We start from the raw sequence: 57,412 nt of genomic DNA, 5'->3' as shown, positions 1-57,412 counted from the left end.
GGCCGTCGGCCGCTTCACTGCGCGGGCGGCACCGCGTAGCCCATGTCCCAGGCGTGCACGGCGATGCCGACCCGGTTCTGCACCCCGAGCTTGCGCTGGATGCTGGCCACATGCGTCTTCACCGTCCCCGGGGAGATGAACAGCTCGGCGGCGATGTCCGCGTTGGTCCGCCCGGCCGCGACCTGGCCGGCGATCTCCACCTCGCGTTCGGTCAGCGGCGCCGCCGGGGCGGATCGCCGGTCCACCCGCCGGGGCGCGGACATGTGCCGCAGCAGCCGCACCGTGACCGACGGGCTGATCAGGCTCTCGCCGCCCGCCGCCGCGCGGACCGCCTCGGCCAGCAGCGCCGGACCGGAGCGCTTCAGCAGGAACCCGGAGGCCCCGTGCCGCAGCGCCGGGTAGACGTACTCGTCGAGGTCGAAGGTGGTCAGCACCACCACCCGCACCGGTGTTGCCGCCCCCGGAGCGGCCAGCCGCCTGGTCAGCTCCAGCCCGTCCATCCGGGGCATCCGGATGTCCACCAGCGCGACGTCCGGGCGCAGTTCCGCCGCGAGTTCGAGCGCGGCGACCCCGTCGGCCGCCTCGCCGACCACCGTGATGTCGGGCTGGGCGTCCAGGATCCGCCGTACGCTCCGGCGCACGGCCTCCTGGTCGTCGGCGATCAGCGTGCGGATGGGTTCCGGGTTCGGACTCGTCACGCACGGCAGTCTCGCACGGCGGTGACACACGGCGGTGACGCGTACCACCCCGGGAGGCCGGGACTCAGGCGGACCCGGCCCCCTTGAGGTCGGTCTTCCTGCCGTCGCGCAGCACGGCCGTGTTCAACGGCACCTCGACGCGGAACCTTGCGTCGCAGTTGGCGAAACCCGAACAACTCGCCTCCAGGGTCAGCGTGTTCTCCTCCAGCGTCCAGCTGGTCCGCTCCTTGCCGATCCCGTCCGCCTTGAACCAGCGGGTCACCTTGACGCCCTGACGGTCCGCCGCCACCAGGTCGGTCGGGACGTGGTGCAGCGAGACGACGTTCAGGGTGCTGCCGCTGAACGTGAAGACCGTCGACTCGGGATCGGCGTCCCCCGCCTTGGCGCAGCCGGCGACGGCGGTCAGCAGGACGGTCACCGCCAAGGCCGCACCGGCGGCGGGTATCCGGCCCGCACCCGGCCCCGGCCGCCGACCGGGCCCGAGGCGCCGACGACGGCCCGGGACGGAAGGCTGCGCGGCGACGGGCACGCCGAGCCGGTTCGGATCGGCGGGCACAACAGGTACTGCGGGTACTGCGGGTACTGCGCGAACGGCGGGCACAACAGACACCGCGGGCAGCACGACGGTCATGGCGGCTTCTCCTTCGACGGGCGCGTCGGTCACGGCTACGAGCATCCCCTCCCGCCGCGCCGCCGCCATCTGCCGATCGGCAGATCTTCGGCCGCCGACTTGCCCCGCCACCCCTGCCGATCGGCCTACCTGACGGGCAGTTCGCAGCCGGTCCGCCACCCCGCCGGCCGCAGCGGCCCCGCCTCCAGCGTGCCGCCGTGCGCGGCGAGCCGTTCGGCGAGCCCCACCAGCCCGGTACCGCCGCTGCCCGGACGCCGCCGGAGCAGGCCCCTGATCCCGGAGCCGCCCCCGCCGTCGTCGCTCACCGACACCACGACCGCGGCCGCCGCGCCCCCTCCGGCCCCCGGATTCCCGCCGCCCGGCCGCACCTCCACCCGCACCACCGCCTCCCCGGCCCCGGGTGCGTGCCGCCGCACATTGGTCAGCGCCTCCAGCACCGCCGCGTACGCGGTGGCCTCGGCCTCTCCGGCGAGCAGGCCCACGGCCTCCGGCGCCGCCTCCAGCCGGGCCCGGGTCGGCCCGGTCGTGCCGAAACGTTCCACCAGCTCCGGCAGGTCCGCCAGCCCGTACACCCGGGTCGCCCCCGCCCCACCCGCCGCGGCGTGTACGCCGCCCCCGTCCTCGCGCGGCTCCCGCAGCGCGCCCACCATCGCGTCCATCGAGTCCAGTGCCCGCAGCCCGGCCTCCTCCAGGCGGCGCAGCAGGGCGGCCGTCTCCTCCGGTTCCTGGCCCGGCAGTTGCCCGGCCTGCGCCTCCAGCACGATGCCGGTGATCTCGTGCGCCACGAAGTCGTGCAGTCCGCGCGCCACCTCCAGCCGCTGCTCGCGCCGGGCCCGGGAGACCGCCCGCTCACGCCGCGCGTCCAGCACCCGCAGGTAGAGGCAGACCCCGACCACCACGGTCAGCGGAAGCAGCGAGAGCAGCGCGGCAGCCAGCGAACCGGACCAGGCCGCGCCCGGCGTCCGCAGGGTCCAGCGCAGCGGAACGGCCACCGCCGCCACGACCGTCAGCGTGCCGACCGCACCCGCCCACCGGCCGCGGGATCGCCGGGCCACCCGCCCGGCCAGCACCACCAGCGCCGTCCACTCGAACGGCAGCCAGAACGCGGACAGCCGGTACGGGCCCGAGTAGGCGAGGTCGAGCAGCAGCGAGAGTGCCGCCACACCGCCCGCCGCCCCCGCGAGCGTCACCCGCCGCCACGGCCAGGGCAGCACGGCCGTCAGAACCACCAGGGCGGCCAGGGATGCCAGGAGCAGCGCGGCCGCGCGCTGCCCCGGGTGCGCCAGGACGACGGGCAGCAGGACGGCGCACGCCGCCACCACCCCCACCGGCCTGCGTGACCGCGCACCGACAGCGGACGACGCACCGGGTGTGGACGGCACCGGGCCGGAATCGACAGGCATGGCCCCGAGCCTACGGTCCGGCCGGCCACCGCCCTCCGGGCCCGGCCCGTATCCTCCGGAGCCATGACGAAGGTGTACGTGCTGGACGGCACGCGGATCGGTACGACGGACGACTTCTGGCGCGTGATCGGCGAGGCCGTCAACGGTCCCGGAGGCTACTTCGGCCGGAACCTCGACGCCCTCGCCGACTGCCTCGGCGGCGGGTTCGGCACGCCGGACGACGACGACTTCGCGGTGGAGTGGCGCGACCACCGGGCCTCTCGCGAGCACCTCGACCACGCCGAGACGGCCCGTCAGCTGGAGCTCCGGCTGACGCGCTGCCACCCCACCAACCGCCCGGCCGTCGCCGCCGAGCTCGCCGAGGCGCGGGCGGGACGCGGGCCGACGGTGTTCGACCGGCTGGTCACGGTCTTCGAGGAGCGTGCCCCGGGCGTCCTGCGGCTCCTGTGACGCCCCCGAAGCCACCCGCGCGGTACCGTTCGTCCGGACGGGCACCAGCGCCCGCAACCCGGCCGAGAGCACGGAACACCGAGCACGGAGACCGAACCGGAGGACCACCCCGATGAGCGAAGTGCCGCCCGACTACGGCCGGCTCGCCGCCGTCGGCCCGTACTTCGCCCTGGACGCCGCCACCGGCCCCGCCCAGGCCCCGCCACCGGGCTTCCGGCCGCTGCGGGAGTTCTACGCCCCGGGCCCGGACGGGCCGTTGGCGCGGCGGGTCCGGGAGGTGGCCCGGCGGCTGGGCACCGCCGAGCCACGGGTCGCGGCCTCCGTCCTGCACCTCGGCCTGGCCGCCCGGTTCTGCTCGGTGGGCCTCGGCGCGGCCGTCCTGCTCGGCGAGGTACCCGACCTGGGACCGGAGCGGGCATGGGTCCGGGTCCCCGAGCAGGGGCCGATCGACCTGTGGCTGCCGTACCGGCCCACGGCGGAACCGACCGCCCCGGCCGACCGGGCCCCGCTCGCCGACCGCTTCCGGCGGACCGTCGTCGAGGGGCAGTTGGCGGACCTGGCGGCGGCCGTCCGGTCGGTGGTCCCGCTCTCCGAGGGGCTGCTGCGCGGCAACGCGGCCTCCGCCCTGGCCGGCGCGCTGCGCGTGCTGGACGCCCAGGCCCCGCACGTCCCCCCGGCCCGCGTGCTCGTCGCCGAGCTGCTGGCCCGTCCGCCGCTGGCCGGAACCGGCACGTTCACCGGGACGCCCGCCGGCGCCGCGTTCCGGCGCACCAGCTGCTGCCTTTACTACCGGGTCGGCCCGCGGGCGGGCGTCTGCGGCGACTGCTGCTTCACCCGTCCCCCGGGCCCCCGCCGCACCGGGCCCGCCGGTCTGTCCTGACCGGGCCCGCCCGGGTCAGCGCTCCAGCGTCGCCGCCAGCAGGTTCGGGTCGGCCATCGTGAAGTAGGCGGCGCTCGGCACGTACACCGTGTCCCCGCCGATGCCGACCGCGGTGGGGTTGGAGAGGCCGTCCGCCGCGTCGAGGACGGTGTGCCGGGAGCCGTCCGGGCCGAGGCGCACGACCTCACTGGCGGGGTTGAGCGCCGCGAGCAGGTCGTCACCGGGGCCGACGAAGGCGAAGTCGTCGAGCCCGGCGAGGCCGTCGGCGCGGACCTCCGCCGGACCGGCCGTGCCGTCCGGGCGGACCGGGATGCGCAGCAGGGAGCCGGTGTCGGTGTTGCCGACCCACACGGCGCCGCGGTGCACCTTGAGGCCGTTGGCGCCGAAGGCGCTGACCGGCTTGAGAAGGGCGTCGTCCGACCAGACCGCCGGGGCGCCGCCGTCCAGCGGGACGGTCCAGACCAGGCCGAGCGCCGAGTCGGAGGAGTACAGCACGCCCGCGGGCGCGTCCAGGGCGAGGCCGTTGGGCAGGCTGTTCGCGGGGAGTGCGGCGATCCGCTCGGGCGCGCCGCCGGGGCAGAGCCGCCAGATGCCGGTGAGGTCCGCGGTGCCGGTGGCGTAGCCGAAGTACAGCGTGCCGTCGTGGGCGCGGACCAGTCCGGAGACGGCGGCGTGGCCGAGCACGGGGGTCGCCGGGTGCGCGGGCTCGGGCAGGGTGGCCAGGACGGTGAGGCGGCCGTCCGGGTCGACGCGGCCGACCTGGCGGGCGAAGGAGAAGGTGAGGTCCACCGAGCCGTCGGGTTCCACCGCGATGTTCTCGGGCTGGAGGTGTTCGGAGATGTCGAAGTGGGCGACGATCCGGGGGTCGGAGAGTGGCGGCGCCACGGCCACGGCCGGTGTGGCGGCGAGCAGCGCCAGCGCCAGGACGGCGGCCGGGGCACCGGACAGCGGGGCGGCCGGGGCCGGGCCGGCAAAGCGGCGGAACGGTCGGGGCACGGCGGGACTCCTCAGCGGGACGGCGGACGGCGGCCCTCGTCAGCACAGCACGGACGCCCGGTGGCCCCGACGCCGCCGGGCTGTGCCGTCGCGAGGATCGCCCGGTCGGCCGCGCCTCGACGCCCGGTGCCCTGACGGGCGGCGACGGCGGGGCCCGCGACCGGCTTGTCCAGAGCCGGTCGCGGGCCCCTGATCCCCACCGGGCGCCGATGCCCTTGGCCCCCGGTGAAGCCGTGCCGCGTCCCACGCTCCCACGGTCCCACGACCGCGGGTGCGCCCGAACGGTCAGACCGCGACCGCCGACTCCTCCATCTCGTCCTCGGCCGCGGCGGCCTCGGCCTCGGCCTCGGCTCCGGCTCCGGCACCGGCACCGGCACCGGCACCGAGGACGCCGGAGCCCCCCGGCTCGCCCGCCGCCCGGCCGCGCTTCTCGTACAGCGCCGCACCGGTCACCAGCACACCCGCCGCCACCAGCCAGAGCACCAGCACCAGCACGTTCCCGCCGAACCCGGCGCCGCCGTCGAAGTACAGCAGGCTGCGCACGCCCTCCAGGAAGCCGGCGCCCGTCCAGAAGGAGTGCAGCCCGCCGAAGAACCCGTTCTGCAGGTCCGGCCGGTAGACACCGCCCGAGCTGGTGAAGTTCAGCATCACGAACAGCACCATCATGGCCAGCGTGGTCCACCGCTTGAGGAAGCCGTGCAGCCCGATGCCGATGCCGATCACGCCGGCCGAGTACAACCAGCTGAGCGCCCAGACCCCGGCCAGGTCGTGGTCCACGACGTGGAAGACCGGCCCGGCGGTGACGATCCCGACGAGGCTCACCGCGAGCGAGACGCCGAGGCCGACCAGGACCCGGATCCGCATGCTCAGCGCCGCGCCGGCCGCGCCGATCACGGCGACGCTGCCGTAGGAGCCGATGCTCAGCGCGACCAGCAGGAAGAAGAGGCCCTGGCCGGTCGGGTCGCCCTGGCTCGGGGTGGTGAGGTCGGTGACGGTGAGCGGCGTGCCCTGCTCCCCGGCGACGCGCTGGAACACCTTCTCGGCCGCCATCGCCGAGGTGTCCGAGTTGGCCTTGGCGACCAGCAGCTCGGGGTGGCCTGCGTCCGGCACGAACGCGCCGACCAGGTCGCGGCCGAGCAGCCGCTGCTCGGCGGTCGCGCGGTCCGGGAGCGTGGAGACGTCCAGCGCGTCGCCCGCCGCCGCCTGCACGGCTCCGGCCAGCTCGCGGGCCTGCGGCGCGGTGCCGACGACGGCGACCTTCAGGTGGTGCGGCTCCGGCTGGTGGAAGGCGCTCTGATAGGCGAGCGCCATCCCGAGACACATCAGCAGCGGGGTGAGCAGGTGGAGTGCCAGGTGCTTGAGCGAGTGCCCCAGAGCGGGCGCTGCGGCGGTGGTCCGGGGTGTGCTCATGGGGCTTCGGTCCATCCTCCGACGATCCGGCAACGGCAATGATGAGTGGTAAATGCAACTATCTGGATGCAGTCTACAACCACCACGGGGGCGGACCGAAGTCCGCCCCCGGTGATCGAGGCCTCACCCCCGCCGAGCGCCCCCTACGGCGCCACCCCGTTCCCCACGGCGCTACCCCAGCTCGAACACGCCGTACGAGAATCCGTCCGCCTGCAACTCGCCCCCCGCGCCGACGCGCACGCCCTGGACGTCCAGCGGCCGAGCCCGGCCGTGCCCGCCGAACGCCACGTCCGCCGGCACCACCGCCGGCTCCCGGCGCGGGTTGACCGCCACCAGGTACCGCCCGGCGCGGGTGTAGACCAGCGGGTACCCGGCGTGCCGCACCTCCACCGCGCCCCTCGTGCCCAGCCCCGGGTGCGCCCGGCGCAGCGCGATCAGCCGCCGCACGGTGTGCAGCAGCGAGGTCGGATCGGCCCGCTGGGTGGCGACGTCCGGCCGGTGCGGGTCCGGGTCGACCGGCAGGTAGAGCCGCTCGACGGGCGCGCTGGAGAAGCCCGCGTTCGGGCCGGGCGCCCATTGCATGGGGGTGCGCGAGCCGGCCCGGTTGTACGTCGGAGTGAGCTCGCTGCCCTCGGTGTCCGGCAGGTCCGGCACGAACCGCATGCCGATCTCGTCTCCGTAGTAGACCGCCGGCAGGGTCGGCCAGGTGAGCAGCAGGGCGAAGGCCGGGGCCAGTTGGTCGGCAGAACGCGGACCGGTCGCCAGCCGGGAGAAGTCGTGGTTGGCGGTGGGGAGGGCGATGTGCCCGGTGCCCTCGGTGAGTTCGGCCGCCGCGCGCCAGGCGTCGAGGAAGACCTGCGGCGTGCCGCGCCCCTCGGCCTCGAAGTAGCACGGGCCCTGCTTCCAGTACTCCTTCACCGTCCCCGCGTTGTTGTTCCACAGCGAGCGCAGCGGCAGGCCGTCGTCGGTGCCGCCGAACTGGAGCAGGAAGTCGGCGTGGAAGCCGGCGGTGACGGCGGCGGCCGGGTCGCCCCACTCGGCGAACAGGGCGGCCTGCGGGTGGTCGCGGTCGAGCCAGTCGCGCAGTTCGGTCCAGAGCTTGCCGGTCTCGACGAAGCCGGGGTCGTCCTTGACCAGCGAGGACGCCATGTCGACCCGGAAGCCCGACACCCCGAGGCCGAGCCAGTGGGCCATGATCGCGCGCAGCGCGGCGCGGTTGGCGCGCGGGCCCTCGGCGTCCACCGACTGGCGCCAGGGCTCGTCCGGATTGCCGCGCGCGTAACCGAAGTTGAGCGCCGGCTGGCAGTCGAAGAAGTTCGGCCGGTACCAGCCGGTCCGCTCACCCGGGGAGGCGACGAAGCCGTCCACCGGCCGCTCCGACCAGATGTAGCGGTGGTCGGACGGGTCCTGCGCCGACGCGCGGAACCAGGGGTGCTGATCGGAGGTGTGGCCGGCGACGAGGTCCAGCAGCACCCGGATGCCCCTGCGGCGCGCCGCCTCGACGAGGGTGGCGAGGTCCTCGGTGGTGCCGTAGCGCGGGGCGGGGGTGAGGTAGTCGGCGACGTCGTACCCCGCGTCGCGGAACGGCGAGGCGAAGCACGGGTTCAGCCAGACCGTGTCCACGCCCAGCCAGGCGAGGTGGTCGAGGTGTTCGGTGATGCCCGCGAAGTCGCCGGTGCCGTCGCCGTCGGAGTCGGCGAAGGTCTGGGGGTATATCTGGTAGAGCACGGCGTCGGTCAGCCAGTCGGGGCCGGGGCGGGTCGAGGTCATGGGTGGATCCTCCTGCCGGGTGCCGGGGGGCTACCGATTCTCGTCGAATCCCGGCCGCCCCAACAGTCCGGCCCGGCCACTCCTGGACCGTCGCACGGTTCCCGGAAGCAGCGCCCGGCCCGACCGTGCGCCCTCCCGAGCCCCTTCCACTCCCCCGCGCCCCCGCCGCCCCCGTTCCCGCCCGGTGGCCCGGCCCGCCACAAACCGGGTCCGACCACCGGGTGGGTCCGTCATCGGGACGCGCAGGCCTGCGTGAACGCCCGCGCCCGCCGGGTGATCTCGGCCCAGTCCCCGGCCGCGACCACCTCCGGCGCCACCACGTCCGTCCCGGCGCAGACCGCCAGCGCGCCGTGCGCCAGGAACTCCGCCGCGTTGCCCGTGTTGACGCCGCCGGAGGCGACCAGCGGGACGTCCGGGTACGGCCCGCGCAGGTCCTTGAAGTAGCCGGGGCCGAAGGCCCGGGCCGGGAAGATCTTCACGGCGGCGGCGCCGAGGTCGACCGCCTGGGCCACCTCGGTCGCGGTGAGCGCGCCGAGCACCACGGGGACCCCGGCCGCGTGCGCGGCGTGCGCCACGTCGGCGCGCAGACCGGGGGTGACCAGGAACGTCGCGCCGGCGGCGAGGCCGCTCCTGGCCTGCTCGGCGGTGAGCACCGTGCCGACGCCGACCCGGTGACCGGCCTGCGCCGCCTTCTCCAGATGGATCGTCACATCCGGTGTGGTGAAGGTGAATTCGGTCCAGGTGATGCCGCCCTCCGCCAGTGCGGCGCAGAGCGCGGCGGCGTCCGGTATCCGGGGAGCACGGACGACCGCGATCACCGGTTCGGCGGCGAGCGCGGTCCGCGTCCGCGCCACGACGGCCGCGTCGGGAGCCGTCCGGTGGCCCGGCCCCGGGCCGGCGGGGCTCGGGCTCACCGGACTCGCAGGGCTGACAGGGCTGACAGGGCTGACAGAGCTGGCAGGGCTGGCAGGGCTGGCAGGGCTGGCAGGGCTCGGGTTCGCGGGATTCACAGGGCTTCCATCCATTCACTCGGATTCACGGACCACTCGACGTCATGACGGCCGGGCCTCATACGGCCTCCGCCCCCCGACCGGTCCGGCGCAGCGCCCGGCCGGGGCGCGCACCGGTGGTGCGGCCCTGCTCCACGACGGCGGTGCCGTTGACGTAGACGTGCTCGATGCCGACGGCGGGCCGCCGGGGCTGCTCGAAGGTGGCGGCGTCCTGGACCCGGTCGGGATCGAACAGGACCAGGTCGGCGTGGTACCCGGCGGCGATCCGCCCGCGCCGGTGCAGGCGCAGCCGGGCGGCCGGGCGGCCGGTCATCCGGGCGACCGCCTCCTCCAGCGTCAGGACGCCCAACTCCCGGACGTAGCGGGACAGGTAGCGCGGGAAGGTGCCCCAGGCGCGCGGGTGCGGCCGGGCGCCGACGAGCAGCCCGTCGCTGCCGACGGTGTGCGCGCGGTGGCGCATGATCGCCCGGACGTTCTCCTCGTGGCCGACGTGCTGGAGGATGGTGGTGGCCAACCGGTCGCGGAGCAGCAGGTCGAGGAAGACCTCGGTGCCGCTGCGTCCCTGCTCGTCGGCGAGTTGGGCGACGGTCCGGCCGACGGCGTCGGCGAGTTCGGGGGTGCCGACGCCGGAGAGCTGGATGGTGGCCCAGTCGGTGACCACGCCGTGGCAACCGTCGCTGCCCTTCTCCTCCACCTCGTACCGGATCCGCTCGCGCGCGGCCGGGTCGACGAGCCGGGCCAGGGTGGCCTGCGGGCCGCCCTCGGTGGCCCAACCGGGCAGCAGGGCCGCCAGGGTGGTGGAACCGGGCAGGTAGGGGTAGCTGTCCAGGGTGAGGTCCACGCCGTCGCCGAGCGCGCGGTCGACCAGGTCCAGCAGTTCCCCGGCCCGGCCCTCGTTGACGCCGAAGTTCATCGTGGCGTGGGTGAGGTGCAGCGGGCAGCCGGACCGTCGGGCGATCTCGACCATCTCCGCGTACCCCTCCAACGCACCCGCGCCGTAAGAGCGTTGGTGCGGGGCGTGGAAACCGTCGTAGCCGGCGACGACCCGGCAGAGCTCGACCAGTTCCTCGGTCCCGGCGTACATGCCGGGCGTGTAGGTCAGGCCGCTGGACATGCCGACCGCGCCCTCGGCGAGGCCCTGCGCCAACAGCTCGCGCATCCGGTCGAGTTCGGCCTCGCTCGGGGCGCGGTTCTCCCAGCCCATGGCGAGCATCCGCAGCGAGCCGTGCGGCACCAGGTAGCAGGCGTTGACGGCGGGGCCGGTCCGGTCCAGCCGGTCCAGGTAGCCGCCGACGGTCCGCCAGTCCCAGTCGAAGCCGTCCGGGTCGCCGTTCCAGCCGGCGATCTGGCGGCGCAGCGCGGGCAGCGTGCGGTCGTCGACCGGTGCGTAGGACAGGCCGTCCTGGCCGAGGACCTCGCAGGTCACGCCCTGGGTGACCTTGGCCGGGTGCTCGGGTTCGCGCAGCAGGGCGAGGTCGGAGTGGGCGTGCATGTCGATGAAACCGGGGGCCAGTACCAGCCCGTCCGCGTCGACCACCCGGACCGCGCCGCCCGCCGCTGTTCCGGCGCCGGCGCCGGCGCCTGCCTCGGTGACCTCGACGATCGTCCCGTCGGCGATCCGCACGTCCGCCCGGTACCGCCCGGCGCCCGTGCCGTCGACGACCGTGGCACCCCGGAAGACCGTCGCGCCGGGAGCCCCCGCCCCGAGAACCGTCACCCGGGCGTCAGCCGGTTCGCCGCTCATCAGAAGAACGTCCTGACCAGGCCGGTGACCTTCGGCTCGGCCGCGGAGGCGTCGTCCAGCAGCGGAATCAGCGCCCACTTGTCGAAGGCGGTGCACGGGTGCGAGATCCCCAGCCGCAGCACGGCGCCGACCGGGGCGAGGTCGCCCGCGTCGCGCAGGAAGGCGTGCTGGTCGTTGAGCGCGGTGATCCGCGCCACCGTGCCGGTCAGCTCGGCGCCGCCGCGCACCCGCTGCGGCTCCGGCAGGCCCTCGTCGAACGGCAGGTCGCGCTTGCCCGCGTCCAGCAGCGCCAGCTGCGGCTCCGGCCTGGACACCACCCGGGCCCAGCCGTGCAGGGCCGAGCGCAGCGCCCCGCCGTCGCGGCCGGCGCCGCGGGCGAGCGGCGAGATGCCCCGGTAGAAGCCGTCGTCGTGGGCCACGTACGCGCCCGAGCGCAGCACCACGAAGGCCTCCGGCAGCGCACCCAGCTCCTCGGCCACCAGGTCGAAGTAGGCGCTGCCGCCGGCCGTCACGATCGGCGCGGCGCCGTCCGCGTACCGGCCGGCGAGCCGCCCGTGCAGTTCGGCCAGCGACCGCAGGTAGCCGCGGACGGCGGCGAGGCCGCCCTCGCTCGCGTCGTGCGCCAGCGCGCCCTCGTAGCCGCCGATGCCGGCCAGCCGCAGGGTCGGCGCGTTGCGGACGGCCTCGGCGATCTCCACCGCCGCGTCGACGGTGCGCGCGCCGGTGCGCCCGCCCGGGCCGCCGAGTTCGACCAGCACCTCGACGGGGCGCCCGGTGTCGGCCGCGCGCAGCGCCCCGTCCATCAGCCGGACGCTGTCGACCGAGTCCACCCAGGAGGCGAAGGCGAAGCCCGGGTCGGCGGCCAGCTCACCGGCCAGCCAGCGCAGGCCCGCCGGGTCGAGCAGCGAGTTGGCGAGCAGCACCCGCCGCACACCGAAGGCGCGGGCGACCCGAAGCTGCGGCAGGTTGGCGAGGGTGATGCCGTGGCTGCCGGCGGCCAGCTGGTCCTGCCAGAGCGCGGGCGCCATGGTGGTCTTGCCGTGCGGGGCGAGTGCCACACCGGCGTCGGCGCACCAGCGGGCCATGGTGCGCAGATTGTGGTCGAGCGCGCCCGCGTCGAGGGTGAGCAGCGGGGTACCGAGGTCGGCGAGGGTGGGGCCGGTGGCCAGGTACTGGCGGACGGTCAGGCCCGCGGCGGCCGGTGGCAGCGCTTTGAACCGCCAGTCGAGCACTTCCTCGGCCAGCGCCGCCACCGCTCGGGTGTCGAGGCCGGGGCCGGTACCGCTGCTTGCGAAGGTCTGGTCCACCGTCTTCCTCCATCTGCCATGTTGCAACATGCGCAATGAGGGTTGCACATGCTGGCAGCACGGTTCTAGCATCGGCGCCGGACGAAGGTCAACGACAGCCGCCCGCCACCGGCGGGTCAGGCAGGCTCGCCACAGCACCCCCCACCCGGCCGGGCCGCAGCACTCCGAGGAGCCCAGCAGATGCCACGCCAGGACGCCGCCGTGAGCCCGGGCACCCCACAGCCCGACCGTCCGACGGTCGCCCAGTCCACCCCGTCCGCCCCCGGCTCCGCCGCGCCCACCCCGCCGGCCGTCTGCGTGGGCGAGTCGATGGCCGTCCTCCTCCCGGACCGGCCCGGCCCCCTGGAGTCGGTGGAGACCTTCAGCCTCTCGGTCGGCGGCGCCGAGTCCAACGTGGCCGGCGCCCTGACCGCCCTGGGGGTGCCGAGCGCCTGGATCAGCCGGGTCGGCGACGACGGTTTCGGCCGCCGTCTGCTCGGCGAGCTGACCGCCCGCGGCGTGGACGTCTCCGCGGTCGCCGTCGACCCGCACCGCCCGACCGGCCTGTACCTCAAGGAGGTCGGCGGCAGCACCGGCCAGCGCCACGATCTCGGTCCTGGCCGCAGCCGGCTGCACTACCACCGGCGCGGCTCGGCCGCCGCCGCCCTCTCCCCCGCTCTGCTGGCCGACCCGGCCGCCACCCGGCTGCTGGACGGCGCCCGGCTGCTGCACCTGTCCGGCATCACCGCCGCCCTCTCCGACGACTGCCTCGCCCTGATCCGCGCCCTGCTCGCCGACCGCCGCCCCGGCCGGCTGGTCAGCTTCGACCTCAACTGGCGCCCCGCGCTCTGGCGCGAGCGCGACCCCTCGGTGCTGCCGCCGCTGCTGGACGCCGCCGACCTGCTGCTGCTGGGCGCCGACGAGGCCGAGACCGCCTTCGGCACCGGCGACCCGCAGGAGCTGCGCCGGCGCTTCCCCTCCCCCGCCACCGTGGTGGTCAAGGACGCCGCCCGGCTGGTCACCGCGATCGGGCGCGACGGCAGCGCGGTCGGCGAACCGGCGCTGGCGGTCGAGGTGGTCGAGGCGACCGGCGCCGGGGACGCCTTCGCCGCCGGCTACCTGGCCGGCACCGTCCGCGGCCTCGACCAGCGCCGCCGGCTGCGGCTGGGCCACCTGAGCGCCGCCTGCGCGCTGACCGCCCACGGCGACCAGGCCGAACTGCCGCCCGCCGCGGTGGTCACCGCCCTGCTCGACGCCGCACCCGAGGACTGGGCGGCCACCCGGGTGTCGGCGGATGGCATCGTGTCTCCTGTCCTGTCCGCACCGACCGCCCCCGCGCGCACCACGGAGACCACCGCCCCCGGGGGCGGTGCCGCCGACCCTCGACCGGCCGCCGCCCCGGCCCTTGGAGCACCATGAGCCAGACCGTCACCCGCGCCCTGCGCATCCTCGCCGAGCTCGGCGAGGGCGAGCGCTCCCTGGACCAGCTGGCCGAGGTGCTCGGCGTGCACAAGACGACCGTGCTGCGACTGCTCCAGTCCCTCGAAGAGGAACGATTCGTCTACCGGGACGCCGGCTACCGCTACCACCTGGGCGCCGGCCTCTTCGCCCTCTCCGGCCTCGCCCTGGAGCAGCGCGGGGTGCGCCGGATCGCCGCCCCGCACCTGGCGGAGCTGAACGCCGCCACCGGCCAGACCGTGCACCTGGCCGCGTACGAAGGCGGCGAGGTGGTCTACATCGACAAGTACGACTCCCGCCACCCGGTGCGGATGTACTCGCGGATCGGCCTGCGCGCCGCCCTGCACAGCGCCGCGGTCTCCAAGGTCCTGCTCGCCGACCTGCCCGCGCCGGAGCGGCGCCGGGTGGTGGCCGGGATCGACTTCGTCCCGCACACCCCCCGCACCCTGGCCACCCCCGAGGCGCTGCTCGCGGAACTGGAGAAGGTCGCCGCCCAGGGCTGGGCGCAGGACCATGCCGAGCACGAGGCGTTCATCAACTGCGTGGCCGCGCCGATCCGCGACGCCAGCGGCCGGGTGGTGGCCGCCGCCTCGATCTCCGTGCCGGACGTCGTCCTCCCGTACGAGCAGGTGCTGGAACTGCTGCCGCAGCTGCTCAGCACCACCCGGGCGATCTCCGCCGACTGCGGCCAGGCCCCGAACCACCCCTGAACCCGCCGCACCCGCCGCACCCGCCGACCCGCTGACCCGCCGCACCCGCGACTCCCCCCGAACCCCCGCCCGCACCCCACCGAGGAAGCGAACCCGCATGAGCGACAAGACCGAGATCCGCACCGACGGCGCCCCCGCCCCGGCCTGGATGTTCTCCCAGGGCGTCCGCAAGGGCCCGATCCTCCAGGTCTCCGGCCAGGGCCCGCAGGACCCGGCCACCGGCGAGTACCTGTACCACGGCGACGTGAAGGCGCAGACGCGCCGCACGCTGGAGAACGTCAAGGCCATCGTCGAGGCGGGCGGCGCCACCATCGAGGACGTGGTGATGTTCCGGGTGTACCTCACCAAGCGCGCCGACTTCCCGCTGATGAACGAGGTCTACGCCGCGTTCATCGAGGAGAACGTCAAGCCGGGCGGCGTGAAGCCGTGCCGCACCACGATCTTCGTCGAGCTGCCGCAGGAGCCGATGCTGGTGGAGATCGACGCCCAGGCGGTCGTCGGCTGACCCCGCCGTCACCGCCGAAGGGCCCGGACCTCGCGTCCGGGCCCTTCGCGTTTCCCGCCCGCCCGGTGCCTTGCCCTGCCATCTCCCACGTCATTAGGTTAGGCTCACCTAACCAAAAGCCAGGCAGTCAGCCGGAGGTCCCGAACCCATGAGCCCGCACCCCCTCGACGCCGCGACCACCCCGGCCGACGGGACCACCCCGTCCGACGGGACCGCCGAAGCGACCGTCACCGAGCCGAGCGCCGCCGACCGGATCGGCAGCCTGCTCACCGCCGCCTCCTCGGTCGTCCTCCGGGCCGACGGCGAGCACCACGAACTCACCACCCCCGTCTCGGTGCACGGCTCCCGGCTGCGGCTGCGCGCCCCGCTCGACGCCCCGCTCACCGTCGCCGCCGCCCGCGAACAGGACGGCCTCGCCGTCGTGCTCGACCTCACCGACATCGCCCCGGTGGCCGTCCGCGACCGGGTCCGCGGCCGCCTCACCCTGGCCGGCCGGCTCCACCTCGCCCACCTCGCCGACGACGGCCTCAGCGTCCACCTCCGCCTGGACGTCGCCCACGCGGTGCTCTCCACCCCGTACGGCACCACCGCGATCACCGGCGCCGACCTCGCGGCCGCCACCCCCGACCCGCTCGCCCGCTTCGAGGCCGGCCTGCTCACCCACCTGGCCGACGGCCACCGGGACGCCCTCGACCTGCTCGCCCGGCTGGTCGACCCGGCACTGCTCGCCGCAGGGCCCGCCGTCCGCCCGCTCGCGCTCGACCGGTACGGCCTGGTGCTGCGCCTGGACCACCCGCACGGTCACCGCGACGTCCGCCTGGTCTTCCCCGAACCCGCCCGCGACGCCGACGAGTTCGGCCACCGGGTGCACCAACTGGTGACCGCCGCCGAACAGGTGCTCCCCATCCGCCGCCGCTGAGGCACCGACGTCCGAGCCGGCATCCACTGACGCATCGTCACATCACCACCGGTGCCGCGTCGTCGGAGCGCTCCGCCGCGTCCGCCAGGACGATCCGCCCCATCCGGGCGTACCGGTCGGGACGGCGGGCGCGCATCCACAGCGCCAGCCCGATCCCGCCCAGGAAGGTGCCGATCACCAGGAACGGGATCAGCCGGAACAGCAGCGTGCCGGCGGCCGCACCGGCGGCGGCGTCCCGGTTGACCACCAGCAGGACCACCACCCCCGCCATCGCCACCCCGCCGACCAGCGGCGCCACCAGCGTCCGGAACCAGTGCCCGGTCCCCGGATGACGGCCCAGCACGTGGAAGTAGCCGACCACCGCGAACGAGCAGAGCGTCTGCACGATCAGGATCGCCATCGTCCCGAGCAGCGCCAGCAGGGTGTACAGATGCGCGTACGGGTCCATCCCGGCCACCAGGAACCCGGCCACCAACGCCGCCGCGATCACCGACTGGACCAGCGAGGCGACGTGCGGCGAGCCGTGCCGGGGGTGGGTGCGCCCGAGCGCCCGGTGGATGAACCCCTCGCGCCCGATCGCGTACAGGTACCGGGCCGCGCACTGGTGGAAGGCCATCGCGCAGGCGAAGGAGCCGCTCACCACCAGCCACCGGAAGACCGTGACCGCCCAGCCGCCGAGGTGCGCGCCGAGCGGGTCGAAGAACAGGCTGTTGCCGTCCTTGCCGGGGACCAGGCCGCCCGCGACGTCCACCGCGTGCCGCACGCCGTTGCCGGAGACGATCGTCCAGGACACCAGGACGTAGAGGAGACCGACCCCGACCACCGAGATCAGCGTCGCCCTGGGCACCACCCGCCCGGGGTCGCGGGACTCCTCCCCGTACATCGCGGTGGACTCGAAGCCGACCCACGAGCAGAACGCGAAGAACAGGCCCAGCCCGGCACCCCCGGTCCCCGTGCCGTGCACACCGCGGAAGGCGTTCAGCGGATCGAGCGCCTCCCCGACGATCCCGTCCGGTCCGCCGCCGGTGAACAGCACCGCCAGCGCGACGGCGCCCAGCACGGCGATCTCCAGCACCAGCGCCACCCCGAGCACCCGGGCGGTCAGGTGCAGGTCGAACCAGGCCATCACCGCGATCACCAGCAGCCCCAGCGCCGCGTACCAGCCCCAGGGCAGTTCCACCCCCAGTTGCGCGGCGACCAGCCCGCGCAGCGCGTACGCGAAGAAGCCGATCACCGCCGCCTCGAAGACGATGTACGCGAGCACCGCCAGCAGCCCCGAGGCCATCCCGACGACCCGGCCGAGTCCGTGCGAGATGTAGCCGTAGAACGCCCCGGCGGCGGTGATGTGACGGGCCATCGCCACGTAGCCGACCGAGAAGACGGTGAGCACCAGGGTCGCGAGGACGTACGCGGCGGGCGCGCCGGCGCCGTTGCCCTGGCCGACGACGATCGGGAGGTTGCCGGTCATCGCGGTGATCGGCGCGGCCGTGGCGACCGCCATGAACACCACGCCCGCCAGGCCGACCGAGTCGGCCTTCAGCCGCTCCACCCCCGGGTCCCCGACCGCGTTCCCGACCGCGTCCCCGCGCTGGATGGCCATCCGGCCCCCTTCACCCGCCGTGCCCGTGCCGCCCGCCGGACCGGTCGGGCGATGCCAACCCGACAGCATCGGGGCGCGGCGCACCGGCCCGCAACACAGGGTGAACCGGCGTCACCAGCACCGGGTTGACGCCCTGTTCGACCACCGCCCGCCCCGTTCGACCGAACCCGGGCCGAACCCGGGCCGGACGCCGAACCACGACCGACGAGGCCCGCCGGTCCACAACGGCGGCCGGCCCGGCCCGCGAGAGAGGTCTCGCGAGCCGGGCCGGCCGGACGGGCGTGTCCCGCGCCCGTCGGTCCGCTTGAGGTGCGGCGATCACCCGGTCGAGCGGTCACCCGACATGACCATTCCGGGAGAGTCGTTTCGCCCCGCACCCAGCGGTGGCGGGTGTGATCCGACCCTGGGGTCAGATCGAGACGCCGTGCGCCCGCAGGTAGGCGATCGGGTCGATGTCCGAGCCGTACTCCGAGCCGGTGCGGATCTCGAAGTGCAGGTGCGGGCCGGTCACGTTGCCGGTGGCACCGGAGAGGCCGATCTGCTGGCCGACGGTGACGGTCTGGCCGATCTTGACGCCGATCGAGGACAGGTGCGCGTACTGGGCGTACTTGCCGTCGGCGAGCTTGATCTCGACCTCGTTGCCGTAGGCGCCGCCGTTGCCGGCCTTCACCACGGTGCCGTTGGCGACGGCGCGCAGCGGGGTGCCGGTGGAGGCGACGAAGTCGGCACCGGTGTGGTGACCGGAGGACCACATCGAGCCGGCCACGCCGTAGGCGGTGCCGAGCTTCGGGTTGGCCACCGGGGAGGTGTAGCCGGAAGTGGCGGCGACGACCGGGGTCGCGACCACCGGGGCGGTGAGCGGCTGGACGGCGGGCTTGCCGACCGGGACGGCCGGGGTGGTGGCCGGGGCGGCCGGCTTGGTGGCCGGAGCAGCCGGCTTGGTGGCCGGGGCGGCGTGCTTCGCGGCCGGAGCGGCCGACTTGGCGGCCGGGGCGGTGTGCTTCACGGCCGGCTTGGTGGCCGGAGCCGCCTTGGTGCCGAGCGCGAGCTTCTGGCCCGGGAAGATGAGGTTCGGGTTGGCGCCGACGACCGAGCGGTTGTGCTCGTACAGCGCCTGCCAGCCACCGTCGACGTGCTTCGCGGCGGCGATCTTCGACAGGGTGTCCCCGCCGACGACCTTGTAGCTCTCCTCGACCGGGGCGGCCGGGGTGCTCTCAGCAGCCGGGGCGGCAGCCTGGGCGGCCGGAGCGGCGGGCTTCGCGGCCGGGACCTCGTGGGCCTGGGCGGTGACGGTGGTCACCAGCGGGAGGGCGAAGGCGGCACCGGTGACGGCGGTGGCGATGCCGATGCGAGCGGCGCGGGGCAGGGCGATACGACGAGCCTGTGCGGGCATGCGAAAGGTCCTCTCCGACGCCTGCGAGGTGAGCTGTCGGGTTCGGGCTGGAGTTGCCCGGCCGCCGATAAAGGCGGCTTCACCCCAAGCCGGACCGCGGGAAATACCGGTCCGGCGACTTACCTGTGGGTCCCCCGCTCCTGCCGTACAGAGTTCGTTGCGTACCACCGGGCAGCGGCAGGACTAGGCGTTCCACCCGGTGGCCACCCGGGCTGACGCCGGGCGGTCGCTGAACTAAAACTCATCCGTTCGGGTGAAGCAATGTCGATCTACGCGACCCGGGACCAAAGTCCGCATTGCCGTGACGCTCCGCTCGGAATGCATGCACAGTACGCACACAATCCATTGACGGTGCGCATGTGATCCGCAACCCTGCGCCCATATGAAAACCAGTACGTATGCGATCACTCACGGAGCGGCCACCACCCGACACACCCCCGGTGACCCTTGTCACGTGGGCCCCACGGGACGCACCATGGGCCGTGGCCACCTCCGAGGCCGGCACCCTGCGGTTGGGCACCGCGCAGGGTCGCTGGGTAGTTCTGGCAACGGTGCTCGGCTCCAGCATGGCGATGCTCGACGGGACCGTCGTGAACGTCGCACTGCCCCGGATCGGCGCCGATCTCGGCGCCCAACTCGACGCCCTGCAATGGACGCTCAACGCCTATCTGCTCACCCTGGCGGGCCTGATCCTGCTCGGCGGCGCACTGGGCGACCGCTACGGACGGCGCCGGATCTTCCTGCTCGGCGTGGTCTGGTTCGCCGCCGCCTCCGCGGCCTGCGCCGCCGCACCGAACATCCAGGTGCTGATCATCGCGCGCGCCGTGCAGGGAATCGGCGGCGCACTGCTCACCCCCGGCTCGCTGGCGATGCTCCAGGCGGTCTTCCACCCGGACGACCGTTCGGCGGCCGTCGGCCTCTGGTCGGGGTTCGGCGGGGTGTCGGCGGCGGTCGGCCCGCTGCTCGGCGGCTGGCTGGTGGACGGCCCCGGCTGGCGGTGGATCTTCCTGCTGAACCTGCCGCTGGCGGCACTGGTGGTGGCGGTGTCCGCCCGGCACGTGCCGGAGAGCCGGGACGAGTCCGCGACCGGCCGATTCGACGTGCTCGGCGCGGTGCTGGCCGCCCTGGCGCTGGGCGCCGTCACCTACGCGCTGACCGCCGCCGGGAAGGGGCTGTCCCCCGTGGTCTGGGTCACCGGGGCGGCGGGCCTGCTGCTCGGATACGCCTTCATCGCCGTCGAGCGCCGCACCCCGGAGCCGATGCTACCGCTCGGCCTGTTCTCCTCGCGGTTGTTCACCGCCGTGAACCTGGTCACCCTCGCCGTCTACGCGGCGTTCAGCGGCGTCTTCTTCCTGCTCGTGGTGCAGCTGCAGATCGTCTCCGGCTTCTCCCCGCTGGTCTCCGGGCTGGCCCTGGTGCCGATCACCGTCATCATGCTGGTGCTGTCCGCCCGGGCCGGCCGGCTGGGCAAGCGGATCGGCCCCCGGCTGCCGCTCACCGTCGGCCCGATGCTCTGCGCGGTGGGCGTGCTGCTGATGCTGCGGATCGGTCCCGGCGCCTCGTACTGGACGGACGTGCTGCCCGCCGTCTCGGTGATGGGCTTCGGCATGGTGCTGCTGGTCGCACCGCTGACCGCCACCGTGCTGGCGGCGGTGGACGTGCGGCACGCGGGCATCGCCAGCGGGGTCAACAACGCCGCCGCCCGGGCGGCCGGCCTGCTGGCGGTCGCCGCGCTGCCCGCGCTGGCCGGCCTCAGCGGGGACGCCTACCGGGTGCCGCACGCCGTCGACTCAGCCTTCCGCACCGCGATGCTGATCTGTGCCGGGCTGCTGGTGGCCGGCGGGCTGACCGCGCTGCTCGCCGTCCACGGCAATGTGCTGGCCCCGGCGGACGAGCGCCCGGTGGCCGAACCGGACTGCCGCTACACCTGCCCCACCAACGGCCCGCCGCTCGACCCGGGGCACCCGGCCGCCGTCCCGGCCGAGCGCGGCGAGGGCCCCGCCGCCTCCTCGGCGACGGGACCCTGAGAAGAGCGCAGACGATCCGTCAGAGGATGTCGCCCGGCGCGTACTTGGCGGCCTCCGGGTACGCGGCCGCGACGGCCTCGATCCGGCGGACGACCTCGGCGACCTGCGCGCCGGCCGCACCGGTGAAGGACAGCCGGTCGGCCAGCAGCGCGTCCAGCGCGGCCCGGTCCAGCGGGATCCGCTCGTCGTTCGCCAGCCGGTCCAGCAGCTCGTTCTCCCGGGCGCCGGCCCGCATCGCGAGCGCCGAAGCGACGGCGTGCTCCTTGATGACCTCGTGCCCGGTCTCCCGGCCGACGCCCGCGCGCACCGCGCCCATCAGCACCTTGGTGGTGGCCAGGAACGGCAGGTAGCGGTCCAGCTCGGCCTCGATCACGGCCGGGAAGGCGCCGAACTCGTCGAGGACGGTCAGGAAGGTCTCCAGCAGGCCGTCGAAGGCGAAGAAGGCGTCCGGCAGCGCGACCCGGCGGACCACCGAGCAGGAGACGTCACCCTCGTTCCACTGGTCGCCGGCCAGCTCGCCGGTCATCGACGCGTAGCCGCGCAGGATCACGGCCAGGCCGTTGACACGCTCGCAGGAGCGGGTGTTCATCTTGTGCGGCATCGCCGAGGAGCCGACCTGGCCCTCCTTGAAGCCCTCGGTCACCAGCTCGTGGCCGGCCATCAGGCGGATGGTCTTGGCCAGGCTGGACGGCGCGGCGGCCAGCTGGACGAGGGCGGTCAGCACCTCGAAGTCCAGCGAGCGCGGGTAGACCTGGCCCACGCTGGTGAGCACGTTGTCGAAGCCGAGGTGCGCGGCGACCCGGCGCTCCAGCTCGGCGAGCTTGTCGGTGTCGCCGCCGAGCAGGTCGAGCATGTCCTGGGCGGTGCCCACCGGGCCCTTGATCCCGCGCAGCGGGTAGCGGGCGATCAGCTCCTCCAGACGGCGGAAGGCGACCAGCAGCTCGTCCGCGATCGACGCGAAGCGCTTGCCCAGGGTGGTGGCCTGCGCGGCCACGTTGTGCGAGCGGCCGGCCATGACCAGCTCGGCGTGCTCGGCGGAGATCCGGCCCAGCCGGACCAGCACGGCGACGGTGCGGTCGCGCACGTGCTCCAGCGACTGCCGGATCTGCAGCTGCTCGACGTTCTCGGTCAGGTCCCGGGAGGTCATCCCCTTGTGGATCTGCTCGTGGCCGGCGAGGTCGCTGAACTCCTCGATCCGGGCCTTGACGTCGTGCCGGGTGACCCGCTCGCGGGCGGCGATGGAGGCGAGGTCGACCTGGTCGATCACCCGCTCGTAGTCGGCGACGGCGGTGGCGGGCACCTCGACACCGAGGTCCTGCTGGGCCTTCAGGACGGCGAGCCAGAGGTGGCGCTCAAGCACCACCTTGTGCTCGGGGGACCACAGCTGGGCCAGGGTCGCCGAGGCGTACCGGGAGGCCAGGACATTGGGGATCTGGGGCTTCGCGCTCACGCTTCGCAAGCCTAACAGCCGAGGTCAGCCGGAACGGCCCGGGCTCGGGTAGGCTGGGGCACTTGAGCCACCGTCAAATAGAGCCTCATGAACTCCTCACCGCAAGGATACCACACCCATGAACGGATCTCCAGCGGTTCCCCCTCGTCCGGCCGGAACGGACGCCCTCCTCGCCGAGGCGCTGCGCACCGAACAGGCCCGACTGACCGGCCTCTACGCCCATCTGGACGCCGCCCGCGAGCGCGCCCGCCGGGCCCTCGCGGCGGCCGGCCGCGACGCCGGCCCGGGCGGCACCCACCAGGCCCGGCTGGAGCGCGAGCTGCGTGCCGCCGGGGCCGCCGGCCGGGCCGCCCGGCTGGAGGCCGTCGAGCACGGCCTGTGCTTCGGCCGCCTGGACCACCGCGACGGCACCGTCCGCCACATCGGCCGGATCGGCCTCACCGACGAGCTGGACGAGACCTACGAGCCCGTGCTGGTCGACTGGCGCGCCCCCGCCGCCCGCCCGTTCTACACCGCCACCCCGGCCGACCCGGGCGATCTGGTCCGCCGCCGCCACCTGTACACCAGCGGCCGCACCCTGACCGGACTGGACGACGAGGCGCTCGACCTGGCCGGCCTGGACGAGGACGGCCGGCGCGGCCTGGTCGGCGAGGCGGCGCTGCTGGCCGCCCTCGACCGCGAGCGCACCGGCCGGATGGCCACCGTGGTCGCCACCATCCAGGCCGAGCAGGACCGGGTGATCCGCGCCCCGCTGCCCGGTGCCCTGGTCGTCCAGGGCGGCCCCGGCACCGGGAAGACGGTCACCGCCCTGCACCGCGCCGCCTATCTGCTCTACACCCACCGCGCGGTACTGGAGCGGCGCGGCGTCCTGGTGCTCGGCCCCAACCCGGCGTTCCTGCGCTACATCGACCAGGTGCTGCCCGCGCTCGGCGAGACCGAGGTGGTGCTGTGCACCGTCGGCGAGCTGTTCCCCGGCGTCCGGGCCACCGTCGAGGACGGGCCGGCCGCCGCGGTGGTCAAGGGCGGGCCGTGGATGGCGGACGTGGTGCGGCGCGCCGTCGAGGCCCACCAGCGGCTGCCCGCGGGCGACCTGCTGCTCGGCGAGCACCTGCGGCTGCCCCACCGGGTCTGCGCCGAGGCCAGGACGGCCGCGCGCGGACTGCGGGTGCCGCACAACCGGGCCCGCGGCTTCTTCCTGCGCACCCTGCTGGACGCCCTCGCGGTGGCGCAGGCGCTCTCCCTCGGCCGCCCGTACGACGACGAGGAGGCCCGCCACGCCCCGCGCGAGCTCTGGGAGCAGCCCGGGATCCGCGCCGAACTCGACTCCCTGTGGCCGGTTCTGACACCGCATCGGCTCGTCGACCGGCTGTTCTCCGACCCCGCCCTGCTGGCCGCCGCGGCCCCCGGCCTCTCCCCCGCACAGCGCGCCGCGGTGCAACGCCCGGCCGGCGCGCCGTGGACCACCGGGGACGTCCCGCTGCTCGACGAGGCGGCCGAACTCCTCGGCCAGGACGGCGCCGCGACCCGGGCCCGCTCCCGCGCCGCCGCACGGGCACTGGACGAGGAGCTGGCCTACGCCGAGGGCGTGCTCACCGTCACCGGCCAGCGGGAGGACGCCACCCTGGACGCCGGGCTGCTCGCCGAGCGCTTCCGCGACACCGGCCCGGACCTCACCACCGCCGAGCGCGCCGCCGCCGACCGCGAGTGGGCGTACGGGCACGTGGTGGTCGACGAGGCGCAGGAACTGTCCGCGATGGCCTGGCGCGCCGTGCTGCGCCGGGTGCCGACCCGCTCGCTGACCATCGTCGGCGACCTCGCCCAGACCGGTTCGCCGGCCGGGGCCCGCTCGTCCTGGGCCGAGATGCTGGACCGCGAACTGCCGGGCCGCTGGCGCGAGGAGCGGCTCACCGTCAACTACCGGACACCGGCCGCGATCATGGCACCGGCGGCGGCGGTGCTGCGCGCCCACGCCCCCGGCCAGGAACCGCCCGAGGCCGTCCGGCGGACCCCCGAGCGCCCGCGCCCGGTCCCCGTCCCGGACGGCGACTACGCCGCGGCCCTGGCCGCACTGCCCGCCGGCCCCGGCACCCTCGGGGTGATCGCCCCGGACGCCGTCGCCACCGCCCTGGGGGCGCTGACCGTCCGGGAGGCCAAGGGGCTGGAGTACGACGCGGTCGTCCTGGTCGACCCGGCCGGCCTGCTCGCCCAGGGCGCGGCGGACCTCTACGTCGCCCTCACCCGCGCGACCCGGCGCCTCACCCTGCTCCACCACACCCCGCTGCCGGCCGCCCTCGCGGGAACGGACGGTGCCCCGGGTCTCGCCGGGCCTACTGACGCCCGCTGAGCACCGGGAGGACGTGCAGGCAGATCGAGTGCAGCGCCGCACGCTGCTCGCCGCTGAGGCTCTCGAAGGCCTGGTGGGTGCGGCCCATCTCGCCGCGGATCCGCGCCAGGATCTCCCGGCCCTGCTCGCTGATGACCACGATCTTGACCCGTCGGTCGCCCGCCGAGGCCTCGCGGCGGGCCAGGCCCAGCGCCTCCAGCCGGTCGACGATGCCGGTCACGTTGGAGGCGTCACAGCCGAGCCGCCCGGCCAGCGCGCGCATCGGCACCGGCTCCTGGACGGCGCCGAGCGCCTTGGCCTGCGAGGAGGAGAGACCGTGCCGGGCCGCGGCGGCCGCGAAGTCCTGGAAGTACGCACCGCCGACGGCGGCCAGCGCCTCCATCAGCTCGGCGTTGGTCGGTACGGTCGTGGTCGTCGTCGAACCCATGAGGTCAGCCTACGACCGACTGCTTCAGTAACTCAAGATTTGAGCACGGCAAAGGTCCGGCGGCCAAACCGCCGGACCCGGGAGGCCGCCGCGCTCAGAGCACCAGCTGGTCGAACAGCCGCCGCAGCTCCGTCTCCGGATCGGCGGTCAGTCCGGTGTGCACCGGCCCCGGCTGCACCACCGCGCTGCGCGGGGCGGTGAGCCAGCGGAACCGCTGCCCCGGGCTGTCCGCCGCGGCCGGGCCGGCCTGCGGCCCGCCCGCGCAGACCGCCTCGATCCCCTGCAGCGCCCGCCGCACCGCGGACACGTCGGCGACCGGGTCCAGCGCCAGCAGCCGCGCCTGGTCGAGGTGGGTCCGCGCGGCCAGGTGGGAGCTCTGCCGGCAGTACAGCAGCACGCCCACGTTGACGCACTCGCCGCGCTCCACCCGGGGCACCGCCCGGATCACCGCGTACTCGTAGTCGTGCAGCTCGGCCCGGACCGGCGGCGCCGGCTCGGCCGCCGCCGGGTCGGCGAGCCGCGACTCGGACAGACCGTGGCCGAACGGGTCGGACAGACGGAAGTCGGTCATGCGGACACCTCCGGAAGCCAGTCGCGCGGACCGGCCAGTCGCGCGGTCAGCTGGGCCCGGTACGCCGCGCGCACCGCCTCGGGCGAGTCGAACCCGGGCTCGTCCGCCAGCCAGACGTCCGGGATCTGCGCCACCGCCTCCTCGATCGCCGCCTCGGCCAGCGGGGCGAGCGCCTTGTCGGCCGCGAGCAGGTCCGGCTCCGCGCCCAGCAGCGCGTGGTCGGAGGCGTCGTACGGGCGGCGGATCCAGCCCGCGGCGCCCGCCCAGTGGTGGTGGAAGATCAGGCTCGCGCCGTGGTCGATCAGCCGCAGGCCGCCGGTGGCGACCAGCAGGTTGGGGTTGCGCCAGGAGCGGTCGACGTTGCCGATCAGCGCGTCGAACCAGAGCACCTGCCCGGCCAGCCCGGCGTCCACGTCGAAGCAGAGCGGGTCGAAGTTGAGCGCGCCGCTGACGAAGGCCATGCCCAGGTTGGTCCCGCCGCTGGCCCGCATCTGGTCCTGGATCTGCGGGTCCGGCTCGCTGCGGGCCAGCACCGGGTCCAGGTCGACGGTCACCAGCTCCGGCACCGGCAGGCCGAGCCGACGGCCGAGTTCACCGGCCAGCACCTCGGCGACCAGCGCCTTGCGGCCCTGGGCGGCACCGACCCACTTCAGGGCGTAGAGCCGCCGGTCATCGGCCTCGACCAGGCCCGGCATCGAGCCGCCTTCTCGCAGTGGCGTCACATAACGGACCGCCGTCACCTCGGGGAGCACGGCGGACAGCCTAGCGGGCATATGCACGGGGCGGGTGTCCCCCGGCGCGCTCGCCCGCCCGGGTCCTCCCGGTGGCAGCCCCGGCTGCTCCGTGCGAGTGTGGCGGACAGTAATCGGGGCACCCGACCACCACGGCCGGCAGCACTGTGCCGCGCCGTGCGGTACCGACCTGCACTGTGAGGGACGCACGATGGAACGAGCCCGGATCCTGATCGTGGGCGGCGGCTTCGCCGGACTGGAGTGCGCGCGCCGGCTGGAACGCAAGCTCTCCCCCGCGGAGGCGGAGATCTCCCTGGTCACCCCGTTCAGCTACCAGCTCTATCTGCCGCTGCTGCCGCACGTGGCGGCCGGTGTGCTCACCCCCCAGTCGGTGGCCGTCTCGCTGCGCCGCTCGCTGCGGCGCACCCACATCGTCCCCGGCGGCGCGATCGGCGTGGACCCGGCCTCCAAGGTCTGCGTGGTCCGCAAGATCACCGACGAGGTGGTGGCGCAGCGGTACGACTACCTGGTGCTGGCCCCCGGCAGCGTCACCCGCACCTTCGACATCCCCGGACTGACCGACTACGCGCGCGGCATGAAGACGCTCGCCGAGGCGGCCTACGTCCGTGACCACGTGATCGCCCAGCTGGACCTCGCCTCGGCCACCCCGGACCAGAAGGAGCGCGAGTCCCGGCTGCAGTTCGTGGTGGTCGGCGGCGGCTACGCCGGCACCGAGACGGCCGCCTGCCTGCAGCGGCTCACCACGGCGGCCACCCACCGCTACCCGCGGCTGGACGCCCGGCAGGTCAAGTGGCACCTGATCGACATCGCGCCGAAGCTGATGCCCGAACTGGGCGACACCCTCGGCACCGCCGCCCTGGAGGTGCTGCGCGAGCGCGGCATCGAGGTGTCGCTGGGCGTCTCGGTGGCCGAGGTCGGCGCCGAGTCGGTCAAGTTCACCGACGGCCGGGTGCTGCCCTGCCGGACGCTGATCTGGACGGCCGGCGTCGCGGCCAGCCCGCTGATCGCCACCCTGGACGCCGAGACGGTGCGCGGGCGGATCGCGGTGACGGCGGAGATGCGGGTGCCGCAGTACGAGGGCGTCTTCGCGCTCGGCGACGCGGCCGCCGTGCCGGACCTCGCCAAGGGCGACGGCGCGGTCTGCCCGCCGACCGCCCAGCACTCGGCCCGCCAGGGCCGGGCGGTGGCCAACAACGTGATCGCGGCGCTGCGCAACCAGCCGCTGGAGCCGTACTACCACAAGGACCTGGGCCTGGTCGTGGACCTCGGTGGCAAGGACGCCGTCTCCAAGCCGGTCGGGGTGGAGCTGCGCGGCGTGCCGGCCCAGCTGGTGGCGCGCGGCTACCACCTGATGGCGATGCGCACCAATGTGGCGAAGTTCCGGGTCGGCGCCGGCTGGATGCTCAACGCGACCGCCGGGGACGACTTCGTGCGGACCGGCTTCCTCGCCCGCCAGCCCGCCCGGCTGCGCGACTTCGAGTACACCGACGCCTACCTGTCGAAGGACCAGGTCAGGGAGCACGCCCAGGCGCTGCTCGCCAAGGGCTGACCCGCCCCGGCCGGCCGCCCTCCCGACGTGACCACGCCGGGAGGGCGGCCGGCCGTCGGCGCCCCGGTCAGACCGGCCGCGACACCGTGCCGTCCGCGCCGGGCCCGGCGGTCCCGGCCGCCCCGCCCAGCACCGCCGCCAGGTCGTCGGCCAGCCGCCGGGCGTCCACCGGGTCGAGCCGCGCGACGGTGATCCGCAGCCCGGGCGGCGACTGCAGCCGGAAGCGCGCGCCGGGCGCCGCGACCCAGCCGCGCTGGACCAGCGCGGCGAGCGCGACGGCCTCGTCCGGCACCGGCACCCAGACGTTCAGCCCGCTCGCCCCGTGCGCCGCGATCCCCCGCTCGGCGAGCGCGCCGATCAGCGCCTCCCGGCGCGCCCGGTAGGCGGCGGCCACCCGGGCGACCGGCGCCGCGTCGGCGCGCCACAGCTCGGCCACCGTGTGCTGGAGCAGATGGCTGACCCATCCGGTCCCCAGCCGCTGGCGTCCGAGCACCCGTCCGACGGTGTCCGCGTCCCCGACCGCGACCGAGAGCCGCAGGTCCGGCCCGTACGCCTTGGCCGCCGAGCGCACCACGGCCCAGTGCGCCGACCCCGCGCCGGCCAGTGGGTGGTAGGGCTGGTCGACGATGCCCTGGCCGTGGTCGTCCTCGATCAGCAGCACGTCCGGACGGCCGGCCAGCACCGCGCGCAGTTCGGCGGCCCGCCCGGCGGTGAGGGCGGCGCCGGTCGGGTTCTGCGCCCGGCTGGTGACGACCACCGCCCGCGCGCCGGCCTCCAGCGCCTCGGTGAGCGGGCCGGGCAGCGGGCCCGCGTCGTCGAGCCTCACCGGCAGGGTGCGCAGGCCGAGCGCCGCCAGCAGGTCGAGCAGGCTGCCCCAGCCCGGGTCCTCGACGGCGACGGCGTCACCGGGGCGCAGCCGGGTGACGAGGATCCGCTCGATGGTGTCCAGCGCGCCGGAGGCGACGGCGAGCGGCCCGGACGGCAGGCCGTCGGCGGCGAAGGCCGCGCCGGCCAGGGCGAGCAGCTCCGGCTCGGCGGCCGGGTCGCCGTAGCGGACCGGGGCGCGGCGGGCGGCCTCGGCGGCGGACGCGAGGGCGGCGGTGAGGTCGGGCAGCAGCGCCGGGTCGGGGTTGCCGTCGGAGAGGTCGCGGGCGTGCGCCGGGACGGGCAGGCGGAGCTGGTCGCGCGGGGTGTGGGCGGGGCGCGGGCGGATCCGGCTGCCCTTGCGGCCGGCGGTCTCGATCACACCGCGGTCGCGCAGCAGCCGGTAGGCGGCGGCCACCGTGTTGGGGTTGACGCCGAGCTCGGCGGCGAGGTCGCGCAGCGGCGGCAGTGGTGTCCCGGGGGCGAGGTGGCCGGTGCTGACGCCCCGCTCGACCTCGGCCGCGATATCGCTGGCACGCCGTCCGGTGATCCGATACTCTCCTAGCACAAAATGAATTATGCACTAGTACATAGAGGTTGTCATGTCGACCACGCCGAACGGTGACACGTCCTACCCGCGAACCCCGCGCACCACGCCCACCCGCTACAAGGACCGCGCCAGCTGGGAGCGTGAGGCGATCCACGCGGTCCTGGACGCCACCTACCTCTGCCACCTCGGCTTCGTGGCCGACGGGGCGCCGGTGGTGCTGCCCACCATCCACGCCCGGGTCGGCGACCGCCTCTACCTGCACGGCTCCACCGGCAGCCGGCCGCTGCGCGGGGCCAAGGGCGCGCAGGGCCTGCCGGTCTGCGTCACCGTCACCCTGGTCGACGCCCTGGTGCTGACCAAGTCGGCGTTCAACCACTCGGTCAACTTCCGCTCGGTGGTGGCCCACGGCACCGCGCACCAGGTCACCGACCCCGAGGAGCTGACGGTCGCGCTGGACGCCCTGGTCGACCAGGTGGTCCCGGGCCGCTCCGCCGAGGTGCGCCCGGCCAACGCCAAGGAAGTGGCCGCCACCGCGGTGATCCGCCTGGACCTCGACGAGGTCTCCGCCAAGAGCAGGGCGGACCTCGCCCAGGACGACCCCGAGGACCTCGCCCTGCCGCACTGGGCCGGCGTCGTCCCGGTCACCACCGGCTACGGCGCGCCCGTGCCGGACGCCTCCACCGCCGTCCCGCTGCCCGCCAACCTCGCCGCGCTCACCGGCGCGCCCGACGCCTGACCGGAGGCCCCGATGCTGATCCGCCCCTGGGACCGCGGCGACGACGACGAGTGGCGCGCCTGGCTCGCCGAGGGCCGCGACTTCGGCCTGCTCGCCGCCAACGGCGGGCCGGGCCGCGGCCCCGTGCTCGTCCCCACCCACTTCCTGCTGGACGCCGACCGCGGCGAGATCCTGGTCCACCTGGCCGCCCCCAACCCGCTGCTGTCCGCCGTCCGGGCGGACCCGGAGGTCACCCTCGCGGTCACCGACGACTACGCCTACGCCCCCGGCCACTGGCGCGCCGCTCCCGGCACCCCGACCAGCCTCTACGCCTCCGTGCAGTTCCACGCCACCGCCGCGCTCGTCGAGGACGCGGCCGGCAAGGCCGAGATCCTCAACCGCCAGCTGGCCCACTTCCAGCCGGAGAGCCCCGGGTTCCGGGTGGCCCCGGGCGAGGGCGAGCTCGGCCGGCTGCTCCCGGGCCTGACCGGGCTGCGGCTGACGGTCCACGAGGTGCGCGCCAAGTTCAAGTACGACGACAAGAAGCCGGCCGCCGAGCAGTACGCCCTGGCCGAGCGGCTCGCCGAGCGCGCCCGCCCGCTGGACGCCGGCGCCCGCGCCCAGCTGCTGCGCCGCAACGCGCGCCGTACGGCGCGCACCGCACCCCCCGCGCCGGGGAACCGCTCCTCCAGCTGACGCCCCGTCACCCGTTCGGCTCAGCCGCCGCGACGCGCGCCCCCCGGCGCTGATCGAATGTGAGACGAACCCTGCCCGCTCGGCCGTGCGGACGGGACCGTCGACCCCGGGGAGCGCGCGTGTCCAGGACCCACACCCATCCGGCTTCCGGCGAGGCGCATCTCGGGCACGTCGTGTTCATCTCCGCCGCCGCCGCGATGGGCGGCTTCCTGTTCGGCTACGACAGCGCGGTGATCAACGGCGCGGTCACCGGCATCCAGAAGCACTTCCAGGTGGGCCACGGCACGACCGCGTTCGTGGTGGCCGTCGCACTGCTCGGCTCGGCCGCCGGCGCGGTGGCGGCCGGGCGCCTCGCCGACCACCTCGGCCGGGTGCGCACCATGCTGCTGGCCGCGTTCCTCTTCGCGGCCAGCGGCATCGGCTCGATGTTCCCGCCGAACATCGAGGTGCTGGCCACCTGGCGGGTGGTCGGCGGCGTGGCGATCGGCATCGCCTCGGTGATCGCCCCGACCTACATCGCCGAGGTCGCCCCGACCGCCTACCGGGGCCGGCTGGCCTCGTTCCAGCAGATGGCGATCGTGCTCGGCATCACCGTCTCCCAGCTCGCCAACTACGCGCTCAACCAGGCCGCCGGCGGCGAGTCCACCGGCCACCTCGGCGGCATCCAGGCCTGGCAGTGGATGCTCGGGGTGGAGGCGATCCCGGCGCTCGTCTACGGGCTGATGGCGCTGGCGATCCCGGAGTCGCCGCGCTACCTGATCGCCGACCACCGGGAGGAGCAGGCCCGCCGGGTGCTGCTGGAGGTCGAGGGCCAGGACGTCGACCTCGACGCCCGGGTGGCCGAGATCCGCGCGGTGCTGGAGTCCGCCCGCAAGCCGCGGCTCAAGGACCTGCTGGACGGCCGGCTCGGTCTGCTGCCGATCGTCTGGGTCGGCATCGGCGCCTCGGTGTTCCAGCAGTTCGTCGGCATCAACGTGATCTTCTACTACTCCTCCTTCCTGTGGCAGTCGGTCGGCATCAACGAGTCCAACTCGCTGCTGATCAGCCTCTCCACCTCGATCATCAACGTGATCGGCACGGTGGTCGCGATGGCCCTGGTCGACCGGATCGGCCGCAAGCCGCTCGCACTGGCCGGCTCGATCGGCATGGCCGCCGCGCTGGGCACCGCCGCCTGGGCGTTCTCCTACCGGGAGGGCACCGGCGACACCGCGACCCTGGACAACACCCACGCGGTGGTCGCGCTGGTCGCCGCGCACGTCTTCGTGTTCTGCTTCGCCTTCTCCTGGGGCGTGGTGGTCTGGGTGCTGCTCGGCGAGATGTTCCCCAACCGGATCCGCGCGCTCGCCCTGTCCGTCGCCGCCTCCGCCCAGTGGATCGCCAACTGGGCGATCACCGTCAGCTTCCCCGACCTCGCCGACTGGAACCTGTCGGCGACGTACGTCATCTACGCGGTCTTCGCACTGCTCTCCATCCCCTTCGTGGCCTTCTGCATCAAGGAGACCAAGGGCCGGGCCCTGGAGGAGATGGGCTGAGCCCGCCCCGGCCGCGCACCACCGGCCCTCCCCGTACCACCGGCCTCCGCACCACCGGCCCCCCGCACCACCGGCCCCCGACCCGCCGCCGCGCCCGGCGGCCCGTCCCCCGAGAGGAAGCCATGCCTGACCAGGGCGGCTCCCGGCAGAACGTGACCTTCCCGAGCGACGGCCGCGAGGCCCACGGCTACCTGGCCCGCCCGCCGCAGGGCGTCGGTCCCGGCCTGGTGGTGGTCCAGGAGTGGTGGGGCCTCACCCCGTACCTGGCCGGCGTGGCCGACCGGTTCGCCGCCGAGGGCTTCACCGTCCTCGCGCCGGACCTCTTCGGCGGCGCGACCACCCACGACAGCGCCGAGGCGGCCCGGCTCAAGCGCGCGCTGCCGGTCGAGCGGGCGGTGCGTGACCTGCGCGGCGCGGTCGACCTGCTGCTCGGCCTGGAGGGCGTGGTCGGCGACGCCGTCGGCGTGGTCGGCTTCTGCATGGGCGGCGGCTTCGCCCTGCTGCTGGCCGCCGCCGAGGGTGACCGGGTGGCCGCGGCGGTCCCCTTCTACGGCCTGCCGCCCGACCCGGACTTCGAGTACCGGGGCCTGACCGCCCATGTGCTCGGCCACTTCGGCGAGCACGACCGCTCGATCCCGATGGCCGCCGTGGACGAGGCCGCGATCCGGATCGGCGAGGCCACCGACGTCCGTCCGGAGATCCACTTCTACCCGGCCGGTCACGCCTTCATGAACGAGGAGAACCTGCTCGGCAGCTACGACCCGCTGCAGGCGGAGATCGCCTGGCGGCGCACCCTGACCTTCCTCTGGGGCCACCTCGGCTGACGCCCGCGGCCGTGCCCCGGCGGCCCGGAATATCGGATGGACACGGACGGTCCGCCCCGGCATAGTCACGAGGTGCAGAGCCAACCACCCCCTCCGCCCACCACCCGCCTCGCCTGGGCGAGCCGCAACTTCCGGATCCAGACGGCCGCCACCGTGGTCAGCGGCCTCGGCAACGCCGGCGCCCCGATCGCCATCGCCTTCGCCATCCTGGACAGCGGGGGCTCCACCGGCGATGTCGGCTACGTCACCGCCGCGCGGTTGCTGCCGACCGTCCTGCTGCTGGTGGTCGGCGGCGCCCTCGCCGACCGCCTGCCGCGCCACCACGTCATGGTCGCCGCCAACGTGTTCAGCGCCGTCTTCCAGGGTGCCCTCGCCCTCCTGGTACTGACCGGCGACCCCGCCCTCTGGCAGCTGATGCTGCTCTCCGCGGGTGCCGGCGCCGGCTACGCGTTCTACTCCCCCGCCGCCGGCGGCATGATCCTGGAGAGCGTCGCCCCCGAACACGCCGCCCGTGCCTTCTCGGTGTACCGGATGGGCTTCAACGGCTCGCAGATCGGCGGCGCCGCACTCGGCGGCGCGCTGACCGCCGCCGTCGGCGCCGGCTGGGTGCTCGCCCTGGACGCGGTCTGCTTCCTGGCCGCCGCCGCGCTGCGCTTCCTGCTGGAGCCGCAGGCCCCCACCGCCCCGGCCGGGGGCGGCGGCATGCTCCGCGACCTGCGCGAGGGCTGGCAGGAGTTCTCCTCCCGCCGCTGGCTCTGGGTGATCGTCCTGCAGTTCGCCGTGCTGGTCACCTGCGTCGGCGCGGTCGAGGCGGTGTACGGGCCGGCCGTCGCCAAGGAGCGGCTCGGCGGCGCCCGGGACTGGGGCCTGGCGATGGCGGCCTACGGCGTCGGCCTGGTCGTCTCGGGCGTACTGATGGCCCGCTGGCAGCCGCGCCGGATCCTGCTGGTCGGCAACTGGGGCGTCTTCCTGTTCGGCATGCCCGCGGTCGCCCTCGCGGCGTCCGCCCCGCTGCCGGTGCTCTGGGCGGCGATGTTCCTCTCCGGCGTCGGCGTCACCGTCTTCAGCGTCAACTGGATGATCGCGCTGCAGCAGGAGATCCCGCCGGAGGCGTTCTCCCGCGTCACCGCCTACGACGAACTGGGCTCGCTCTCGCTGGCACCGCTCGGCACCGCGCTCGCCGGCCCGGTCGCCGACCGGCTCGGTCTGTCCGGCGCGCTCTGGTCCTGCGCGGCGATCTCGCTGGTGCTCAGCGCCGCCGTGCTGCTGGAACCGGAGGTCCGCCGGCTCTCCCGGCGCCGGCCCGCCCCCGACCCGGAGCCCTCCGCCGACGCGCTCCCCACCCCGACCGTCACCGGCTGACACCGCCCGCACGCACCCCGTGCGCCCCTGTGTGCGCCCTCCGGCGGGAAACCGCCGGAGGGCGCGGCACGTCCGAGCAGGTGACGACGGATGAGACCAGGGGGACACCCGATGCCCAAGCCACTGCTGTTCCTGGACGTGGACGGCGTGCTCAACCCGGTCTGCCCCGGCCCCGAGGCCGACTTCGACGCCCACACCCTGTTCGGCTACACCGTGCTGCTCTCCGCCCGGCACGGCGCCTGGCTGCGCGAGCTCGCCCACACCTACGAACTCGTGTGGGCATCGACGTGGGAGGAGCATGCCAACACCCACATCGCCCCGGCGATCGGCCTGCCCGAGCTGCCCTTCGTCCGCTTCACCGGCTACCTCCCGCAGCCCGGCGACCCGCGCGTGCCGCTGATGGAACTGCTCTCCGCCCGCAAGTGGGCACCCCTGCTGCGGTACGCGGCCGGCCGCCCGTTCGCCTGGGTCGACGACGTCATCCCACCCCGGCTGGTCCGCAACTCGCTCTGGCGCCGCGACCGCGTGCTGCTGACGATCGACCCCGGCCAGGGCCTCGAACGCCACCACGTCGACCGGCTGCTGTCCGGCCCGCCGCGCCCCGGGCCGCCGCCCCGGGTCAGCCGGTGGGCAGCCAGCTGACGTGCCCGGCGAGCAGCGCGTACCCGACGAACGCCACCGTGTCGATCAGCGCGTGCGCCACCACCAGCGGCATCACCCGCCCCCACCGCCGGTAGAGCAGGCAGAACACCGCGCCCATCACCATGTTGCCGACCAGCCCCCCGACCCCCTGGTACAGGTGGTACGAGCCGCGCAGCAGCGAGCTCGCCACCAGCTGCGCCGGCCACGACCAGCCCAGCTGCCCCAGCCGGCGCAGCAGGTAGCCGAGGACGACGACCTCCTCCAGGATCGCGTTCTGCCAGGCCGACAGCAGCAGCACCGGGATCCGCCACCAGACGTCCGGCAACCCGGACGGGGCGACCGTCAGGTTGTAGCCGGCCGCCTGCGAGACCAGGTAGAGCGCCAGCCCCGAGCCGCCGATCGCCGCCGCGACGGCCGCGCCGCGGCCGAGGTCGGACAGCTTCCGCCGGAGGTCGAAGCCGAGCACCCGCAGCGCCGCGCCCTCGCGCACCAGCAGATAGCCGACGAGCGCGACCGGCATCAGCCCGCGCCCGATGTAGTAGAGCTGCCAGACCAGGTCCAGCCAGGGCCGGCCGGGGGCGCGCGAGCCGTTCAGGGTGGCCACCTGCTGGCCCAGCTTCACCGTCTCGGTGAGCGAGCCGGTGAAGCTGATCAGGGCGCTGATGCCGCTCGCCCCGAGCGAGAGGCCGAGGACGATCAGCAGCTCCGCCCCGAGCAGGCGGCGGGTCGGCTTCGCGGTCTCCGGTACGGTCGGGACGGTCGTCACGGGGGTGCTCCAGCACGGGCGGCGGACGGGCGGCGGACGGACGGCGCTCCGGCGCCGGCGGGCGGCCGTCGGCGGACCGGAGCGATCATCCTTCCACAGCGCGCCCGGCGGGCCCGGGGCCCTACCCCACCGGCCAGGTGTGCACCGGCTCGCCGCCGCGCATGTGCTCCATGTACCGCCGGGTCATCGCCGCCAGCGCGGCCGGCCGGTCCATCCCGTACTGCTCGCGCAGCCGGTGGAAGGTCGCGACCTGCCAGGACGCCCCGTTGACCCGGCGCAGGCAGCGCTGCTCGATGATGCCGAGGTAGCGGTCCCGGTCGGCCGGCTCCACGCCCCACGCGTCCAGGCCCTGGTAGGCCATCGGGAGCAGCTCGTTGAGCACCAGGTCGACGGCGGAAACGGTGGTCAGCCCGCCGCCGCGCCCGGCCCGGCCCTGCCGCGGCCACTGGAACACCGCGTCGACGCCGTACCGGGCCGCCTGCTGGAAGTTCTCGTCGGCCCGCTCGAACGGCAGCCTGGTCCAGATCGGCCGGGGCTGCTCGGCCAGCACCCGCACCACGCCGTAGTAGAACGCCGCGTTGGCGAGCGTGTCGGCCACGGTCGGCCCGGCGGGCAGCGACCGGTTCTCCACCCGCAGGTGCGGCACCCCGCCGCTGACGTCGTACACCGGCCGGTTCCAGCGGTAGATGGTGCCGTTGTGCAGCCGCATCTCGGCCAGCCGGGGCACGCCGCCGGAGGCCAGCACCTTGGCCGGGTCCTCGTCGTCGCAGATCGGCAGCAGCGCCGGGAAGTACCGCAGGTTCTCCTCGAACAGGTCGTACGCCGAGTCCACCCAGCGCTCGCCGAACCAGGTGATCGGGCGCACGCCCTGCGCCTTGAGCTCCGCCGAACGGGTGTCACAGGCCTGCTGGAAGAGCACCGGTCGGGTCTCCCGCCACAGCTCCCGCCCGAACAGGAAGGGCGAGTTGGCCCCGAGCGCGAGCTGTGGCCCGCAGATCGCCTGGGCGGCGTTCCACACCGAGGAGAACCGCTGCGGCGTCACCTGGAGGTGCAGCTGGAGCGAGGTCGCGGCGGCCTCGGCCACCATAGTGATCGACTCCAGCTGGAGGTGCTCGACGCCCTCGATGTCCAGCGTGATGTCCTCGCCGCGGGCGGCCAGGATCTGGTCGCTGAGCAGGCTGTAGCGCTGGTTGTGGGACATCGCGTCGAGCCCGGTGTGGTCGAGTTCCAGGGTCGGCAGGATGCCCACCATCACGATCCGCGCACCGGCCTCGGCGGCCCGCCGGTCGGCGTACTTCAGCCCGGTGTCGAGCTCCTCGCGCAGTTCCTCGAAGACGTGCCCGAAGAGCCGGTGCGGCGCGATGTTGACCTCGATGTTGAAGCGGCCGAGCTCGGTCTGGAAGTCGGCGGAGCCGATCGAGGTGAGCACCTGGGCGTTGTTCAGCAACGGCAGGCCCTGCTCGTCGGCGAGGTTGAGCTCGATCTCCACGCCCAGGACGCCCTTCGGGCGGTCGAAGCGGTCCTCGCGCAGCATCCGGCCGAGCGCGTCCAGGCAGGACTGGAGCTTGCGCCGGTACATCTGCCGGTCCGAAAGGTCCGCCCGGGTCGCCACGACCTTCTCGCCCATGGTCTCCTCCTCAAGAGCCGGCCGGCCCCCGACCGTGCAAGCATCATGCCCACCCCGAAGATCGATACCCGAAAGCTTCGATTGGCTTGCATTGCAAGGAAACTGATGCTGTTTCAGCTCATCTGCCGACTTGCCCGGGGCCACCGCCTGTGATAAACAGGTCACCCTGTGCACCTGTTCGAGTAGAATTCGCACTGCGCCACGGCCCGGCCGCCCATCGCCGCGAGATCCGGCGACGACGGCCGCGCCGGCACCGCGATCCTGCCCAACCGGACAAGGCCCAGGTCCCGTCACCGCCGACGCACCAGCCATGCCGGTATGCCGCACTCGCACGCCGATCTCGCACGGAGAGGCGACCTTGCCATGACTCTGCAGACCCCCCAGCCCCCGCCCAGTGCCCTTCGCGCGGTTCTCGCCGCGCTCGACTCGGAGACCGCGCTGCGCCAACCCGCCGCCGCCGCGCTGCGTCATCCGACCGGGCCGCTCCTCCCCGCGCACCCGCTCGCCGTCCACGTCCTGGAGGGGCCGCGGGCCGAACTCGCCGCCGCCCGGCGGACGGGGTGGCGCTTCCTCATCAAGGACGGCACCGAGGTGGCCGCCGCCGCCGAGGTGGTGCAGGGGGCGGAGGGCCACACCTTCTCCCACTTCACCGCCGGTCCGTACCTGGACTCCACGCTCCGGGCGCTGCGCGAGGCCTGGCAGCTCGCCCAGTCCGCGCGGTTCCGCTGCCAGCCGCGGCTGCTGACCTTCCCCGGTCAGTACGCGACGGCCCTGTGGCTGCACAGCCCGGACGGCGCCGCCGGCACCGACCTGCTGATCCCGCTGGCCCCGGCACCGATGGGCGTCACCGCGCACCGCGCCCACCCGGCCGTCGAGCTGCTGCCGCTGCTGGCCCGGACGCCGGTCGCCCGGACCGCGATCGACCCCCGTCCGCTGCTGCTCGGCGCGACGGACTCCGCCCGGCTCGCCTCCGGGGCGCACTGAGGGCCGGCCCGCGGAACCCCCGCCCGCCCCGTCCCGCGACCCGTCGCCCGACCCACCGTCACTCGGACGGGCGATCCGGACGGGTCATCCGGCATGGCCCTTCCGGGCCGTCCGCCGGATGGCCCGTCCGGTGCCGCCGACAGCCCCCGACCACCTGAACGGGTGATCTCTGCCCGGGGGTTGTGGCGCATGTCACGAAATCGCTGCGCGCGCGCCCCCGGATGCCGACACTGGGAACCAGCGTGGAAGGACCTCCTGTCCTACCCACATGAGCGCCGGTCCACACCTGGCCCGGCGCCCGGACAGAATCCGACCACCGCGGCGGCGCCCGCCGGCCACCGGCGACACCTCGTCACGGGGAGGATCGCAGAGCGAAGCGAGGGTACGCGTATGTGCCAGCACCGTCCTGAGTGCCCGTCGGCCGAGTCCGAGGACCGCGAGGCCGCCGTCCCGGTGGCCTGTCACCCGGAGCAGGGGTGGAGCCTGCTGTGCAACGGCGTCCTGCTGTTCGAGGACACCGGTGAGCTGCTGCCCGACGGCCGGGTGATCGCCCCGCGCCGTCAGGCCGCGAGCGCGGTCTGAGCCGCCCGCCGGGACGCCACGGGGAAACGGGCCGGACGGGCAGGGCCCCGGCGGACGGATCCGCCGGGGCCCTGCCGTGTGCCGTGTGTGCGCCCTGCCCGCGGGACGCCGTACGGCCTGCGCGTCAGACGCCGTACTCGTCCAGCGGCGGGCAGGAGCAGACCAGGTTGCGGTCGCCGTACGCGCCGTCGATGCGGCTGACCGGGGGCCAGTACTTGTCCGCCGGGTTCACGCCGGCCGGGAAGACCGCCTCCTGACGGGTGTAGCCGTGCGCCCAGTCGCCGGCCAGCTCGGCGGCGGTGTGCGGGGCGTTGTGCAGCGGGTTGTCCTCGGCCGCCCACTCGCCCGAACCGACCTTGTCGATCTCGGCCCGGATCTCGATCATCGCGTCGCAGAAGCGGTCGATCTCGTAGAGGTCCTCGGACTCGGTCGGCTCGATCATCAGCGTGCCGGCCACCGGGAAGGACATGGTCGGCGCGTGGAAACCGTAGTCGATCAGGCGCTTGGCGATGTCGTCCACCGTCACGCCGGTGTCCTTGGTGAGCGGGCGCAGGTCGATGATGCACTCGTGCGCCACCAGGCCGCCGGGGCCGGTGTAGAGCACCGGGAAGTGCGGCGCCAGCCGCTTGGCGATGTAGTTGGCGTTCAGCACCGCCACCTGGGTGGCGCGCTTGAGGCCCTCGCCACCCATCAGCCGGACGTACGACCAGGAGATCGGCAGGATGCCCGCCGAACCCCACGGGGCGGCCGAGATCGGGCCGACACCGGTGGCCGGACCGGCCTCCGCCTGGAGCGGGTGGTTGGGCAGGTACGGCGCGAGGTGCTCGCGCACCGCCACCGGGCCGACGCCCGGCCCGCCACCGCCGTGCGGGATGCAGAAGGTCTTGTGCAGGTTCAGGTGCGAGACGTCCGCGCCGAACTTGCCCGGCTTGGCCAGGCCGACCAGCGCGTTCAGGTTGGCGCCGTCGACGTACACCTGGCCGCCGGCCTCGTGCACCAGGCCGCAGATCTCGGTGATCTGGGTCTCGTACACGCCGTGGGTGGACGGGTAGGTGACCATCAGCACGGCGAGGCTGTCGCGGTGCTGCTCGATCTTGGCCTTCAGGTCCTCGACGTCGACGTCGCCGTCGACCAGGGTCTTGACCACGACCACGCGCATGCCGGCCATCACCGCGGAGGCGGCGTTGGTGCCGTGCGCGGAGGACGGGATGAGGCAGACGTCGCGCTGGGTGTCGCCGTTGGCGTGGTGGTAGGCGCGCACGGCCAGCAGGCCGGCCAGCTCGCCCTGGGAGCCGGCGTTCGGCTGGATGGAGACGGCGTCGTAGCCGGTCACCTCGACCAGCTGCCGCTCCAGACCGCGGATCAGGGTGAGGAAGCCCTCGGCCTGGTCGACCGGGGCGAAGGGGTGCAGCTGGCCGAACTCCGGCCAGGTCACCGACTCCATCTCGGTGGTCGCGTTGAGCTTCATGGTGCAGGAGCCCAGCGGGATCATGCCGCGGTCCAGCGCGTAGTCCCGGTCCGACAGGCGGCGCAGGTAGCGCAGCATGGCGGTCTCCGAGCGGTGGCTGTGGAAGACCGGGTGGGTGAGGTACTCGTCCTCGCGCAGCAGCGCGGCGGGCAGCGCGTCGGCGCCCTCCGCGACCTCGACGCCCTCGACGCCGAACGCGGCCCAGACGCCCGCCAGGTGCTCACGGGTGGTGGTCTCGTCGGTGGAGACCGAGATCCGGTCCGCGCCGTCCTGGAAGACGTTGATGCCGTTGGCGCGGGCGGCGGCGGCGATCTCCGCGGCGCGGCCGGGGACCACCGCGGTGACGGTGTCGAAGAACTCGCCGTGCAGCAGCTCGACGCCGCCGGCCCGCAGGCCCTCGGCGAGCGCGGCCGCGTAGCGGTGGGTGCGGCGGGCGATGTCGGCCAGGCCGTCCGGGCCGTGGTAGACGGCGTACATCGAGGCCATCACGGCGAGCAGCACCTGGGCGGTGCAGATGTTGCTGGTGGCCTTCTCGCGGCGGATGTGCTGCTCGCGGGTCTGCAGGGCCAGCCGGTAGGCGCGGTTGCCGTCGGCGTCGACCGAGACGCCGACCAGGCGGCCGGGCAGCGAGCGGGCGTACTCGGCGCGCACCGCGAGGTAGCCGGCGTGCGGGCCGCCGAAGCCCATCGGCACGCCGAAGCGCTGGGAGGTGCCGCAGGCGATGTCGGCGCCGAGCTCGGCCGGCGACTTCAGCAGGGTGAGCGCGAGCAGGTCGGCGGCGACGGCGACGATCGCGCCCAGGCCGTGGGCCTGCTCGATCACCGGGGCGAGGTCGCGGACCACACCGGTGGCGCCGGGGTACTGGAGCAGCACGCCGAAGACACCGCGCTCGGCGATCTCGGCCGGGATGCCCTCGGACAGGTCGGCGACGACCACCTCGACGCCGGTCGGCACGGCGCGGGTGTTGATCACCGCGACGGTCTGCGGCAGGGTCTCGGCGTCGACCAGGAAGACGCCGCCCTTGACCTTGGTGACGCGGCGGGCCAGCGCCATCGCCTCGGCGGCCGCGGTGCCCTCGTCCAGCAGGGAGGAGCCGGAGGTGGGCAGACCGGTCAGGTCGGAGACCAGGGTCTGGAAGTTGAGCAGCGCCTCCAGGCGGCCCTGCGAGATCTCCGGCTGGTACGGCGTGTACGCGGTGTACCAGGCCGGGTTCTCCATGACGTTGCGCAGGATCACCGGCGGGGTGAAGGTGCCGTAGTAGCCCAGGCCGATCATCGACGTGAGCACGGTGTTACGGCCGGCCAGGTCGCGCAGCTCGGCGAGGACCTGGGCCTCGCTGCGCCCGGCGGGCAGGTCGAGCGCGGTGATCGAGCGGATGGCCTCGGGGACGGCGGCGGTGGCCAGCTCGTCCAGCGAGGCGTACCCGACCTGGGCCAGCATCTTCTCCTGCGCGGCGGCGTCGGGGCCGATGTGGCGGTTCTCGAAGGGGCTGGCCTGTTCGAGCTCGGTGAGGGTCGCGGGGGTGGTGGGGCGTCCCGAGTTCGGCTGGGCGTTCATGGTGGTCGAGGCCTCCTGGTCACGGACCGGCGGGGGTGCGCACGCCGGGCGCCTCGCCGCTGCGGACAACAGCGGAGCGGACCGGTCGGACGAACCCGACAGGCCTCCCCCTCTGTCATCGGGACCTGAGAGCTTCGCCCGCACGAAGCGCCGTGGGACGCCCCGCCGGCTTGCACCGTCGGTGAGGGTGGGGTCCGCCGGCTCCCTCGCCCGCGATCCTGCCCTGCTTTCCAGAGTGACCTATCCCGCACGGTACGGATGCCTGAGAGATTCCGGGGAGGAGTTGCTCCTTCGGCGCCACGACCAGCGGGTTCCGCTGTCGAGGACTCTCCCGAGCGGGCTCGGCGGTCGCGCCCAGGGTACCAGCGGGAGGCACCGCGATCACGGGTGCGTCAGGTCCTTCGACGACTTCACCGCTGTCAGCGGCCGTGCCCCGGTCGGCGCAGCCCCGGGCCCGTCCGGCCGCATCCCGCTCGCGTGCGCCCGTTTCATGGCTTTTGGTGTGAAGTGGCACTGTCCTGCGGGCGTTTCCGCGAGCCCACCGCACTGGAGGAAAAGAGTGCAGACCGACATCGACCCCCGGGACCTCATCGGCCACAAGGCGGTGGACCGCAACGGGGACAAGATCGGCACCATCGACGAGGTGTACCTGGACGACTCCACCGGCCGCCCCGAGTGGGCCGCCGTCCGGACCGGCATCTTCGGCCGGGACGCCTTCGTCCCGCTGACCACGAGCGAGTTCTCCGGCGACGAGCTGCGGGTGCCGTACGACAAGTCCCTGGTGAAGGAGTCGCCGGACTTCGGCGTGGGCCAGCACCTGTCGCCCGCCCAGGAGCTCCAGCTCTACCGCTACTACGGGCTGGACACCCCGGCGGAGGGGCGGCCGTCGGCGCCGGGCCAGGGCCCCTCGGAGAAGCCGGCCGACCTCGACTTCGGCACCACCGCGGACACCGGGACCACCGTCGCGCCCACGAACCCGCCCGCCCCGAACGCGACGGGAGCCCCGGCCGGGACGGGCGCCCCGAACGCGACGGCCGCCACCAACGGAACGGGAGCGGTCGGCGGCACCGGCGCCTCACGCCCGGCCAAGCAGCTCACCTTCCACCGGGCGGCCGACCTCGACAAGCCGGCCGACGCCGCGCCGGAGACCCGCGCACGGACCTTCGCCGCTCCCCCGGCCGCGCCCACCGCGCCCCACCCCGCCACCGAGCCGCGGCCGCACCCCGCGCGGCGGCCCGAGACCGGCCCGGCCGCCTCCTCCCCCACCGGCCCGGTGGAGATCACCTGCCGCGAGGAGCGCCTGGACGTCACCACCGAGTGGCATGTGATCGGCACCGCGAAGCTGCGCAAGTACGTGACCAGCGAGCAGGTGGAGCGCCGGATCCCGGTGGTCCGCGAACGGGTCCGGGTCGAACGGGTGCCGGTCGGCGAGGCCGAGCGGGCCACGCTCGACGAGAAGGAGATCGCCGAGGCGGTGGAGGAGGTCACCCTGCGCGAGGAGCGTCCGGTGGTCCGCAAGTACCTGGCGCCGGTCGAACGGGTCCGGCTGGTGGTCGAGCGGTACACCACCGAGGAGGTGATCCGCGAGGAGCTGCGGCGCGAGCAGGTCGAGGTCCACGACAACGCCGCGGCCACGGCGGCCTTCCCGAGTTCGCCGCCGCCCGCCGCCCCGGCCCCGGCCCGCCCCGTTCCGGACCGCCCGCTCGTCTGACGGCGGGCTCCCGCCCCCCTTGCCGCAGGACCCCGGCCGCTACCGGCCGGGGTCCTTCCTTTTTACCAAGGCTTAACCAATGAATATTTGACACACTGAAGTATCCCCCTGCATGGTTACTTCAGTTCATTCACTATGTACGGGAGGAAGCAACCGTGAGTGAGGCACCACAGCCCACCACCGCGGCCGAGAAGCAGAGCAGCGCCCGGGTCCTGCCGGCCCTCATCCTGGCGATGCTGTCGTTCAGCGTGGTGCAGACCGCGGTCGTCCCGATCCTGCCCTCGCTCGCCAAGGAACTGAGCGTCTCCGGCTCCAGCATCACCTGGCTGATGACGGCCAACCTGCTGTCGGCCGCCGTGCTGACCCCCCTGCTGGGCCGCTTCGGCGACCTCCGCGGCCGCAAGCCGATGCTGCTGATCTCGCTCGGCGGCCTGGTCGCGGGCTCCGCACTCGCGGTCTCCACCCACTCCTTCACCTGGCTGGTCGTCGCCCGCGTGCTGCAGGGCGCCGGCGGTGGCGTCCTGCCGCTCGCCATCAGCATCGTCCGCGACGAACTGCCCAAGCAGAAGGTCACCGGCGGCGTCGCCGCCATCAGCGCCTCGATGGGCGTCGGCAGCGGCCTCGGCCTGGTCGCCACCGGCCTGCTGCTGGAGCACTGGAGCTACAAGTCGATCTTCTGGATGGGCCTGGTCTTCGGCCTGATCGCGGTCGCCCTGGTCGCCCTGCGGGTGCCCACCGACCCGGTCACCGACAAGGACGGCGGCGCTGACCCGCTCGGCGCGATCGCCCTCGCCGGCTGGCTCTCCGCCCTGCTGGTCGCCGTCAGCCAGGGCAACCACTGGGGCTGGACCTCCACCAAGACCCTCGGCCTGTTCGCCGTCGCCGCCGTGGTCGCCCTGATCTGGGGCGTCATCGAGGTCAAGGTCGCGCACCCGCTGGTCGACATGAAGATGATGTCGCGCCCCGCCGTCGCCTTCACCAACCTGGCCGGCCTGCTGATCGGCTTCGGCATGTACGGCTCCTTCATGGTCATCAGCAACTTCGCCCAGACCCCGGAGAAGCTCGCCCACTACGGCTTCACCGCCACCGTGCTGCACGCCGGCGTGATGCTGCTGCCCTCCGCCCTCGGCTCGATGGTCGCCGCCCCGCTCGGCGCGCTGCTGATCGCCCGCCGCGGCCCGCGCCTGCCGCTGGTCCTCGGCGGCGTCCTCGGCGCCGTCTCGATGGCCTACCTGGCCCTGCGGCACAGCCACGAGGGCGACATCTACCTCTCCTCGGCGATCTTCGGCCTCGGCATCGGCCTCGCCTTCTCGGCGATGCCCGCCTACATCAACGGCGCCGTCCCGGCCGAGCAGAGCGGCATCGCCAACGGCATGAACGCCGTGCTGCGCACCGTCGGCGGCGCGATCGGCACCGCCGTCATGGCCGCCGTCCTCACCGGCGACACCATGAAGCTGCCGATCCCGGTCTCGCTGCCCACCCTGGACGCCTACCGGCACGCCTTCTGGACCGCCGCCGTGGTCTGCGTCGTGGCCGGCGCCGTCCCGTTCCTCATCCGCTCCGTCAAGCCGGTCGCCAGCGTGACCACCGGCGGCGCGGCGGCGGACCTGACCTCCGGCCGGGAGCCGGTGAAGACCGACGCCTGACGAGGCGTCCGGCCCCGCGCCCAGGGACAGGGCGCGGGGACCGGACCCGGACGGTCACCGAGGGCATCGCGACCGTCCGAGGCCCGGAACGCGCGCGGCCCCACCCGGCCCCCCTGCCGGGTGGGGCCGCTTCGCGTCCGGGCCGACCCTAGGCGTCGTCCTCCCGCTCCTCCGTCGTGCCCGGCCATCCCTCGCGCAGCGGCAGCGGCCGGGCCGGCTCCAGCGCGGGATCCTCGACCACGAAGGTCCGCACCCGCCCCGGCCCGCTCCACGGCGTCTCGAAGCGCACCGTCACCCGCCCCACCCCGCTGCCCTGCACCCACCCCGGCCCGAGCTCCGCATGACGCACGTCCTGCCCCGGCAGCCAGCGCCGCACCGCCACGGCCTCCTCCTCGACCGCCTCCGGCTCCTCCTCCGCCCCGCCCCCGGCGGCCTCGGCCTCCTCCCGGACGGCCTGCGCGAACAGGTCCTCCTGGGTGTAGTCGGCCAACTGCGCCACGCCGACGCCCAGCAGCCGCACCCCGCCCGTGATGTCCACCTGCGAGGCCAGCCGCCGGGCGGTCTCGACGATCACCGCCTCCTCGTCCGTCGGGCCGCGCAGCGTCTCCGAGCGGGTCAGCGTGGAGAAGTCGAAACGCCGGACCTTCAGCACCACCGTCCGACCCGAGCGCCCCGCCCCGCGCAGCCGCCGCACACAGCGCAGCGCCAGCGTCTCCACCTCGCGCAGCACCCGGTCCCGGTCCGCCAGGTCCACCTCGAAGGTGTCCTCCACCGAGACCGACTTGGCGTCCTGGTCCGCCACCACCGGCCGGTCGTCCAGGCCTATCGACATCTGGTGGACACCGGCCCCGTGCGCCCTGCCCAGCAGCTGCACCAGCTCCGGCTCCCCCGCCTCGGCGAGCTCGGCCACCGTGTTCAGCCCCGCCCGGCGCAGCACCTGCTCGGTGGCCGGGCCGATCCCCGGCAGCGCCCGCACCGGCATCGGCCCCAGCACCGCCCGCTCCTGCCCCGGCTCGATCAGCACCAGCCCGTCCGGCTTGGCCTGCTCGGAGGCGATCTTGGCCATCAGCTTCGAGCCCGCCGCCCCGACCGAGGCGGTCAGCCCGGTGCGCCGCTCGATGTCCGCCCGCAGGTCCTCCGCCAGCGCCAGCACCAGCCGCTCCCCCGTCCCGTGCTCCGCCTCGGCCAGCACCGGGCCGTACGGACCGGCCTCCAGGTCGACGAAGGCCTCGTCCAGGCTCAGCGGCTGCACCAGCGGCGACAGCTCCCGCAGCAGCGCCATCACCAGCTCGCTCACCTGCCGGTACGCCTCGAAACGGCCGGCCAGGAAGGCCGCGTTCGGGCAGAGCCGGCGCGCCTGCGCCATCGGCATCGCCGAGTGCACCCCGAACCGCCGCGCCTCGTAGGAGGCGGTCGACACCACCCCGCGCCCGCCCAGCCCGCCGACGATCACCGGCTTGCCGCGCAGGCTCGGCTTGGCCGCCTGCTCCACCGACGCGAAGAAGGCGTCCATGTCGAGGTGGATGATGCTCGGCAGTGACCGCACCCGCCGATCATGCCCCACGGGTCCGACAACGCCGCCGAACCCGGCCGCCCGCTCAGCGCGCCGACCGCTCCGGGCCCGCGTCCGCCAGCGCCTGCGGTATGCCCGGCTCGCGCGGGCCGAGGAACAGCGGGTCCGGCCGCAGCCAGGCGTTCAGCGCCGCCTTCCCGGCCCCCGGGATCTCCCGGAACCCGCCGTACAGCCAGGTCGCGTCCCGCACCTCCGGCACCCCCACCGCGTAGGAGTCGATGCCCGCCGCCTCGCACAGCGCCAGCGCCCGCCGGACGTGGAAGTCCTGGCTGACCAGCACCGCCCGGTCCACCCCGAAGATCCGGTGCGCCCGGGTGCAGGAGTCCCAGGTGTCGAACCCCGCGTAGTCGCCGACCACCCGCACCTCCGGCACCCCGTGCTCGATCAGGTACCCCCGCATCGCGTCGGTCTCGTCGTAGCTCGTCCGGCCGTTGTCGCCGGTCACCAGGATCGCCTGGACCTTCCCCGTGCCGTACAGCTCCACCGCCGCGTCCAGCCGGTGCGCCAGGTACGGCGAGGGCTTGCCGTCGAACAGGCCGGCGCCGAACACCACCGCCACCGGCGCCGGGGGCGCGCTCGCCACCGTGCCGACCCGGTCCCCCGCCGCGAGCCACAGCCAGGCGCTCGGGGCGAGCGCCAGCGAGCAGCCGAACGTCACCAGCTGGAACAGCCTCCGCTGCACCGGCCGCCGGCGCAGCCGCAGACCGAGCCGCACCGCCCTGCGCGCCACCAGACCGGGGATCCCGTCACCGAACCGCCGCACATGCCCTCCCTCGTCCCGGCTCACCGGGCACGACGACGCCGTGGGCCCGGACGGTTCCCCGTCCGGGCCCACGGCGTGGCTCGAAGTCCTTGAGGCGTGTCCTAGACGGCCCGGTTGCGCCGCTGCGCCAGCTCGTCCGCCGGATCCTGGCCGACCACCGTCTCGCCGGTGTCGGTGCGCTCCCCGTGCAGCCGCACCAGGGTCAGCTCCAGCTCCCGCCAGACCGCTCCGACCGCGATCCCGAAGACCCCCTGGCCGCCCTTCATCAGGTCGACCACCTGCTGGGGCGTCGTGCACTCGTACACCGTCGCGCCGTCGCACATCAGCGTCAGCCCGGCCAGGTCGGCGATCTCGGCGGCCTGCAGATGGGCGACCGCCACCCGGATGTTCTGCAGCGAGACGCCGGCGTCCAGCAGCCGCTTGACGATCTTCAGCAGCAGGATGTCGCGGAAGCCGTAGAGCCGCTGGCTGCTCGCCGGGTACACCGAACGGACGCTGGGCTCCAGCAGGCCGGTCCGGGCCCAGTAGTCCAGCTGGCGGTAGGTGATCCCGGCCGCCGCGCAGGCGGTCGGGCCCCGGTAGCCGATCAGCTCGGACGTCGGCGAGAACCGCTCCAGGGCCGGCTGGCCGGGCTGTACCGCCGGGAACCGCCCCACCCGCGGCAGCTCCACCGTCCGGGGCAGTTCGGTCACCGTTCGGGTGGTGCGCGGCAGGTGTACGGCGCACAGGCCTCCCGTGGCCACTTCATCGCCAGTGCCGGTCATGCCTACCTCCGTCCACTCGTGCTGCGGGCAACCCAGACCGCGGGCGTCGGGCACCCGGGCAGCTCCTCCTGACGGTAGGCAGTCCCCCATGGCCCGTCAACGATCGCCACGCCGGGCCGAACAGACCACGTCACCCAGGAGAGTGGTTTTTCGTGCCCCTAGTGTGGGTAGGGGGAGGCATTTTGGCAAAACAGCCCCACCGCTTACGGCACTTCGGCCTTCCGGCCGGCTTCCGCAGCGCCCCCGGGCCGCCCCGCGCCCTACTGCGGGCCGCCCCCGCCGAAGTCCTCCGGCGACACCTGGTCGAGGAACTCGCGGAACTTCTCGACCTCGTCCTCCTGCTCGTCCGGGATCGCGATGCCCGCCTCCGCGAGCACCTCCTCGCTCCCGTAGATGGGCGTGCCGGTGCGCAGCGCCAGCGCTATCGCGTCGGACGGCCGGGCGCTCACCTCCACCCCGCCGGCGAAGACCAGCTCGGCGTAGAAGACGCCCTCGCGCAGATCGGTGATCCGGACCTCGGTGAGCTGCTGGCCGAGCGCCTCCAGGACGTCCTTGAACAGGTCGTGCGTCAGCGGGCGCACCGGCGTCATGCCCTGCTGGGCGAAGGCGATCGCGGTCGCCTCGCCGGGGCCGATCCAGATCGGCAGGTAGCGGTCGCCCCCGACCTCCCGGAGCAGCACGATCGGCTGGTTGGAAGGCATCTCCACCCGGACACCCACGACGTCGAGCTCATTCACACAGGCAACCCTATGGCTCCCGACCCGGATATGAAAGCGCAGCGCCGACGCCGCTGGTCAGCGGGGTGGGCACGAAGGGGCGGCCGCTACGAACGGATCCGCAGGCCGGCCTGGACCATCGCGGCGTGCAGCCGGACGGACAGCGTCGCGAGCTCCCGGGCGGTGGCCTCGGCGTGCGCCCGGGTCTGCGGGTTGCGGTGCCGCCGCAGCGGCGCCACCACCTGCTCGACCAGGGTGACCTCCCGGTCCGCGGCGGCCTTCATGGCCCGCAGGTGGCGCGGTTCGAGCCCGTACCGGCCGAGTTCGGCAACCAGCCGGGCGACCTGCAGCGCCTCGCCGTCGTAGCCGCCGTCCGGCCCGGGAGCGACCAGTCCGTAGGACTCCCACTCGGCCAGCTCGGCCTCACCGGCCTCGGCGGCCGCCAGCAGCTCGGCCCGGCCCAGCCGGACCCCGGCGGAGGCCTCGACCGAGGCGGTCAGCTCCCGGTCCGCCTCCTCCAGCGGCCCGGGCCGGGTGTCCGCGGCCCCGGGCAGCGCCGGTGGGCTCTCGCCGCGCTCGATCGCGTCGAGGTGCTCGCGGATCACCCGCAGCGGCAGGTAGTGGTCGCGCTGCATCCGCAGCACGTAGGCCAGCCGCTCGACGTCGGCCGGGCTGAACTTGCGGTACCCCGAGGGCGTGCGCTGCGGCTCGACCAGCCCCTCCGCCTCCAGGAAGCGGATCTTGGAGATGGTGACCTCGGGGAAGTCGTCGCGCAGGAAGGCCAGCACGGCGCCGATGCTCAACAGCTCGTCACCGCCGCGCCGCCGCCCGGCGGGCCGGTCCGGCCGGACCGGCTGCCTGGGGGCCGCGACCACCCCCCGCGCGCCCTGGTCCGGCCGGGGGCCGGACGACGCGGGGGTGGCCGCCCCGAGAGGAGAGGACGTGCTGTTCGGACTCACTCGGGCTCCTGCCGACGTTGGTTTCAGTACCCCCGGTTGTGGCTGGCGAAGAAGACCAGCCGGTACTTCCCGATCTGCACCTCGTCGCCGTTGTTCAGGGCGACCTCGTCGATCCGCTCCCGGTTGACGTAGGTGCCGTTGAGGCTGCCGACGTCGGCGACGGTGAAGCCGCCGCCCGGCGTCCGGCGGAACTCCACGTGCTTGCGGGAGACCGTGACGTCGTCCAGGAAGATGTCGCCCTGCGGGTGACGGCCGGCCGTCGTCTTGTCGGAGTCCAGCAGGAACCGGCTGCCCGAGTTCGGGCCGCGCTGGACGATCAGCAGGGCCGAGCCCGGGGGCAGGGCGTCGATCGCGGCCAGCACCTCGGCCGAGAGCGCCGGCGTGCCGGTCCCGGTCGTGGTGTTGGGGTCGTAGGACTCCAGGCCGGAGATCGAGATGGTCGAGGTGGTCTCGGCCGCCCCCTCGGGCAGCAGCCCGCCGCGCAGCGCCGTGCCGCAGTTGGAACAGAACCGGGCCGAGGCCGGGTTCTGGTTGCCGCACCTGGGGCACGGAGTGGGGCCAGCCATGTTCACAGCCTCCTGGCGCGGCACACCCGACGGGTTGTGCCCGGCGTACGGGTCCGGGGCAAACCCTCCACCAGAGGTTGAGGGTCCTGTCGGGAAACCTATGCGCGGGGCGCCGGAGGGGTCAACCGACGCGCCGTAGCCCGCCTGATTCCCCGCGTACTGGGCACCGTCCCGGAACAGCGGACGCTCGGCGTACTCCGCGCCCTCGGGGGCGGAGCGCATGCCCGGCACGGCGGGCTCGTCGTCCCGGCGGTGCAGCGCAGTGGGCGCCTCCGCCGCGGCCGCGTTGCGGCCCTTGTTACGACCGAACAACTTCGAGAAGAAACTCACGGGCGAATCCCCTTGCGTGTGACAGACCCGCCCGTGGGGCAGGGTGAGAACCTCGGACAGGATGCGGGCCCGGTCGTGGATCGGGCCGGCTGGAGCGGCGCTCCGAACGTGACGGTCACTTCGGAGCCGGTTTGGCGTACTGCGGCGTCTTCGGATCGACGATGGCGTCGACGACCACCTTCTGCTGCGGGGAGATCGTCGCGCGAGCCTGGTGGCTCTCCAGGGTACGGACCACGCCCCCCGGAATGTTCAACGCGGGCGTGAGGTCCTGCGGGTTCCCCACGACGGTGAAGCGGTAGGGCGCCGAGACCTTCTTGCCGTCGATCTGCACACCGCCGCCGGACACGTCCGTGAAGTAGGTGTTGACCACCACGCGCACATCGTTGATCTGAATCGCCTCCGCCCCCGCCGCTCGGAGTTCCTGCAGGGTGTCCAGCAGCATATCCGCCTTCACCTGCCCTTGGGGATCATCGACCGTCAGTACGATGCCCGGACCGGTGGCCCGGACGGTCCCGGCGAGGACGCCGAGCTCCGTCGCCTTCTTCCTGGTCTGCTCCTGGGCCTCCTTGGCCTGGTTGGAGCTGTTCTCCAACTTGGCCAGGGACTGCTCCAACTCCGCCTTCTCCTGCTGGAGACGCTGCTGACGGCTGTCCAGTTCGTCGAGGATGCGGACCAGGTCCTCCTGGCGCGCGCCACGCAACTGGCTGTGGTGGTCGTTGGTCGAGCGGACCTGGATCGCCAGGCCCAGGCCGAGCGAGAACAGCAGCAGGGCCACCACCAGCTGACCGCGCGACAGCCGCGGCGGCCACAGCGCGGCCATCAGCCGGCGCCGCCCGGCGTGCCGGTCGACGGTGTGGGCGGACACCGACATCGGAGCGTGCTCGGGCTCCTCCAGGTCCTCCTCGGGCTCCGGCTCCTCCTCGGGTTCCGGCGCCACGGCGTCCGACCCGGCGACCAGGACGGGCGTCCGTGCCGTCACCTCCGGCGCACGCGCGGGCGCGGGCGTCACCCCGGGGGCGCGCCCGGAACCGGACGGAACGACCACGGCCTCGGGCTCGACCGCGGCCACGGGCTCGACCGCGGGCTCGACCACCGGCTCGGTGGGCGCGCCCACCGCCTCGACCTCGGACCTTTCCCCTCGCTTCTCGTCCTGCACGACTTCTCCCGCCGATCCGTCCACTTTCTCCTCCGCCGCGCGCCCGCGGTCCGGCTCAGGCACGGAAGACATGGCGCCGGATCGCCGCGGCGTTGGAGAAGATGCGGATGCCGAGCACGACGACCACGCCCGTGGACAGCTGCGAGCCGACGCCCAGCTGGTCCCCGAGGAAGACGATCAGCGCCGCCACCACCACGTTCGAGAGGAACGAGACGAAGAACACCTTGTCGTCGAAGATCCCGTCCAGCATCGCGCGGACGCCGCCGAACACCGCGTCCAGTGCCGCCACCACCGCGATCGGCAGGTAGGGCACCACGGCGTCGGGCACCTCGGGCTGGACGAAGAGTCCGACGACGACCCCGATCACGAGACCCAGTACGGCAATCACGGTGTAGCGGCTCCTGTCGCTGCGGCGGGCGACCCGGTGGTCGCGGTGGGCGGGTGGGAGGTGGTGGTTCTGGTGGGCGGGGCACTCGGCGAGCGCTTGCCGCTCGCCTTCGGCGACGGCGACGCCTCGGCGGACGGGCTGCCCGTCGACGGCGCGCCGGCCGTGGGGCTCCCGCTCGGGGCTCCGGTCCCGCTCGCGCCCGGACTCGCGCTCGGACTCGCGGAACCGCTCGGCGAGGCCTCGGGGGTGGCGGGCTGGACGGACCGCAGCGTGACGCCGACGGCCGCGGGAAGCGTGAGGCTCTTCTGCGGCGAGATGGTCGACTTGATGCCGTACTTCTCCTGCAGCAGCCGGAGGTACTGACCGGCCATGGCGTTCTCGAAGGCGCTCACCATCCGCGGCCCGTCCCCGAGCGCCTGCACCGTGTAGGGCGGCACCAGCGGCCGGTTGTCCACCAGCACGGCCTCACCGGCCGCGCGGATCGCCGAGAGCGCGGTGAGCCGCTGGCCGTTGATCGAGACGGCCTCCGCGCCCGAGGCCCAGAGTCCGTTCACCACCAGCTGCAGATCGTGGTCGCGTAGCCGCCCGCTGTTGGAGAAGCCCTGCCCGGCGCGCGGGTCGACGTTCCCGCCCCCGCCGGTGCCGGCCGCGTCCTCCACCACCAGCTTCACGCCCGGCCCGGTCACCTCACCGAGGCCCACCGCGCCGACCACCGCCGCCGCGTCGGTGTCGCCCGAGGCGAGCGCCTGCTGCTGGGTCGTCTCGACCTTCCGACGCAGGTCCTGGACCTGCTGCTGGAGGCGGTCGGCCGAACCGTTGGCGTCGTTGATCCGGTGGATCAGCGCGTCGCGCTCCTTGGCCAGCGTCGGCTCCGCCTTGTGCGCGTTCACCGCCCCGACCGTGACGACCGCGCCGACGAGCGCCAGTCCCGCCCCCAGCGTCAGCGCCCCGCGCAGGGTCCCCGGTATCCGGTACGGGCCGTCCCCGCCCCGCGCGGCCGCCGCCTCGGCGTAGCCCTCGTCCAGGCTGTGGTCCATCACATTGGTCAGCAGGGACATCGAGGCATCCGGACGGCTGAACCGTCCACTACTGGCACCCTGCCCCGGCGTCGCTGACATGGGGACCATCGTCCCATGTCGCGCGAGGGCCCGGCGCACGCCCCCTGACCTGCATACATGCCAAACCCGGCGGACCATGACCAACCGCCCGAAACGGACAGCGGGGCAGGACGGCCACCGCCGTCCCGCCCCGCCGCGGGCTCACCGCCCGGCGCTGTCGACCACCGCCGCCCACTCGTCGAGCAGGGCCTCGCTCGCCGCGTCGTCCGGGCCCTCGGCCCACAGGTGGGTGACCGCCTCGGCCGGGTCCGGCAGGACCAGCGTCCAGCGCCCGTCCGTCTCCACCACCCGGACGCCGTCGGTGGTGTCGAGCCGCCGGCTGCCGGCCGCCTCCACCACCGAACGCATCACCATGCCCTTCGCCGCCCACGGCGTCGCGATGTCCCGCCGGCGGATATGTGCCTGCGGGATCCGCGCGTCGATCTGGCTCAGCGTGAGCTGGGTGCGGGCCACCAGGCCGACCAGCCGGACGAACGCCGCCGCCCCGTCCAGCACCCCGCTGAACTCGGGCACCACGAAACCACCGCGCCCGTCGCCGCCGAACACCGTGCCCTCGGCGGAGGCCGCCTTGGCCAGGTCGTCCGGCGTCGTGGTGGTCCAGATGACCTGGGTGCCGTGGTACGCCGCGACCTGCTCGGCGATCCGGGTCGTCGTCACCGGCAGCGCCACCTGCCCGCTCCGCCGCTCGGCCGCGACCAGGTCCAGCAGGACCAGCAGCGCCCGGTCGTCGTCGATCACCCGGCCCAGCTCGTCCACGAAGGCCACCCGCTCGCCCACCGGGTCGAAGCGCACGCCGAAGGCCGCGCGCGAGGAGGCGACCAGCTCCCCCAGCCGGGCCAGCCCGGCCCGCCGCTCCTCGGCGTCCTCGGTGGGCCGCGCCTCGTCGAGCCCGCTGGAGACGGTCAGCGCCTCCACCCCGAGCCGGCCGAGGATGCTCGGCAGGACGAGCCCCGCACTGCCGTGCGCGGTGTCCACGACCACCTTCAGCCCCGCCTCCCGCACGCCCGTGATGTCCACGGTCCGCAGCAGGTTGCCCGCGTAGGAGTCGAAGACGCTGGACGGGAAGGTGAGGTCGCCGATCTCGCCGGGGAAGGCCCGCCGGTACTCCTGCCGCGCGTACACGCGGTCGAGCTTGCGCTGGCCCGCCTGGGACAGGTCGGCCCCCCGCTCGTCGAAGAACAGGATGTCCAGCGAGTCCGGCACCCCGGGGGTGGTCCGCAGGAAGATCCCGCCCGCGCTGCCCCGCGCCGTGTGCTGCCGGGCCACCGGCATCGGCACGTTCTCCAGGTCGCGGACGTCGATCGCGCTGGTCTGCAGGGCGGAGATCATCGCCCGCTTGAGCGCGCGCGCACCACGCGAGTGGTCACGCGCGATGGTGACGGTCGCCCCCTTCTTCAGGGTCGTCGCGTACGCCCCGGCCAGCCGGACGGCCAGCTCCGGGGTGATCTCGACGTTGAGGATGCCGGAGACGCCGCGCACCCCGAACAGGTGCTCCTGTCCCCGGGACTCCCAGATCACCGAGGTGTTGACGACCGCGCCGGCCTCGATCGTCTTGAACGGGTAGACGCGGACGTTGGCCGCGATGATCGACTCCTCGCCGACCAGACACTCGTCCCCGATCACCGCCCCGTCCTCGATCCGCGCGGCCCGCATCACATCGGTGTTCTTGCCGACGACGCAACCGCGCAGATTGCTCTGCGGCCCGACGTAGACGTTGTCGTGGACGACCGCCCTGTGCAGGAAGGCGCCGCGCTTCACCACGACGTTGCTGCCGAGCACGGTGTGTTCGCGGATCTCCACCCCGGCCTCGACCTTGGCGTAGTCGCCGATGTACAGCGGACCGCGCAGCACCGCCTCCGGGTCCACCTCGGCGCCCTCGGCCACCCAGACGCCCGGGGAGATCTCGAACCCGTCGAGCTCGACGTCGACCTTGCCCTCCAGGACGTCCGCCTGGGCCTTGCCGTAGCTCTCGTGGGTGCCCACGTCCTCCCAGTAGCCCTCGGCCACGTAGCCGTAGACCCGCTTGCCCTCCTTGAGCAGCTGCGGGAACACGTCACTCGACCAGTCCACCGACTCGCCGGCCGCGACGTAGTCGAAGACCTCGGGCTCCATCACATAGATGCCGGTGTTCACCGTGTCCGAGAAGACCTGCCCCCAGGTCGGCTTCTCCAGGAAGCGCTCGACCCGGCCCTCGTCGTCGGTGATGGTGATCCCGAACTCCAGAGGGTTCGGCACCCTGGTGAGACAGACGGTGACCAGTGCGTTCTTACTGCGGTGAAACTCGATCAATTCCGAGAGGTCGAAGTCCGTCAACGCGTCGCCGGAGATCACCAGAAAGGAGTCGTCCTTGAGAGCGTCCTCGGCGTTCTTGACACTCCCCGCAGTGCCTAGTGGGGTCTCCTCGTTCGCATAGGTGAGATGCATGCCCAGCTCTTCGCCGTCACCGAAGTAGTTCTTCACGAGTGAGGCCAGGAACTGGACGGTCACGACGGTGTCGGAGAGACCGTGCCGCTTCAGCAGCCGAAGCACGTGCTCCATGATCGGCCTATTGGCGACCGGAAGCAGCGGCTTCGGCATGCTGGAGGTCATCGGGCGAAGTCGAGTGCCTTCGCCCCCTGCCATAACAACGGCTTTCATTACGGGTGCGTCCTCCTTCGCGGTGGTGGGCCCTGCGGGTCCATCAAACCGTTCCAGAGGTGGTCTACCCGGAAGGTATGGTCCGACGCACCGTGGCGTCGTGGGAATTCTCTCAGATCACGTCTCAGACCGTGGACGCCGAGGAGCCGGCGTCGCCGCGGATGATCTGCCGGGCCTGGACGGCGTAGAGAATGGCGGCCCACCAGTAGAGCACCGTGCCCCACCAGATGAACGCCCAGCTCACGACCTCGGCCGGCTGCGCGATCCAGGTGTCCCCGGAACCGAGCAGCAGAAGCGGAAAGGCGTACATCAGATTGAATGTCGCGGCCTTCCCCAGGAAACTCACCTGCAACGGTCCGTAGCCGTGCCGGTTGAGAATCGGCAGAAGCGCCGCGATAAACACCTCACGGGCCAGCAGGATCGCCGTCAGCCACCACGGGAGGATCTCACGCCAGGTCAGACCGACCAGGGTGGAGAACACATAGAGCCGGTCCGCCAACGGGTCGAGCAGCTGCCCCACCCGGCTGATCTGGCCCCACCGCCGGGCGAGTTTCCCGTCCAGGTAATCACTGATGCCACTCAGCATCAGAATCAGCAAGGCCCAACCGTCGTTGTTCGGTCCGTCGAACACCGGCCAGAGGATCAGCCAGAGGAAGAGCGGAACACCGACCAGCCGGCCCATGCTCAGCAGGTTGGGGATGGTGAGGACGCGATCGGTCTGGACCCGCGTCTCCTGGACCTCCACCCGGGGGCCTCCTGTCACGTATAGCAACTACTGCATGTTGACCTTACAACAGAGAAGCCCCCGACCGATGACCGGCGGGGGCTTCTCCAGAATATTTGTTCGGCGGCGTCCTACTCTCCCACAGGGTCCCCCCTGCAGTACCATCGGCGCTGTGAGGCTTAGCTTCCGGGTTCGGAATGTAACCGGGC

49 protein-coding genes, 1 rRNA gene and 2 riboswitches are annotated in these 57,412 nt (G+C 74.0%); of the genes, 19 read left to right on the top strand and 31 right to left on the bottom strand.

Translation table 11 applies throughout. The annotated features are described in order from the left end of the window. Positions 1–14 precede the first annotated feature (14 nt). From ACFU9E_RS25105 to ACFU9E_RS25095, 3 genes are all read right to left on the bottom strand, one after another. Positions 15–698: a response regulator gene (locus ACFU9E_RS25105; protein ID WP_380681166.1), complete on the bottom strand. Its 684-nt coding sequence runs from the start codon at positions 696–698 to the stop codon at positions 15–17. 64 nt (positions 699–762) lie between these two features. Continuing rightward, complete coding sequence (locus ACFU9E_RS25100) at positions 763–1,116, bottom strand: hypothetical protein (RefSeq protein ID WP_380681237.1); 354 nt, start codon at positions 1,114–1,116, stop codon at positions 763–765. Positions 1,117–1,454: 338 nt separating this feature from the next. Next, positions 1,455–2,732: a sensor histidine kinase gene (locus ACFU9E_RS25095; RefSeq protein WP_380681163.1), complete on the bottom strand. Its 1,278-nt coding sequence runs from the start codon at positions 2,730–2,732 to the stop codon at positions 1,455–1,457. A gap of 63 nt (positions 2,733–2,795) precedes the next feature. Between ACFU9E_RS25095 and ACFU9E_RS25090 the strand changes: the two genes are divergently transcribed. Both ACFU9E_RS25090 and ACFU9E_RS25085 read left to right on the top strand, forming a co-directional pair. After that, positions 2,796–3,182: a barstar family protein gene (locus ACFU9E_RS25090; RefSeq protein ID WP_380681162.1), complete on the top strand. Its 387-nt coding sequence runs from the start codon at positions 2,796–2,798 to the stop codon at positions 3,180–3,182. Positions 3,183–3,294: 112 nt separating this feature from the next. Then, positions 3,295–4,062 (top strand): (2Fe-2S)-binding protein, encoded by a 768-nt coding sequence (locus ACFU9E_RS25085; protein WP_380681158.1) that lies wholly within the window; start codon positions 3,295–3,297, stop codon positions 4,060–4,062. A 15-nt stretch (positions 4,063–4,077) separates the two neighbouring features. On the opposite strand, the gene ACFU9E_RS25080 is transcribed toward ACFU9E_RS25085, so the two are convergent. The 6 genes from ACFU9E_RS25080 to ACFU9E_RS25055 all read right to left on the bottom strand — a co-directional run bounded on the left by ACFU9E_RS25080 (position 4,078) and on the right by ACFU9E_RS25055 (position 12,299). Next, entirely contained in the window at positions 4,078–5,058 is a 981-nt protein-coding gene (locus ACFU9E_RS25080; protein ID WP_380681156.1) for an SMP-30/gluconolactonase/LRE family protein, read from the bottom strand. Between the two features lie 285 nt (positions 5,059–5,343). Further along, positions 5,344–6,468, bottom strand: coding sequence for a hypothetical protein (locus tag ACFU9E_RS25075; RefSeq protein ID WP_380682320.1), 1,125 nt, complete (start codon positions 6,466–6,468; stop codon positions 5,344–5,346). A 171-nt stretch (positions 6,469–6,639) separates the two neighbouring features. Next, complete coding sequence (locus tag ACFU9E_RS25070; protein WP_380682318.1) at positions 6,640–8,238, bottom strand: alpha-amylase family glycosyl hydrolase; 1,599 nt, start codon at positions 8,236–8,238, stop codon at positions 6,640–6,642. A gap of 230 nt (positions 8,239–8,468) precedes the next feature. Continuing rightward, entirely contained in the window at positions 8,469–9,092 is a 624-nt protein-coding gene (locus ACFU9E_RS25065; protein WP_380682316.1) for a bifunctional 4-hydroxy-2-oxoglutarate aldolase/2-dehydro-3-deoxy-phosphogluconate aldolase, read from the bottom strand. Positions 9,093–9,306: 214 nt separating this feature from the next. Next, entirely contained in the window at positions 9,307–10,992 is a 1,686-nt protein-coding gene (locus ACFU9E_RS25060) for an amidohydrolase family protein (RefSeq protein WP_380682314.1), read from the bottom strand. Then, entirely contained in the window at positions 10,992–12,299 is a 1,308-nt protein-coding gene (locus tag ACFU9E_RS25055) for an amino acid deaminase (RefSeq protein WP_380682312.1), read from the bottom strand. Before ACFU9E_RS25055 ends, ACFU9E_RS25060 begins: the two co-directional genes overlap by 1 nt. Before the next feature lie 180 nt (positions 12,300–12,479). Here ACFU9E_RS25055 and ACFU9E_RS25050 point away from each other — a divergent pair, with 180 nt between their 5' ends. The 4 genes from ACFU9E_RS25050 (at position 12,480) to ACFU9E_RS25035 (ending at position 15,870) form a co-directional block, all read left to right on the top strand. After that, positions 12,480–13,697 (top strand): sugar kinase, encoded by a 1,218-nt coding sequence (locus ACFU9E_RS25050; protein WP_380682311.1) that lies wholly within the window; start codon positions 12,480–12,482, stop codon positions 13,695–13,697. Then, positions 13,694–14,446 (top strand): IclR family transcriptional regulator, encoded by a 753-nt coding sequence (locus tag ACFU9E_RS25045; RefSeq protein ID WP_380682310.1) that lies wholly within the window; start codon positions 13,694–13,696, stop codon positions 14,444–14,446. Before ACFU9E_RS25050 ends, ACFU9E_RS25045 begins: the two co-directional genes overlap by 4 nt. Positions 14,447–14,543: 97 nt before the next feature. Further along, positions 14,544–14,951 carry a RidA family protein gene (locus tag ACFU9E_RS25040; protein ID WP_380682309.1) on the top strand — a complete coding sequence of 136 codons (408 nt, stop codon included), beginning with the start codon at positions 14,544–14,546 and terminating at the stop codon, positions 14,949–14,951. A gap of 148 nt (positions 14,952–15,099) precedes the next feature. Next, positions 15,100–15,870: a DUF2470 domain-containing protein gene (locus ACFU9E_RS25035; RefSeq protein WP_380682308.1), complete on the top strand. Its 771-nt coding sequence runs from the start codon at positions 15,100–15,102 to the stop codon at positions 15,868–15,870. A 37-nt stretch (positions 15,871–15,907) separates the two neighbouring features. Here the strand turns inward: ACFU9E_RS25035 and ACFU9E_RS25030 are convergent, their stop codons facing one another. Both ACFU9E_RS25030 and ACFU9E_RS25025 read right to left on the bottom strand, forming a co-directional pair. Then, entirely contained in the window at positions 15,908–17,470 is a 1,563-nt protein-coding gene (locus ACFU9E_RS25030) for an APC family permease (protein WP_380682307.1), read from the bottom strand. A gap of 409 nt (positions 17,471–17,879) precedes the next feature. Continuing rightward, positions 17,880–18,863 (bottom strand): peptidoglycan DD-metalloendopeptidase family protein, encoded by a 984-nt coding sequence (locus tag ACFU9E_RS25025; protein ID WP_380682306.1) that lies wholly within the window; start codon positions 18,861–18,863, stop codon positions 17,880–17,882. Between the two features lie 3 nt (positions 18,864–18,866). Beyond that, a riboswitch (cyclic di-AMP (ydaO/yuaA leader) is annotated at positions 18,867–19,033 on the bottom strand. A gap of 228 nt (positions 19,034–19,261) precedes the next feature. Here ACFU9E_RS25025 and ACFU9E_RS25020 point away from each other — a divergent pair. Beyond that, entirely contained in the window at positions 19,262–20,890 is a 1,629-nt protein-coding gene (locus ACFU9E_RS25020; RefSeq protein ID WP_380682305.1) for an MFS transporter, read from the top strand. Between the two features lie 19 nt (positions 20,891–20,909). On the opposite strand, the gene purB is transcribed toward ACFU9E_RS25020, so the two are convergent. Beyond that, entirely contained in the window at positions 20,910–22,340 is a 1,431-nt protein-coding gene (gene purB / locus ACFU9E_RS25015; protein WP_380682304.1) for an adenylosuccinate lyase, read from the bottom strand. Positions 22,341–22,458: 118 nt separating this feature from the next. Here purB and ACFU9E_RS25010 point away from each other — a divergent pair, with 118 nt between their 5' ends. Beyond that, positions 22,459–24,684, top strand: a complete 2,226-nt coding sequence (locus tag ACFU9E_RS25010; protein WP_380682303.1) for a HelD family protein — start codon at positions 22,459–22,461, stop codon at positions 24,682–24,684. Here the strand turns inward: ACFU9E_RS25010 and ACFU9E_RS25005 are convergent. From ACFU9E_RS25005 to ACFU9E_RS24995, 3 genes are all read right to left on the bottom strand, one after another. Beyond that, positions 24,668–25,111, bottom strand: coding sequence for a MarR family transcriptional regulator (locus tag ACFU9E_RS25005; protein WP_355368972.1), 444 nt, complete (start codon positions 25,109–25,111; stop codon positions 24,668–24,670). The genes ACFU9E_RS25010 and ACFU9E_RS25005 overlap by 17 nt on opposite strands. A 94-nt stretch (positions 25,112–25,205) precedes the next feature. Beyond that, on the bottom strand, positions 25,206–25,682 hold the full coding sequence (locus tag ACFU9E_RS25000; protein ID WP_380682302.1) for a DUF3037 domain-containing protein: 477 nt from the start codon (positions 25,680–25,682) through the stop codon (positions 25,206–25,208). Then, positions 25,679–26,434 (bottom strand): HipA family kinase, encoded by a 756-nt coding sequence (locus tag ACFU9E_RS24995; RefSeq protein WP_380682301.1) that lies wholly within the window; start codon positions 26,432–26,434, stop codon positions 25,679–25,681. Before ACFU9E_RS24995 ends, ACFU9E_RS25000 begins: the two co-directional genes overlap by 4 nt. A 190-nt stretch (positions 26,435–26,624) precedes the next feature. Here ACFU9E_RS24995 and ACFU9E_RS24990 point away from each other — a divergent pair, with 190 nt between their 5' ends. Beyond that, positions 26,625–27,983, top strand: coding sequence for an NAD(P)/FAD-dependent oxidoreductase (locus ACFU9E_RS24990; RefSeq protein WP_380682300.1), 1,359 nt, complete (start codon positions 26,625–26,627; stop codon positions 27,981–27,983). Positions 27,984–28,050: 67 nt separating this feature from the next. Here the strand turns inward: ACFU9E_RS24990 and ACFU9E_RS24985 are convergent, their stop codons facing one another. Further along, positions 28,051–29,415, bottom strand: a complete 1,365-nt coding sequence (locus ACFU9E_RS24985; protein WP_380715348.1) for an aminotransferase class I/II-fold pyridoxal phosphate-dependent enzyme — start codon at positions 29,413–29,415, stop codon at positions 28,051–28,053. A 34-nt stretch (positions 29,416–29,449) separates the two neighbouring features. On the opposite strand from ACFU9E_RS24985, the gene ACFU9E_RS24980 reads away from it, so the two are divergent. The 6 genes from ACFU9E_RS24980 (at position 29,450) to ACFU9E_RS24955 (ending at position 35,168) form a co-directional block, all read left to right on the top strand. After that, the gene (locus tag ACFU9E_RS24980; protein WP_380687784.1) at positions 29,450–30,133 is read left to right on the top strand and encodes a pyridoxamine 5'-phosphate oxidase family protein; all 684 of its coding nucleotides are present in this window, start codon (positions 29,450–29,452) and stop codon (positions 30,131–30,133) included. Between the two features lie 12 nt (positions 30,134–30,145). Continuing rightward, positions 30,146–30,808, top strand: coding sequence for an FMN-binding negative transcriptional regulator (locus tag ACFU9E_RS24975; RefSeq protein WP_380687786.1), 663 nt, complete (start codon positions 30,146–30,148; stop codon positions 30,806–30,808). 119 nt (positions 30,809–30,927) lie between these two features. Further along, a complete protein-coding gene (locus tag ACFU9E_RS24970) occupies positions 30,928–32,340 on the top strand; it encodes a sugar porter family MFS transporter (protein WP_380687788.1) in 1,413 nt (470 codons plus the stop codon). A gap of 122 nt (positions 32,341–32,462) precedes the next feature. Further along, positions 32,463–33,164, top strand: coding sequence for a dienelactone hydrolase family protein (locus ACFU9E_RS24965; protein WP_380687790.1), 702 nt, complete (start codon positions 32,463–32,465; stop codon positions 33,162–33,164). A gap of 72 nt (positions 33,165–33,236) precedes the next feature. Continuing rightward, positions 33,237–34,526, top strand: a complete 1,290-nt coding sequence (locus tag ACFU9E_RS24960; protein ID WP_380687792.1) for an MFS transporter — start codon at positions 33,237–33,239, stop codon at positions 34,524–34,526. 111 nt (positions 34,527–34,637) lie between these two features. Further along, positions 34,638–35,168, top strand: a complete 531-nt coding sequence (locus ACFU9E_RS24955; RefSeq protein ID WP_380688835.1) for an HAD domain-containing protein — start codon at positions 34,638–34,640, stop codon at positions 35,166–35,168. On the opposite strand, the gene ACFU9E_RS24950 is transcribed toward ACFU9E_RS24955, so the two are convergent. Together ACFU9E_RS24950 and ACFU9E_RS24945 are read right to left on the bottom strand one after the other, a co-directional pair. Then, complete coding sequence (locus ACFU9E_RS24950) at positions 35,146–35,934, bottom strand: CPBP family intramembrane glutamic endopeptidase (RefSeq protein WP_355368994.1); 789 nt, start codon at positions 35,932–35,934, stop codon at positions 35,146–35,148. The genes ACFU9E_RS24955 and ACFU9E_RS24950 overlap by 23 nt on opposite strands. A gap of 121 nt (positions 35,935–36,055) precedes the next feature. Then, complete coding sequence (locus ACFU9E_RS24945) at positions 36,056–37,561, bottom strand: glutamate--cysteine ligase (RefSeq protein WP_380688837.1); 1,506 nt, start codon at positions 37,559–37,561, stop codon at positions 36,056–36,058. A gap of 363 nt (positions 37,562–37,924) precedes the next feature. Between ACFU9E_RS24945 and ACFU9E_RS24940 the strand changes: the two genes are divergently transcribed. Together ACFU9E_RS24940 and ACFU9E_RS24935 are read left to right on the top strand one after the other, a co-directional pair. Next, positions 37,925–38,545, top strand: a complete 621-nt coding sequence (locus ACFU9E_RS24940; RefSeq protein WP_380688839.1) for a hypothetical protein — start codon at positions 37,925–37,927, stop codon at positions 38,543–38,545. A gap of 390 nt (positions 38,546–38,935) precedes the next feature. Beyond that, the gene (locus ACFU9E_RS24935) at positions 38,936–39,127 is read left to right on the top strand and encodes a DUF5999 family protein (protein WP_380688841.1); all 192 of its coding nucleotides are present in this window, start codon (positions 38,936–38,938) and stop codon (positions 39,125–39,127) included. 124 nt (positions 39,128–39,251) lie between these two features. Here ACFU9E_RS24935 and gcvP read toward each other — a convergent pair whose 3' ends face one another. Beyond that, complete coding sequence (gcvP, locus tag ACFU9E_RS24930; protein ID WP_380687760.1) at positions 39,252–42,152, bottom strand: aminomethyl-transferring glycine dehydrogenase; 2,901 nt, start codon at positions 42,150–42,152, stop codon at positions 39,252–39,254. A 240-nt stretch (positions 42,153–42,392) separates the two neighbouring features. Continuing rightward, positions 42,393–42,496, bottom strand: a riboswitch (glycine riboswitch). A 215-nt stretch (positions 42,497–42,711) separates the two neighbouring features. On the opposite strand from gcvP, the gene ACFU9E_RS24925 reads away from it, so the two are divergent. Together ACFU9E_RS24925 and ACFU9E_RS24920 are read left to right on the top strand one after the other, a co-directional pair. Then, positions 42,712–43,863: a DUF2382 domain-containing protein gene (locus ACFU9E_RS24925; RefSeq protein WP_380687762.1), complete on the top strand. Its 1,152-nt coding sequence runs from the start codon at positions 42,712–42,714 to the stop codon at positions 43,861–43,863. Positions 43,864–44,018: 155 nt separating this feature from the next. Then, positions 44,019–45,509, top strand: a complete 1,491-nt coding sequence (locus ACFU9E_RS24920) for an MFS transporter (RefSeq protein WP_380687764.1) — start codon at positions 44,019–44,021, stop codon at positions 45,507–45,509. Positions 45,510–45,657: 148 nt separating this feature from the next. Here ACFU9E_RS24920 and ACFU9E_RS24915 read toward each other — a convergent pair whose 3' ends face one another. The 12 genes from ACFU9E_RS24915 to rrf form a co-directional block, all read right to left on the bottom strand. Continuing rightward, on the bottom strand, positions 45,658–47,055 hold the full coding sequence (locus ACFU9E_RS24915) for a DNA polymerase IV (RefSeq protein WP_380690051.1): 1,398 nt from the start codon (positions 47,053–47,055) through the stop codon (positions 45,658–45,660). A 52-nt stretch (positions 47,056–47,107) separates the two neighbouring features. Beyond that, on the bottom strand, positions 47,108–47,812 hold the full coding sequence (locus ACFU9E_RS24910) for a vancomycin high temperature exclusion protein (RefSeq protein WP_380690053.1): 705 nt from the start codon (positions 47,810–47,812) through the stop codon (positions 47,108–47,110). A 134-nt stretch (positions 47,813–47,946) separates the two neighbouring features. Next, the gene (locus ACFU9E_RS24905) at positions 47,947–48,609 is read right to left on the bottom strand and encodes a MerR family transcriptional regulator (protein ID WP_380685773.1); all 663 of its coding nucleotides are present in this window, start codon (positions 48,607–48,609) and stop codon (positions 47,947–47,949) included. Positions 48,610–48,869: 260 nt separating this feature from the next. Further along, a complete protein-coding gene (locus ACFU9E_RS24900; RefSeq protein WP_030062493.1) occupies positions 48,870–49,346 on the bottom strand; it encodes a bifunctional nuclease family protein in 477 nt (158 codons plus the stop codon). An 86-nt stretch (positions 49,347–49,432) separates the two neighbouring features. Continuing rightward, positions 49,433–50,128, bottom strand: coding sequence for a MerR family transcriptional regulator (locus ACFU9E_RS24895; RefSeq protein ID WP_380685775.1), 696 nt, complete (start codon positions 50,126–50,128; stop codon positions 49,433–49,435). 179 nt (positions 50,129–50,307) lie between these two features. Then, positions 50,308–50,850, bottom strand: coding sequence for an FHA domain-containing protein (locus ACFU9E_RS24890; RefSeq protein ID WP_380685777.1), 543 nt, complete (start codon positions 50,848–50,850; stop codon positions 50,308–50,310). A gap of 445 nt (positions 50,851–51,295) precedes the next feature. Next, positions 51,296–52,336 carry a DUF881 domain-containing protein gene (locus ACFU9E_RS24885; protein ID WP_380685779.1) on the bottom strand — a complete coding sequence of 347 codons (1,041 nt, stop codon included), beginning with the start codon at positions 52,334–52,336 and terminating at the stop codon, positions 51,296–51,298. 55 nt (positions 52,337–52,391) lie between these two features. Continuing rightward, a complete protein-coding gene (locus ACFU9E_RS24880) occupies positions 52,392–52,724 on the bottom strand; it encodes a small basic family protein (protein ID WP_344340336.1) in 333 nt (110 codons plus the stop codon). Next, the gene (locus tag ACFU9E_RS24875; protein ID WP_380685781.1) at positions 52,721–53,842 is read right to left on the bottom strand and encodes a DUF881 domain-containing protein; all 1,122 of its coding nucleotides are present in this window, start codon (positions 53,840–53,842) and stop codon (positions 52,721–52,723) included. Before ACFU9E_RS24875 ends, ACFU9E_RS24880 begins: the two co-directional genes overlap by 4 nt. Before the next feature lie 141 nt (positions 53,843–53,983). Then, on the bottom strand, positions 53,984–56,479 hold the full coding sequence (locus ACFU9E_RS24870) for a sugar phosphate nucleotidyltransferase (RefSeq protein WP_380685784.1): 2,496 nt from the start codon (positions 56,477–56,479) through the stop codon (positions 53,984–53,986). 124 nt (positions 56,480–56,603) lie between these two features. Then, entirely contained in the window at positions 56,604–57,224 is a 621-nt protein-coding gene (locus ACFU9E_RS24865; protein WP_380685786.1) for a CDP-alcohol phosphatidyltransferase family protein, read from the bottom strand. Between the two features lie 97 nt (positions 57,225–57,321). Further along, positions 57,322–57,412, bottom strand: a 5S ribosomal RNA gene (rrf, locus tag ACFU9E_RS24860); the annotation flags it as partial.

It is taken from the genome of Kitasatospora sp. NPDC057595 (genome assembly GCF_042800875.1).
GTDB lineage: Bacteria > Actinomycetota > Actinomycetes > Streptomycetales > Streptomycetaceae > Kitasatospora.
The sequence above is the reverse complement of the archived record's forward strand: the minus strand, read 5'-3'. Positions and strand labels throughout refer to the sequence as shown.

Coding starts and splice junctions, on each gene's coding strand:
- ACFU9E_RS25090 (WP_380681162.1), top strand. CDS start 2,796: ATGACGAAGGTGTACGTGCTGGACGGCACGCGGATCGGTACGACGGAC.
- ACFU9E_RS25085 (WP_380681158.1), top strand. CDS start 3,295: ATGAGCGAAGTGCCGCCCGACTACGGCCGGCTCGCCGCCGTCGGCCCG.
- ACFU9E_RS24940 (WP_380688839.1), top strand. CDS start 37,925: ATGACTCTGCAGACCCCCCAGCCCCCGCCCAGTGCCCTTCGCGCGGTT.
- ACFU9E_RS25025 (WP_380682306.1), bottom strand. CDS start 18,863: ATGCCCGCACAGGCTCGTCGTATCGCCCTGCCCCGCGCCGCTCGCATC.
- ACFU9E_RS25070 (WP_380682318.1), bottom strand. CDS start 8,238: ATGACCTCGACCCGCCCCGGCCCCGACTGGCTGACCGACGCCGTGCTC.
- ACFU9E_RS24890 (WP_380685777.1), bottom strand. CDS start 50,850: ATGGCTGGCCCCACTCCGTGCCCCAGGTGCGGCAACCAGAACCCGGCC.
- ACFU9E_RS25020 (WP_380682305.1), top strand. CDS start 19,262: ATGCGATCACTCACGGAGCGGCCACCACCCGACACACCCCCGGTGACC.
- ACFU9E_RS24905 (WP_380685773.1), bottom strand. CDS start 48,609: ATGACCGGCACTGGCGATGAAGTGGCCACGGGAGGCCTGTGCGCCGTA.
- ACFU9E_RS25000 (WP_380682302.1), bottom strand. CDS start 25,682: ATGACCGACTTCCGTCTGTCCGACCCGTTCGGCCACGGTCTGTCCGAG.
- ACFU9E_RS25045 (WP_380682310.1), top strand. CDS start 13,694: ATGAGCCAGACCGTCACCCGCGCCCTGCGCATCCTCGCCGAGCTCGGC.
- ACFU9E_RS25050 (WP_380682311.1), top strand. CDS start 12,480: ATGCCACGCCAGGACGCCGCCGTGAGCCCGGGCACCCCACAGCCCGAC.
- ACFU9E_RS24955 (WP_380688835.1), top strand. CDS start 34,638: ATGCCCAAGCCACTGCTGTTCCTGGACGTGGACGGCGTGCTCAACCCG.
- ACFU9E_RS25095 (WP_380681163.1), bottom strand. CDS start 2,732: ATGCCTGTCGATTCCGGCCCGGTGCCGTCCACACCCGGTGCGTCGTCC.
- gcvP (WP_380687760.1), bottom strand. CDS start 42,152: ATGAACGCCCAGCCGAACTCGGGACGCCCCACCACCCCCGCGACCCTC.
- ACFU9E_RS24870 (WP_380685784.1), bottom strand. CDS start 56,479: ATGAAAGCCGTTGTTATGGCAGGGGGCGAAGGCACTCGACTTCGCCCG.
- ACFU9E_RS24990 (WP_380682300.1), top strand. CDS start 26,625: ATGGAACGAGCCCGGATCCTGATCGTGGGCGGCGGCTTCGCCGGACTG.
- ACFU9E_RS25075 (WP_380682320.1), bottom strand. CDS start 6,468: ATGAGCACACCCCGGACCACCGCCGCAGCGCCCGCTCTGGGGCACTCG.
- ACFU9E_RS25010 (WP_380682303.1), top strand. CDS start 22,459: ATGAACGGATCTCCAGCGGTTCCCCCTCGTCCGGCCGGAACGGACGCC.
- ACFU9E_RS25040 (WP_380682309.1), top strand. CDS start 14,544: ATGAGCGACAAGACCGAGATCCGCACCGACGGCGCCCCCGCCCCGGCC.
- ACFU9E_RS24975 (WP_380687786.1), top strand. CDS start 30,146: ATGCTGATCCGCCCCTGGGACCGCGGCGACGACGACGAGTGGCGCGCC.
- ACFU9E_RS24980 (WP_380687784.1), top strand. CDS start 29,450: ATGTCGACCACGCCGAACGGTGACACGTCCTACCCGCGAACCCCGCGC.
- ACFU9E_RS24965 (WP_380687790.1), top strand. CDS start 32,463: ATGCCTGACCAGGGCGGCTCCCGGCAGAACGTGACCTTCCCGAGCGAC.
- ACFU9E_RS25060 (WP_380682314.1), bottom strand. CDS start 10,992: ATGAGCGGCGAACCGGCTGACGCCCGGGTGACGGTTCTCGGGGCGGGG.
- ACFU9E_RS25035 (WP_380682308.1), top strand. CDS start 15,100: ATGAGCCCGCACCCCCTCGACGCCGCGACCACCCCGGCCGACGGGACC.
- ACFU9E_RS24875 (WP_380685781.1), bottom strand. CDS start 53,842: ATGTCAGCGACGCCGGGGCAGGGTGCCAGTAGTGGACGGTTCAGCCGT.
- ACFU9E_RS25030 (WP_380682307.1), bottom strand. CDS start 17,470: ATGGCCATCCAGCGCGGGGACGCGGTCGGGAACGCGGTCGGGGACCCG.
- ACFU9E_RS24935 (WP_380688841.1), top strand. CDS start 38,936: ATGTGCCAGCACCGTCCTGAGTGCCCGTCGGCCGAGTCCGAGGACCGC.
- ACFU9E_RS25005 (WP_355368972.1), bottom strand. CDS start 25,111: ATGGGTTCGACGACGACCACGACCGTACCGACCAACGCCGAGCTGATG.
- ACFU9E_RS24945 (WP_380688837.1), bottom strand. CDS start 37,561: ATGGGCGAGAAGGTCGTGGCGACCCGGGCGGACCTTTCGGACCGGCAG.